Raw genomic sequence first — 56,182 nt, 5'->3', positions numbered from 1 at the left:
GGACGTGGTGGTCCCGGTGGAGTGGACCGACCAGGGCATGGCCGCCGTCGAGATCTTCCGCACCCCCAAACGGGGGTACGGGGTACGCCGCGCCGGTGAGGAACTGCCCGCCGGCACCCTGCTCGCCCGCGCCGGCACGTACGTCTCTCCGGCCCTCGTCGCCGTCTTCGCCGCGACAGGCATCGGTCACGTGGTGGTCCGGCCCAGCCCCCGGGTGGTCATCGTGGCCACCGGCGACGAGTTGGTCGACGTGGGCCGGGGCAGCCAGCCCGGTCAGGTGGTGGACGCGAACTCGCACGCGTTGACCGCCGCCGCCGCCGAGGTGGGCGCACTGGCGTACCGGGTGGGCATCTGCGACGACGACCCGGAGGGGCTGCGCGGGCTGCTGGAGGACCAGACCCTGCGCGCCGACCTGATCATCACCACCGGGGGGACCGGCACCGGCCCCGGGGACATGGTCCGGCGGATCCTGTCCCGCCGCGAGGGTGGCCGCGCCGGCCCGGTGACCTTCACCGACGTGGCGCTCTATCCCGGCACCGCCCTCGGGTTCGGCACCGTCGGCGCCGAGGAGGTGCCGGTGGTCTGCCTGCCCGGCGACCCGGGCGCCGCGCTGATCGGTTTCGAGGTGCTGGCCCGCCCCGCGATCCAACTGCTCGCCGGCGCCGAGCCGGTGTTCCGGCCCAGCGTCCGGGCGCACCTGCTGGAGACCGTGTCGTCCCCCGGCGGGCTGCGGGAGTTCCGCCCCGCGCACGTCGCGGAGCGTCGCGGTGGCGGCTATACAGTGCAGCCGCTGCGCGGTGGCCCGTTCACCCTCTCCGGCCTGGCCGAGGCGAACGGGCTGCTGGTGCTCGGCGAGCGGGTCACCACCGCCGCCGCCGGCTCCACCGTGGACGTCCTGCTGCTCGACAGGCGCCGGTGACGTTTCCGCGCGCCCAGCGGTCCATCGCGGGTCCACTTGCGCGCTTTACGGTCCCGCGCGGGAGACTGTGGGAGTGAGTCTCTTTGGACCGGCCCGAGCACCCGGTTGGCCGGCGGTGCTGGTCGACGGTCCAGTGCTGCTGCGGCCCTACCGGCGCTCCGACGCGGCGGCGTGGTCGGAGGTGCGTCGGGCCAACCGGGCCTGGCTGGCACCGTGGGAGTCGTCGCTGCCGGGCAGTTGGGACGAGTTGAACTCGCCTGCCGCGTTCCGCTGGGTGCACCGTGACCAGCGACGTTCCGCCCGCGAGGGTGAGGGGATGCCGTTCGCGGTCTGCCTGCGCGAGGCCGACCGGGACCGGCTGGTCGGGCATCTCAACGTGGGCAGCATCGTGCGCCGCGCCTTCTGCTCCGGCTACGTCGGCTACTGGGTGGACGCCCGGGTCGCCGGGCAGGGAGTGATCCCGACGGCGCTCGCACTCGCCGTCGACCACGCGTTCGGCCCGGGTGGGCTGCACCGGGTGGAGGTCAACATCCGGCCGGAGAACCGGCCGTCGCGGCGGGTGGTGGAGAAGCTGGGCTTCCGCGAGGAGTCGTACCACGTGCGCTACATGCACATCGACGGCGCCTGGCGGGACCACATCGGATACGCGATGACGAGCGAAGAGGTCGCCGCCGAGGGCGGTCTGCTGGCCCGCTGGCACCGGGTACGCGCCACCGCGCGGTGAGCCGTCCCACGGACGGGATCGGCGCGGCGCGGCGGCATCGCGGTCGGTGCGCCGTAACCTCAAGTAACTGCAAGCTGCGGCAAGCGCTCAACGCCCGGACGATCTACGCACCCAGGCACGATCGGTGGAAGATCCTGCGGTCGGGGAGCGGTTGCTCCGAATTCGGTGACGGGAGGGGTGAGGGTGCCGACCTCGGTGCTCCTCGCCGTCCTCGCCGCCGCCGGCCTGCTCGCCCTGGCCCCGGCGCTGGTTCGCCGGTACGACGCCACCGAGCGGCTGGTGGCGGAGCGGGCGCAGTCGACGGCGCGGGTGCTCCAACGCCGTCGACGGCGCCGCACTGTGCCAGGACGGCAGCCCGTGCACCCGCCACGCTCTCTCGTCGTCACACTGAGTGAAGATGCGACTACGGGCAGGTTGGCTGCGCCGGTCTCCGCGCCCCCAGCGGCACGCCGCTCCGGCCGCCTGCGGGCCGTACCGCCGGCACCCAAGCGTTCCCGCCGTCGTCCGCCGCGCCGGCAGCACACTCCCGCCGTGTACCGCCGACGTCGGGTGCTCGCCGCGCTGCTGCTGCTCAACGTCGTCGAGCTGATCGGCGTGCTCTTCGTCAGCCCCGGCTTCTGGATCGGATTCTCGGTCACCTTCCTGCTGCTGGCCCTGTACGTCGTACACCTGCGCGGGCGTGCCCTCGCCGGCCGCCGTCGCCGCCGCGCCCGCGCCCGGGAGGCGGCGTGGCTGGCCGCCCGCCAGGCCGAGGTCCGCCGCGAACAGGCCCGCCGCGCGGCGGCCCGCCGGGAGGCGCAGCGCCGCCTGGCAGCCCAGCGCGAGGGGGTACGCCGAGCAGCCATGGGCCTCGACCGGCCCGGCGACCTGCCGGCGGCCGTCAACGGCGGCTCGGTCTCGTACCGTCGCTCGGGCGGACTGCGTGGCCGCCCCTACGAGGCCGGCCGCGGCGCCTGACCCCGCCCGACCCGGCTGCGGCGCCTGACTTCGCGTTGCCCGGTGCCGCCCTGCCCAGCGCGTGGCGGCGCTGCCCGGCGCGTGGCGGCGTTGCCCGGTGCGTGGCGGGGCTGCCCGGCGTGTGGCGGGGCTGCCCGGCGTGTGGCGGGGCTGCCCGGCGTGTGGCGGCGCTTGATCGACTCCGGTTCGCCGAGGTGGCGGTATCGCCGGAAGATGATGCCGCCACATCGGCGATGTCGAGTCGATCAAGGACGTGCGGGCGCTTGATCGACTCGGCTTCCTGGAAGTCGGGGTGTCGGGGCGTCCGGGATGCCCCGGTTTCCGGGAAGTCGAGTCGATCTCCGTACTGCTGTCAGCGCCGCACCGGGGGCGGATTCGCGGTGGAGGCCGGCGACCTGTTAGCCTTGCTGCCGGCCCGCCCGGTGTAAGCCGGGTGGGACCGAAGCCGGTTCGCCGGTGGGGGGCTGTGGCGCAGACTGGTAGCGCACCTCGTTCGCATCGAGGGGGTCAGGGGTTCAAATCCCCTCAGCTCCACCAAGAAACAGCAGGTCAGGGCGGGTTCTCGGATGACGGGGAACTCGCCCTTGATCATTTGTCCGTCGTTTGTCCGCCGGGCAGAGCCCCATACCGCGGCACTGGGCGGCACAACTCGGCTATTAGGTGACAATTGCCGGATGGATCGGGTGCTCAACGTGTTGGTGGCGCTGCCACCCGTCCTGGTGCTCGTCCTGGCGTTCCTCCTCCCGGCGCTGGAGGCGTCGACCTTCCTCGGCCTGGTGGTGCCGGGGGAGGTGGCCGTGCTGGTCGGCGGAGTCGTCGCCCACTCCGGGAGGCTGCCGCTGTGGGCGGTGGTGGTTGTGGCACTGGCCGGGGCGGTGCTCGGTGACCAGGTGGGTTTTCTGGTTGGCCGTCGTTACGGCCGGCGGTTGCTGAACCGGGCGCCACGCCGGTTCGTTCGCTCTGGTGAAGTGCGCCATGCGTTCGACCTGATCCGTCGGCGGGGCGCCGCCGCAGTGGTGTTCGGCCGCTGGGCGGCCGCGCTGCGGGCGCTGGTGCCGGGTCTGGCGGGCATGAGCGGCATACCGCGGCGTACGTTCACGGTCGCCAACGTTGCCGGCGGGGCGCTGTGGGCAGCGGCGGTGGCGGTGCTCGGTTACCTGGCTGGCGCCTCGTACGGGCTGCTGGAGCGGCGGCTCGGCCTGGGCGGGGAGGTGCTGCTTGCGGTGGTGGCGCTGGTGATCGTGGCACGGATCTGGGGTGGCCGGCGGGCTGCGCGCCGCGAGCGGGCGGCGCGGGAACCGGCGAAGCCCAGTGACGGTCGCTGACGATCGAGGCTGTCGGCGGACAGGCTGTCCGTGACCGTGCCGCTGGCCATGGACACCAGGTTCGCCCGTCCCGCGGGCACCCGATCGTCGGTGCTCCACCTACGCTCTCGTCCGTGAATCTGCGCAAGCTCGTGATCGCGGCGGCCTGGACGATCCCGGTGGTGGCCATCGTGTGCGCCGGAGCCGGGTTCCTCCTGGTCCAGAAGGACGCGGCCGACCGACGTACCTGCCAGGAGTCGGTGAACGCTTCGCAGGCGAAGGTGCGCACCGATGCGTGGGACCCACCGGCGGACCTGCCGGGCGTCGGCACGGATCCGGAGATCCACTGGCAGGTGCGGCCGTTGAGCAACCCCTGTTCGTTTGGACCGGGGCCGACTGACTGGGCGTACCAGGGCGTGGTCAACCTGCGCCCGGAGGATGCGCGGGTGCTGGCGGACCAGTACGACTTCGTGCCGTACGCCACTCTGGACCCGGATGAGCTGCCTCTGTCCAACAGCCCGGCGGGTGTATGGCCGGCGCTCGCGTCGTATCTGCCCGACAAGCCACGGTGGCAGTACAGCTCGTCGTACAGCGTGGGAAGTCACGTCGCGGAGCTGAGCGCCGTGTTCCTCGATGTGGAGCACCACACGCTCTTCTTCCACCTCTTGAACAGCTAGCAGAAGCGTTCGGTGGTCACGGCGATCAGGCCGTGCCGCCGCAGCAGGTGCGTCAGGTCGGTCAGGGTCGAGCGCACCGCCCCGGCCGCGCCGGTTCCCATCAGGACTGTCACGTCAAGAGCCCAGGCGAGGGTGTGGCCGACCCGTCGCAGGTCCCACGAGAACTGGTGGCCGCCTCTCTCGTGGTGGCCGCTGGCGGCGGACCCGGCGGTGCCGCCGTCCGTCGTCCGCCAGATGGCCCGCAGGGTCGCCACCTGATCCGCGCGGAGGTCCTTGGCGAAGAGGACGCGGTACACGCGTCGCTCCTGGAAGCCCTCTGGTGGCTGCGTCGGGCCGAGCCGCAGGGGCGGGGCGGCCGCGAAGGCCTGATGGTCACGAAAGTGCGTGCGCAGGACCGCCTCGGCGGGCAGGTGCCCACCTCCGAGGCGACGGTAGGCGGCTGCGGCGTCGACGCGTGCGATGGGAACTACCCGGGCGAGCACTGCCGGATCGGTGCGCAGGCCGCGACTCAGCGGGGCGGAACTCCACCAACCGGCGTTCGGCGTCCAACCCACGCTGTGCAGCCCTGTCGTGGTGAAGTCGTCGTGCCGGGTGAACTCCTCGACGAGGAGGCCCTCCGCCCCATGGTCGCCCGGCGCGGGCAGGACCAGGTGATAGTCCAGCGAAGGCCCCGAGGGCGGCCGATCGGTCCTCACCAGCCTCATCCTCCAACCACGCCGCACCTCGGGCAAGATTCGTCGCCGGCGCCGCCCTGCGGGTCGGGGAGAACAACAACCAGTACCTGACGACCGGGTGACTCCGGTCCGCTGGACGGGCTGCTGAGCGCGCGACAAACGGGGGCGTGGGGCCGGTCCGATCAATCGGGCCGGCCCCACTGCACGTCACGGCTTCCAGGAGCCGGCGGTCGCGAACTTGTGCTGGTACTCCAGCACTCCCGCGGTGTCGTGCACGTCGAACACGACGCTGCCGGTGCGCCTGGTGCCGGCGGTCAGGTCGTTGGCGGCCGGCATCGGTTTGCCGCAGCCGGAGAAGGCGCCGGCGATCGCGTTGGTCTCCGTGCCGTCGGCGGCGACCCACTGGAAGTAGAGCGGGTTCGCCGAGGCGGTGCCCTTGGTGACCGCCACCGTCACGTCGGCGATCACGTACATGCCCTCGTCGGGCTTGAGGCCGTACGACGTGCAGGGCTTGGTGGCGGTGCTGAACTTCGTCACGGTGATCTCGACGGTGCCGCCGTTGTCGTCGATGACCAGGGTCTCCCCGGCGGACATGTTCCGGGTTTCGCCGTCGGTGGACGCCCGGGGCGACGGCGCGGTGGCCGGTGGCTGCCCGACGCCACGGGTCACTCCCGGGGTGGGCAGCGCGTCGGTCACCTCGTTCGCGGCGCGGTTCGCGCCGATGACCACCGCCACGATGCCGCCCGCGCAGCACAGCAGGGTGAGCACGGCCGCGGTCACCGCGATGGCCACCACTGTCTTCTTCGATTTGTTCGTCTGCACGGGCGACGGCGGCATGAGCGGGTAGCCCGGCACACCCGGCGGTGGGTAGGCCCCAGCGCCGGCCTGCGGGTAGGCGCCGCCGGCCTGCGGATACGCGCCGCCGGAGAACGGTGGCTGCGGCGGGTTCGCCGCTGCCGACCACGGGTTGGGCGGCATCGGCGCCTGCGGGACCGTCGGGTCGGCGGCGGACTGCTGCGGCTGCGGTGTCGCCGCGAACGGTTGCGTCGGCGGCTCCAGGTTCGGCTGCTGAGGGTCCTGCGGCCCGGCGGGGGGCTGGGGGTGGGTCACCGTACTCCTTGACGCGTCGTACGTGCGGTTCGGGAACCCGCCGACGCTACCGTGCGTCGCCGACCCGCCGGTCGCCGCGCCGGCTCGTGTCCCACCGTCCGCGAGTCGTCGACGGACCGGCCAGCATGGACGGTGCCGGGGTCAGCGGAGAGTGAGGACGGCGGCGGTGCGGATCAGGCCGTCGGCGACCACGAACCGGCCGGTGATCGTGCTCGGGGGATCGGCGACCTCCGCCGCGTCCACCCGCGCCGGTGCGATCCGGGCGGTGAACGTGCCGGCGTCCGGGTCGATGTCCAAACGGGCGTCGTGAAAGTCCAGCCAGCTTCCGACGACGGGGTGCCAGACCTTGTAGACGGTCTCCTTGGCGCTGAACAGCACCACGGGCCAGAAGGTGTCGGAGGGTAGCCGCGCGAGGCTCTCCTCCTCCTCGGGCAGCAGCACGAGTCGGCGTACCCCCGCATTGATCTCGCGGTGCCGTTCGGCGTCCATGCCTACCGATCGCAGGTCGGTGGCGCGCGCCGCGGCGGCGGCGCAGTAGCCGGTCGTGTGGGTGATGGTGCCGACCACCCCGGCGGGCCAGATCGGCGCGCGGTCGGCGGCGGCCGGCACGGCCACCGCCGGCAGGCCGAGGTCGGCCATCGCCCGACGGGCACACACCCGGCCGGCGGTGAAGTCCCGTCGACGGGTCTGCACCGCCCGTTCACCGAGGCACGCCTGTTCGGCGGTGAGGAGTTCCCCGGTCCAGTCGTCGGGAGCGGCGACCGCCACGGCGACCGTCGGAGGCAGGAGGTCACGCACCGCCGTCACCTACCGTCCGGTAGCGAAGGGTCATCTGTTCGACCGTCAGATTTCCGACTCCCACGACGGGAGAAGGTACCGCAAAGATGTAACACCGGAGGGACGCGTCGCGCCCTCCAAGATGGCTCCGGGGGGACCACCATCAATAGCTGGCCAGTCCCGCGAACATCTGGAGAGGACCTGCGATGAGCGATGGCACCGAACCGCCGGGGGGTCGGGCCGACGACCACGCACCGACGACCCCGGGCTGGAGCTGCGGCTCCTGCGGCGACGAGTGGCCGTGCGCGACGAAGCGCAGCCGGCTGATCGCGGAGTACGGGGATGATCGGGCCATGCTCAGCGTCTACCTGGGCTCGTGTCTCGCCGCTGCCGCCGAGGACCTGCGAGCGGCCCCGGTGATGTCGTTGCAGGATCGGTTCATCGGCTGGCTGCCACGCGGCGCGAGACGTCGCTGAGCCCGCCGGTGGCCCCGCCCGACGTCGGGCGGGGCCACCGGGCGGCCGGGCGGGTTCAGGCTCGGCGGGGCCGGCGGGTCAGGGCGAACCCGAACACCCCGGCCACTGCGGCGAGCACGCCGCCGATGCCGGTCCAGATCCACCGCGAGCCGAGATCCGGCAGCCAGTCCGTCAGCGAGTCGCCCTCGTCGTCGGCCTCCGGGTCGGGCGTCGGTACGGCGTTGAGTACCGTGCCCGCCCTGGTGTTCGCCACCAGCGGCGCGGCCAGCTCCCCGTCGTCGGCCGAGGCGCCCCGGTCCGCGAGGACGCCGACCAGCAGGTCCACGTCGACGGGTGCGCCCAGGTCGGGCTCGGGCAGGTCGATGACGGAGAGCCGGACGACGTACGTGCCGGGCAGCGGGTCGGCCGACCACGGCTCCGCCCAGGGCCGCACCTCGCGCAGCGTGCAGCCCAGCGCCACGCTCGACGCCTTGCCGTCCACAGTCGGGGTCTGCGCCCCGGCGGTGCACGCCTGCCGTCGGCGCAGCCCGTCGAACACGTCGATCGTCCAGGTGGAGGCGCCGCTGCGTGCCTTCGGGAAGGTGACGGTGGCGCTGATCTCGTGCACCTGCCCGGCGGTCGCCGGGAACGACCAGTAGAGGTAATCGCCGACCGAGGCGTCCACCCGCACCGGTTGGCCGGCCGTGATCGGCGTGGCGGTGAGGAACGAGGTGCCGGCCCGGGTCACCGGCGTGGCGCCGGGAGACGGGGTGGGGGCGGCCACGGCAGCCCCGGGCAGCAGCGCGGCCCCGCCTGCGGCGAGCAGCGCCGCCAGTGACCGGAACAGTGCGGTACGCATCAGTTCTCCCTCCAGGTGGCGACCCACCAGCGGGTGAGCAGGCCGGCGATCAGGCCGGTGAGCAGGCCAGCCACGGTGAGCAGGGCGAGCAGCACCCAGCCTCGGCCGAGGTCCGGCCCGTCCGGGGTCCCCGCGGCGGCGACCACGTCGATGGTCAGCTCCACCGGCATGCCGGGCGTCGCCGCAGTGCCCGGGCGTGCGGCGAAGGAGTTGCTCACCACCAGGCAGACGGTGGTGGGCTCGACGACGGGCGTCGAGGTCTCGGCGGTCTCGTTCTCGTCGTCGGCGGCGTCCTCGTCGTCGGCGGTGGCCGACCAGCGCAGGCCGGCGGAGAGCACGTCGGCCCGGCCGCTGCCGGCGTCCGCGCCACGGACCAGTTCCCGACCATCCGCCGCGGTGGCCCGCAGCAGCACCCCGTAGTCCCGGTTCACCGGCCGGTCCAGCGCCATGCTCACCGACGCGCGCAGCTCCTGCCCGGGGCGTACGGGCACCCGGTAGTAGCGGTGCTCGGAGAACGCCTCCCGGTCGGCGTACACGCCCGGGGCGAGCAGCGGCGCGGAGTCACAGGCGTTCGCGCCGCCGACCACTGTCGGGGCCCGGGTGTGGGTGTCACCGGCCCGCTCGACGAGCTGTTTGATCCGGCCGGTCAGCTCGTCGGCGCTCTGGGCGGCGGTGTAGGTGCCTCCGGTCGCCCCGGCGATGCAGAGCAGCTGGCGGCGTACCTTCTCGTCGGGCGCGAGACCGAGCGTGTCGACGACCAGGCTGGTGCCCTGCGCGGCCAGTTCCCGGGCCACCTGGCACGGGTCCGGCGGTGCGCAGGTGTCCTCCCCGTCGGTGATCAGCACGATCCGCCGGGTGGTGGCGCCGGTGCCCAGGTCCTGCGCGGCGGAGCGCAGCGCGAGCCCGACCGGGGTGAACCCGGTCGGCCGGAGCGTCGCGACCGCCGCCTTGGCCCGGGTCCGGTCGACCGGCCCGACCGGAACGATCTGCTGGGTGTCCTGGCAGCCGACCTTCTTGTCCTTGCCCTTGTAGGTCGCGCCGAGCACCCGGATGCCGAGCTGGGTCTCCTCCGGCAGCGCGTCCACCACCTCGTTGAACGCCTGCTGGGCCACCGAGATCCGGCTGCGCCCGTCGATGTCCGCGGCCCGCATCGAGCCGCTGACGTCGAGCACCAGCTCGACCCGGGGCGGCTCGGCCGCCTGCTCCTCGTCGGCCGCCGCCGGGACCGGCCCGGTCAGCGCGGTGGTCGCCAGCAGTCCGAGGAGGACGGCCGCCGATCGTCTGAAGTTGATCACGGCCGGCAGTGTAGTGAAATCCACTTTGGATGATCATTGGGGTGGTTGGTCGTCCCGGATGACCGGTGACGCGCGGGACCGGCCGGGTCAGGCGGGCGAATCGAGCAGTGCGACAAGCCGCTTCGGCGCGATCTCCCGGTACGCGTCCCGGCACAACTCGTCGATCTCGGCCCAGTCGACGGTGCCGTCGAGCCGTACGCCGAGCCATCCCCGGCCGCCGACGTAGGGCGGGCGGAAGAAGCGGGCCGGATCGGCGGCGGTCAGCTCCGCCTGGGCGCCGGTCGGCGCGGCGCACCAGAGGTGGGGAAAGTCGTTCTGGTGGTGCCCGTCGGCGTGCAGGGTGACGAACACGCTCTTGTCCCGGACGAACCAGGTCGGTGACCCGTGGCTGGGGCGTTCGGTCACCTCGGGCAGCGCGAGGCAGATCGTCCGGACCCGCTCCAACAGCTCCACGGCATCCCGCCTCCCGTCACGATCGCGACGCCCACCACGGCGAGCCTAGTGCCTCGCGCCGCGTCGCCGGCAGCCCTCGCGGCGGCCTCCGTCGGCGTCGGGACGCAGGTTCGGGGCGCTGGGTCCACGCCAGGTCACCCTCGGTCAACGGTTGGAGGGGAGTAGTGGTGCCGGGCGGAATCCGTCGGAAATCTGACCCAAGTTGACCCGTTGTGCCGGTGGTGCGCGGTGGTTAAGCTCTTCATGCGCGCCCCAATCGCCCGCTTCCCCCGTGGCAGGCGATCGGGGCGCGCGTCTTTGTGTAAGAGGTCGGGCCCGCACGCGAGACGCGTGCGGGCCCGATTTCCGTCGCGCTGTGCGGCGCGTCGCCTGCCGGTGCTTATATCCAGCGGCCGTCGAGCCACATGCGGGACAGCCAGTCCGAGTACGGGATCACCCGCCCCACGAAAATCGGATAGAAGTACGCGAAGCACAACCCCACCAGCAACACGTACGCCCCGGCCGCGACGCTGCCCACCAGCCGGCGTTCGTAGCCCGCGTCGCCGGGCACCAGGGCTGCCGTCTCACCCACGTCACCGCCGGGCGGAGCGATGAGCGCGCCCAGCACGTACACCACGGCCAGCACCAGGAACGGCAGCGCCGGCGCGACGTAGAACGAGAACATCGTCCGGCCGTCGAGAGCGAACCAGAACCAGGGCAGCAGCCCGGCGGCCACGGTGAGCAGGATCGCGCCGGCCCGCCAGTCCCGTCGGGCGATGCCCAGCCAGACCAGCGCCACCAGGGCGGGCAGGAACGACCACCACAGCAGCGGGGTGCCGAGCAGCAGGATCTCCGAGGCGCAGGTCGGCGCCCCGCAGGCGCCGTCGCCGGACCAGTGGAACGCCACCGGCCGCCCGAGCAGCAGCCACTGCCACGGCCACGACTGGTACTTGTGCGGATCGTCGAGCTGGGCGTGGAAGCCGTACGCGGCACGGTGGTACTCGAAGAGGTTGACCAGCGGGCCGATCACCGGGGTGTCGCTGAGGGAGCCGGTCGGGTACGCCGTCGACGACGCCAGCCGGTAGTAGCCGTCGTCGCTGAGCAGCCACCCCGACCAGGTCGCGAGGTAGGTGCCGACCATCAGCACGCCGGCCAGCACCAGCCAGGGGACCTCGTCGAGCAGAGTGTCCCGCCAGGGCCTGCGGACGCCCGCCGAGCGGCGGACCCCGACCTCCCAGAGGACCACGAACAGGGCGAACACCGGCACGAAGTAGAGCGCGCTCCACTTGACCGCGCAGGCGCAGCCGATCAGCACCCCGGCGGCGAGCCGCCACCACGGCCACGTGCGCCAGCCGGTCGGCGGTCGACCCGCGCGACCCGGCAGGCTCGGGTCGAGCCCGTCGTCCAGGGCGCGCGCCCAGCGCCGGCGGCGGGCGTCCCGGTCGAGCACCAGCGCGCCGAAGGCGGCCAGCACGAAGAACAGCAGGAAGATGTCGAGCAGCGCCGCGCGCGACAGCACCAGGTGGAAGCCGTCCAGCGCGAGCAGCAGGCCGGCCGCGCAGCCGAGCACCGTCGAGCGGAACAGCCGCCGGCCGATGCGGACCAGCAGCAGCACCGACAGCGTGCCGATCACGGCCGCCGAGAACCGCCAGCCGAACTCCGGCGCGGTGGTGAACAGGTGCCCACCGACGGAGACCTTCGACTCCGCGTCCTGGTAGCCGAAGGCCCACTCGCCGACGCCGATCAGCCACTTGCCCAGCGGTGGGTGCACCACGTACGACGGGACGTTGTCCTTGTAGTTCCACTCGACGCCCCGGCTGATCAGCCCGTACGCGTCCTTGGCGTAGTACGTCTCGTCGAAGATCTTGCCCTTGGGGCTGGACAGGCCCACGAAGCGCAGGATCCCCGCGATCACCACCACCACGGCGGTGGCGAGCCACGAATACGGGTCCATCCGGCTGTCGACGGTGGCGAACCGGCGACGGACCACGGCGGATATGCCCCCGCCGTCGGCACGTGGTGCCGCCGGTTCCTGGTGGGGGCTGGGCTCGCCGGACACCTCGACCGTGTCTGCCGGGTCGGCGCTCGGGCTCTGCGCTGTCGACGCACTCGTCACCCGGCGATCGTAGGCTGCCAGGGTGTCGTGTGGCGCCCGTCGTCCCTGATACCGGTATTCGCTGTCGATGAAGGAGACGAATTCGTGGGTGAAATGTCCGAAGCTGGGCGCCTGATCCTGCTCGGTGCCCCGCTCGGCAACCCCGCCGACGCCTCGGCCCGACTCCGGGAGGTGCTGAGCACCGCCGACGTGGTCGCGGCCGAGGACACTCGCCGACTGACCCGGCTGGCCCGCGACCTCGACGTCACGGTCGGCGGCCGGATCGTCTCCTACTTCGAGGGCAACGAGGAGCGGCGTACGCCCGAACTGGTCGAGGTCATCCTCGGCGGGTACGTGGTGGCGCTGGTGACCGACGGAGGGATGCCGAGTGTCTCCGACCCCGGCTACCGGCTGGTCCGGGCCGCGCTGGACGTCGGGGCGCCGGTCACCGTCGCGCCCGGACCCAGCGCGGTGACCACCGCCCTCGCCGTCTCCGGGCTGCCCTGCGACCGGTTCTGCTTCGAGGGGTTCCTGCCCCGCAGCGGGGGCGCCCGCCGGTCCCGGCTGCGCGCGCTCGCCGCCGAGGAGCGCACCCTCGTCTTCTTCGAGGCGCCGCACCGGATCGGGGCGGCGCTCGCCGACCTGGCCGAGACGTTCGGGGTGGACCGGCCGGCCGCGCTCTGCCGGGAACTCACCAAGACCTACGAGGAGGTGCTCCGCCGCCCCCTCGGCGAGTTGGCCCGGTGGGCCGCCGAGAGCGATCCGCGCGGGGAGATCACCCTGGTGGTGGCCGGCTCGCCGGTGACCGCCCCGGAACGCCCCGACGACGACACCCTGCGCGCGGCCGTCGCCGAGCGGGAGGCCACCGGCCGGTCCCGCCGGGACGCCATCACCGACGTCGCCACCGAATACTCGCTGCGCCGACGCGAGGTCTACACGATCGTGCACAGCTGACTCCCGGCGCACTCACCACGCGGCGGCGAGGAAGCCGACTGTGATCAGCGCGGGGCCGGCGAGAGCGGCGGCCACCGCCCAGCGGCGGTGTCGCCGGCCGGGCAGCCGGGCCGACCCCGTCCACCGGACGATGCCGGCGGCGCAGCCGAGCACCGCCAGCAGCCCGGGCAGCCAGCGCAGGTGACGGCCCGCGCCGGTGTCGGCGTACGCGGTGCCGCTGTCCGGGCCGGTCATCCGCGCCCGCAGCGCCGCCCCGGGGGCGCCACCTCCGGCGGGTACGCCGCTGACCCGTACCCCGTGGGCCAGGAACCGTCCGTCGTCGGCGGTGAAGATGCCCCGGCACCGCTGGGTCAGACCGCCTCCGGTGCAGTTGTCGATCACCACAGTGCCGTCGCGCCCGTGCCCGACCGCGAGCCAGAACGGGCCGGCGCTGACCCAGGCGAAGAAGGCCGCGACCAGGCTCAGCAGCACCAGCGCGGTCAATCCGGGCAGCGGGTCCGGCAAGGTCCGCGAGGAGTCACGGCGAGCCCGCGTCGCGGCACGGCGCTGGGGGGCGACGTCCTCCCGGACGGGGGTGCCGTCCCAGTGCACCTGCTCGATCGGTGCCCAGAACGTGCCCTCGTCGTCCGGTGGCCGGTCCCCGTCGACCCGGTGCACATCCCGGCGACGGCTCTGCTGGCGTACCGGCACCCGACGTGGCACCGCGTCCACCGGCGCCCCGGTGGTCGGCTCCACCTCGACCGGGGCCCCGGTCGAGGGCTGCGCCTCGGCCGCCCTTCGGGCCGCTTCGCGCCCGGTCGCCGCGCCGTCGGCCGACGGGGCCGGCGGCTTCGGCGGCTTCGGCGGGTTCGGGCGGGCCGGGCTGGGCACGGGCGCCTGCGGGCTGGGCCGGGCCGGGGTGGGGGCCGGCGCGGCAGGCGTGGGCCGGGCCGGGCCGGCCGCGAGCTCCGTCGAGGTGTCCCGCCGTGGCACGGCCGCCCGTCCGGCCGGCGTGGGCCGCTGGTGGCCGGGCAGGTCGGGTTCGGCGGCGGGGACCGGCCGGGGTTGCGGCGCGACCCCGGCCCGGGGTGCGCCGGGCTCGTCGTCGCCGGTCGGCCCGGTGGGACGCTCGTCGTGGTCCCGGGCCGCTCCTCTGCCAGTCACGACGTTCATTGCACACCGGTGGCGGAGGCAGATCGGGCAGTTGGACCGCGTGTCGACGACAAATCGGACCAATGGGCGGGGTGGTCGGTCCGGTCCGACGGCCCAGCACCCCCCATTGGTTCGCGGACGCCCCGGGCGGGTCACTAGGCTTGCTGCTCATGAGTCACGTTCTCGCGGCAGTGGCCTGGCCGTACGCCAACGGCCCCCGCCACATCGGCCACGTCTCCGGTTTCGGCGTTCCCTCCGACGTCTTCGCCCGGTACATGCGGATGGCCGGCCACGACGTGCTCATGGTCTCCGGCACCGACGAGCACGGCACCCCCATCCAGGTGCAGGCCGACGCCGACGGGGTGACCCCGCGCGAGCTGGCCGACCGGTACAACAGGGTGATCGTCGAGGACCTGCACGGCCTCGGGCTCTCCTACGACCTGTTCACCCGCACCACCACCCGCAACCACTACGCGGTGGTGCAGGAGCTGTTCGAGGGGATGTACCGCAACGGCTACATCGTGCCGAAGACCACCATGGGCGCGATCTCGCCGTCCACCGGGCGCACCCTGCCCGACCGGTACATCGAGGGCACCTGCCCGATCTGCGGGTACGACAGCGCGCGCGGCGACCAGTGCGACAACTGCGGCAACCAGCTCGACCCGATCGACCTGATCGACCCGAAGTCGCGGATCAACGGGGAGACCCCGAAGTTCGTCGAGACCGAGCACTTCTTCCTGGACCTGCCCGCCCTGGCCGACGTGCTCCGTCAGTGGCTGGACACCCGCGACGGGTGGCGGCCCAACGTGCTGCGGTTCTCCCGCAACCTGCTCGACGACCTCCAGCCCCGGGCGATCACCCGGGACCTGGAGTGGGGCGTGCCCATCCCGTTGGACGACTGGCGGGACCGGCCCGACAAGCGGATCTACGTCTGGTTCGACGCGGTGATCGGTTACCTGTCCGCCTCGATCGAGTGGGCCCGCCGCTCCGGTGACCCGGAGGCGTGGCGCAGGTGGTGGTCGACCGACGGCGAGGGCAAGGACGCCAGGTCCTACTACTTCATGGGCAAGGACAACATCGTCTTCCACTCGGTGATCTGGCCGGCGCTGCTCTCCGGCTACTCCGGCGAGGGCTCCCGCGACGGCGAGCCGGGCGAGCTGGGCCGGCTCAACCTGCCCACCGAGGTGGTCTCCAGCGAGTACCTGACCATGGAGGGGCGTAAGTTCTCCTCGTCCCGCAAGGTGGTCATCTACGTCCGTGACTTCCTGGAGCGCTACGACGCCGACGCGCTGCGCTACTTCATCGCCGCCGCCGGCCCGGAGAGCAACGACACCGACTTCACCTGGGCCGAGTTCCTGCGCCGCAACAACGACGAGCTGGTCGCCGGCTGGGGCAACCTGGTCAACAGGTGCGTCTCGATGGCCGCGAAGAACTTCGGGGCGATCCCGTCGATCGACCCGGCCGGCCTCACCGAGGCCGACGAGGCGCTGCTCGCCGTCGCCCGCGCCGGGTTCGACACGGTCGGCGACCTGATCGGCCGGCACCGGCAGAAGCAGGCCATCGGCGAGGCGATGAAGGTCGTCGCCGAGGCCAACAAGTACCTGTCCGAGCAGGCGCCGTGGAAGCTCAAGGCCGAGGCCGACAAGCCCCGCCAGGGCACCATCCTGCACGTCGCCCTCCAGGTGGTCAGCGACGCCAACACGCTGCTCACCCCGTTCCTGCCGCACTCCGCGCAGCAGGTGCACGAGCTGCTGGGCGGCACCGGCGTGCACGCGCCGATGCCGGTCATCGAGCAGGTCGACGACCTGGACGGCGGGCCGGCGTACCCGGTGCTGACCGGGGACTACACGGTGGGCGCGCGCTGGGAGTCGGTGCCACTGGAGGTCGGTCGGCCGCTGGCCGCGCCGAAGCCGGTGTTCCGCAAGCTCGACCCGTCGATCGTCGACGAGGAGCTGGCCCGACTGGCCGGCTGATCAGCGAACGGCGCGCGGCGGTGGGAGCTCCCACCGCCGCGCGCCGTCACATCACGTACCGGGTGTCCATGACCTGGTCGTTGCTCACCTCGGCGCCCGGCGCCCAGGTCTCGTAGACACCCCGGTCGTGGCACTGCGCGCCGGTGGCGACCACCGCGTCCGGGTCCGGGAAGCGCAGCCGGAGCCGCAGCCAGCCGGCCTCCTCGCGCAGCACCAGGCACGACACGCCCCGCCACTGCGCGAACCGCAGCCGCCGGGCCACCGCCTCCACCGGGTAGCGGGCCGCCCGGGTCATCGCCAGCACCCGGAACCCGCCGGGCAGGTCGGCGACCGCCTCGTACTCCGTATCGCCGTAGAGGCCTACCAGCTGGGTGGAGCGCGGGGCGTCGCCGGTCGGCACGTACTCCTGGTCGGGGGAGAGGCCCGGCACCGCGGCCAGCAGGTGCCGCCACTGCGGGCCCACCATCCGCAGCCACGCGCGCTGCTCGGCCTGGTAGCTGTAGAGCACCACCTCGACGCCCTCGGCGGGGTAGGCGACAAGCGTCGCGTTCGCCGGCATGGGCAGGTCCGCGAAGTCCCGGGTGATGAACTCGGGGATGAGCTGGCCGTTGCTCGGGACGAAACCGGTGCCCAGCACCGGAGGGCCCAGCCGGTCGCGGGACGCCAGCGCCGTCAGCCCCCGGTGCGCCTCGCCCACCGGCACGTCGTAGTCGCCGGGGTCGGCGGCCCGCCAGCGCAGCGCGTACGCCACGTCCGAGCCGTCCCGGTCGACGTCGCCGTCGGTGCGCAACACGGTGGTCGTCGACGGCGTACGCAGGTGCGCCACGTCGTGCTCGCGGTAGCAGAAGCCGTGCGGCAGCCAACCCCGCACGTACCCGGCGAGCTGCCGGGCGGAGAGCACCTTGACCATCCGGGTGCCGCGCCGGATGACCGCCGACGCACGCACCGCGGCCAACACCGGGTCACCCGCCGCCGACGGCTGCTGGCTCAACTGGTGTACGTGCGACCAGCCGTGCTCCCGGTGCGCCGGCATCATCAGCGGTGTCTCCGGCTCCTCGGCCGGCACGACGGCACCGTGCACCGCGCTCACCTCGGTGACGTGCACGAACCGGCGCCACGGCAGGGCGCTGCCCGGACGGGGCGCCCACTCGAAGCCGGCCACCTCCTCGGCGCTGAACAGCTCGTACGCGGCGCCCCGGGCGATCTCCTCGGCCGGGTACACGCCGCCGCCGAACGCCACGCGCAGCCCGGTGCGCTCACTGGCGGGACTGCTGAGCTCGCTCACCCGGCGACGGTAGAGTCGCGCGGCGTAGTCGAGGTGAACGCCGGGTGGCGGGCGGATGGACGGCCCCGGTGTGTGATGCTGTCGCTGATGAGCGAGCCGACTGAAACCCGCCGCGAGCGTGCCGCCCGGCGGGCCGGAGAGTTCCCGCCCGCCCCCGAGCCGCTGCCCCGGCCGGTGCTGGACAGCCACACCCACCTGGACATCACCGTCAGCGAGGCCGGCGTACCCGGCGGCGGGCCGTCCGACGACCCGATCGGCACGGCGATCACGGTGGCCGCCAAGGTGGGCGTGGACCGGCTGGTCCAGGTGGGGGTGGACGTGGCGTCCTCGCGGTGGGGCGCGGACATCGCCGAGGCGTACCCGGCCGTGCTGGCCACCGTGGCGCTGCACCCCAACGAGGCCCCCCGGCTGGCCGACCTCGACGAGGCGCTGCGGGAGATCGAGTCGCTGGCCGCCCGCGACCGGGTCCGGGGGATCGGCGAGACCGGCATGGACTTCTTCCGCACCGGCGACGAGGGGCGCGCGGCGCAGGAGACGAGCTTCCGGGCGCACATCGCCATCGCCAAGCGGTACGGCAGGACGCTTGTCATCCACGACCGGGACGCGCACGCCGACGTGCTGCGGATCCTCGACGACGAGGGCGCACCGGACACGGTGGTGCTGCACTGCTTCTCCGGCGACGCCGAGTTCGCCCGCGAGTGCGTGCGCCGGGGCTACCTGCTCAGCTTCGCCGGCACTGTCACGTTCGGCAGCGCCACCGCCCTGCGTGCGGCCGCCGCGCTCACCCCGCTGGACCAGATCCTGGTGGAGACGGACGCCCCCTACCTCACCCCGACCCCGCACCGTGGCCGGCCGAACGCGTCGTACCTCATCCCGCTCACCGTCCGGGCGCTCGCCCAGACCACCGGCAGCGACCTGGACGAGCTGTGCGCGGCCATCTCCGCCACCGGCGACCGGGCCTTCGGCCCGTGGTGAGCCCGGCCCGCCGGCCGGTCCCGACGACGCCGCTACGCTGCCAGGCATGACCGGTCTCCTCGGCCCGGCGGAGATCCGGGAGCTGGCCGCCCGGCTGGGCGTCGCGCCCACCAAGAAACTCGGCCAGAACTTCGTGCACGACCCGAACACGGTGCGGCGGATCGTCACCGCCGCCGGCCTGACCCCCGACGACGTGGCCCTGGAGGTGGGCCCCGGCCTCGGCTCGCTCACCCTGGGGCTGCTGCCGGTCGCCGGGCACCTGCACGCCGTGGAGATCGATCCGACGCTCGCCGGTGCGCTGCCGGAGACCGTCGCCCGGCACGCCGGTGCGGACGCCGCCCGGCTCACCGTGCACCGCGCCGACGCGCTGCGGGTCAGCGCCGCCGAGCTGGGTGACCCGCCGCCGACCGCGCTCGTCGCGAACCTGCCCTACAACGTCGCCGTGCCTGTGGTGCTGCACCTGCTCGCCGAGCTGCCCAGCCTCCGGCACGGTCTGGTGATGGTGCAGAAGGAGGTCGCCGACCGGCTCGTCGCCGGTCCCGGCTCCAAGGTGTACGGCATCCCGTCGGTCAAGCTCGCCTGGTACGCCCACGCCCGGGGCGCGGGCAAGGTGCCGCCGAACGTGTTCTGGCCGGTGCCCAACGTCGACTCCGGTCTGGTCGCCTTCACCTGCCACGAGCCGCCCCGCGCCGACGTGCCGCGGGAGCGGGTCTTCGCCGTCGTGGACGCGGCGTTCGCGCAGCGCCGTAAGACCCTGCGCGCCGCGCTGGCCGGCTGGGCCGGTGGCCCGGACCGGGCCGCCGCCGCGCTGACCGCCGCCGGCGTCGACCCCGGCGCCCGGGGGGAGTCCCTGACCGTCGAGCAGTTCGCCGCCATCGCCGCGTCGGCCCCGGCCGGTACGGTGGCCGCGAAGTAGGCTGACGCCGTGTCCGCCGACTCCGCCGAGGAGCTGATTTTGAGCAAGCCGTTCGACATTCGCCTGCGCACGCGGGACCTCACCCCGTGACCGAGGCCTGGCGACCGGACGACGAGGACGAGCGACGCGGGGCCGCCGGTCCGGTGAAGGTCCGGGTGCCCGCCAAGGTGAACCTGCACCTCGGGGTGGGCCCGCTGCGCCGCGACGGCTACCACGAGTTGAACACCGTCTATCACGCCATCTCCATCTACGACGAGCTGACCGCCCGGCGGGGCGACACGCTGGCGTTGACCATGGAGGGCGAGGGCACCGGCGAGCTGGCGCTTGACGACTCCAACCTGGTGATCCGTGCCGCGCACGCCCTGGCCGGCTACGCGGGGGTGCTGCCGCACGCCCGCCTGCACCTGCGTAAGCAGATTCCGCTCGCCGGTGGGCTGGCCGGCGGCAGCGCGGACGCGGCCGCCGCGCTGGTGGCCTGTGACGCGCTGTGGGGCACCGGGCTGTCCCGCGACGAACTGGCCGGGATCGCCGCCGACCTGGGCTCCGACGTGCCGTTCCTGATCTACGGCGGCACGGCGCTGGGCACCGGCCGGGGTGAGGCGGTCAGCCCGGTGCTGGCCCGGGCCACCTCGTGGCACTGGGTCGTGGCGATCGCCGATGTCGGCCTGTCCACCCCGGCCGCGTACCGCGAGCTGGACCGGCTGCGCGACTCCGGTGCCGCCGGGGCTCCGCTGGGCAGCACCGACGCGCTGCTGGGCGCGTTGCGTCAACGTGACCCCCGGGTCCTCGCCCGAACGCTGGGCAACGACCTGCAGGACGCCGCGCTGGCCATGCGGCCCGCGCTGGCCGACACCCTCAAGGCCGGCGAGGCAGCCGGCGCGCTCACCGGCATCGTCTCCGGGTCCGGCCCGACCTGCGTCTTCCTCGCCGCGGACGCCGCCGACGCCGAGCGGATCGCCGCCGAGCTGACCAGCGCCGGTGTGTGCCGGGAGGCGCGGGTCGCGCACGGGCCGGTGGCGGGTGCCCGGGTCGGCTGAGGTCGCGTCCCGGGCGGCCCGCGCGGCGCGGGTGGCCGGGACGTCCGCGTACCCTTGGTTCAGGCGTCCCGAGGTGCCCGCCGGCACCCGGACGCCTTGATCTTGAAGGGTGGAACGTGGCCAACATCGTCAATCTGGACCGGGTGTCCAAGGGGTACGGCGCCGCCGGGCGGCTGCTCACGGACGTCTCGCTCGGCCTGGACGACGCCGACCGGATCGGTGTGGTCGGCCTCAACGGCGCCGGCAAGTCCACCCTGCTGCGCCTGCTCACCAAGCAGGAGGACCCCGACGACGGCCGGGTCACCCACCGCCGTGACCTGCGTGTGCTCTGGCTGCCGCAGCAGCTCACCCTCGCCCCGGACGCCACAGTCCGGGACGTCGTGCTGGGCACCGCCTGGCTCGGTGAGGGCATGGGCGCCGAGCACGAGTGGGCCGGTGACGCCGGGGTCCGCAACATCCTCGACGGCCTCGGCATGCCGCACCTCGGTCTCGACCAGCCGGTCGGCCCGATGTCCGGTGGCGAACGGCGGCGGGTGGCGCTCGCCGCGCTGCTCGTCCGCGACTCGGACCTGCTGATCCTCGACGAGCCCACCAACCACCTGGACGTCGGCGGTGTCGACTGGCTGGCCCGGCACCTGGTGGGCCGCAAGGGCGCCCTCGTGGTGGTCACCCACGACAGGTGGTTCCTGGACGCGGTCTGCACCACGACGTGGGAGGTCGCCGACCAGACCGTCCGGGCGTACGAGGGTGGCTTCGCCGCCTGGACCCTCGCCCGCGCCGAACGTGAACGTGTCGCCGCCGCCACCGAGGCCCGTCGGCAGAACCTGCTCCGCAAGGAGATCGCCTGGCTGCGCCGTGGCCCGCCGGCCCGGACCTCCAAGCCCCAGTTCCGCATCGACGCCGCGAACGCGCTGATCGCCGACGTGCCGCCGGCCCGCGACACCATGTCGTTGCAGCGCATGGCCGTGTCCCGGCTCGGCAAGCAGGTGTACGAGCTGGAGAACGTCGAGCTGCACGCCGGGCCGAAGGAGATCCTGCGGGACGCCACGTGGCTGGTCGGCCCGGGTGACCGGATCGCCATCCTCGGCGCCAACGGCGCCGGCAAGACCACTCTGCTGCGGATGCTCGCCGGCATCACCCGCCCCGACGGTGGCCGTCTCGGCACCGGCTCCACGGTGCGACCGGCGTTCCTCTCCCAGGAACTCGCCGAGCTGCCCGGGCACCTGCGGGTATTGGAGGCCGTCGAGGAGGTCGCCCGCCGGGTGCAGCTCGGCGACCGCGAGGTCTCCGCCGCCCAGCTCGCCGAGGTCTTCGGGTTCGACGACCGCCGGCTCTGGACGCCGGTCAGCGACCTGTCCGGCGGTGAGCGTCGCCGGTTGCAGATGCTGCGGCTGCTCGCCGGCGAGCCCAACGTGCTGCTCTTCGACGAGCCCACCAACGACCTGGACACCGACACCCTGGCCGCGTTGGAGGACCTGCTCGACTCGTGGCCGGGCACGATCATCGTGGCCAGCCACGACCGTTACCTCATCGAACGGGTCACCGACACGGCGTACGGGATGTTCGGCGACGGCCGGCTCGTGCACCTGCCGGGTGGCGTCGACGAGTACCTCGCCCGGACCGCCGAGCGGGCCGGCGCCACCCGGGCGGGCAGCACCGGCCCGGTCGCGCCGGCCGGGCCCACCACGGGTGGCATGTCCGCCGCCGAGGTGCGCCAGGCCCGCAAGGAGCTGACCCGGCTGGAACGGCAGCTCGGCAAGCTCGACCAGCGCGAGGTCACCCTCCTCGACCAGCTCGCCGCCGACGCCACCGACTACGCCAAGGTCGCCGACCTGGACACCCAGCTCAAGGATCTGCGCGCCGAACGGGAGCGGATCGAGGAGACCTGGATGACCCTCGCCGAGGACCTGCCCGAGAGCTGAGCGGGTCGGGCACGCCGGCGCGGGGGCCGTGTGCGGCGTCACACCGACACATGCGGGACAATCGTCGGCGACACCTCACCCTTGGAGACCCAGACATGGCCCACACCCCCATCAACCACCCCGCGCGGCCGATCTACCGGGCGATCGGCGGGCTGACCGGTCTGTACCTGGTGGTCTTCGGCGTGCTCGGCATCATCGCGGGCGCCGGCAACGAGATCCTCGCCCAGGACGACACCCGCGTCCTCGGCCAGGGCACCAACCTCGGCTTCTCGCTGCTGTGCGTGCTGCTCGGGCTCGTCGTGCTGGCCGGCACCGCGCTCGGCCGCAACATCGACGTGGCGATCAACCAGTGGCTGGCGTACGCCCTGATGGTGATCAGCCTGGCCGGTCTGGCGTTCATCCGGACGGACGCCAACTACTTCAACTTCAGTATCTTCACCGTGATCGTCGTGATGACGGCCGCCCTGGTGCTGCTCATGGCCGGCATGTACGGCAAGGTCGGCACGGAGGATGAGGCGGAGGCGTTCCAGAAGGCTCGTCTCGTTCTCTGAGTTCTTCCGCGGTTACGGCCGTGGGTTTTCGCCGGAGCCCGAGCTGCTCCGGGCGGTCAGGCTTGATCCCTGCGCAGCTCGGGCTCCGGCGAAAACCCGACCTGGTCCAGCCCTTCGGCGGACCGTTCCGGCTTTGGTGTTCTTCGGACAGCTGGCTCTTGCTTGGGCGACAATCCTCCTGAAATGGTCTAACTCAGGTGGATGGGGTCTGGTATGCCGCACTTTCCGGTGAACCATCCGGCACGGCCGCTCTACCGGGTCCTCTCCGGCCTGATCGGCGTCTACATCCTGGTCTTCGGCGTCTGGGGTGTCGCCGAGACGATCGGCGACCCGCTCTTCGCGCGGAACAGCACCTGGGCCCTCGGCCTCCGGACCAACCTGGCCTTCTCGCTCGCCTCGGTGGTCTTCGGCGTCGTCCTGATCATCGGGGCGTCCCGGCGCAGCAACCTCGGCCACTACATGAACCTCACCGCCGGGGTGGTGTTCCTGGTGACCAGCATCCTCATGATGTCCGTGCTGCAGACCGACGCGAACTTCCTCAACTTCTCGATGTCGACAGTGATCGTGTCGATGCTGTTCGGCCTGATCCTGCTCGGCACCGGCCTCTACGACAAGATCGGCCCGTCGGAGCACGCCGAGGCGGAGCTGGCCCGCCGCAAACATCCGGTGGCCGACGCGCACCGGAGCTGAACCGCGGTCAGCGGCGACGGGCGGTGATCAGCGTGGGCTTCGCCTCCAGGTGCGACAACCCGTTCCACGCCATGTTGACGAGGTGCGCCGCCACCGTCTCCTTGCGCGGCTTGCGCACCTCCAGCCACCAGCGGCCGGTCAACGCGACCATGCCCACCAACGCCTGCGAGTAGAGCTCGGCCAGCTTCGGGTCGTACCCGCGGCTCTTGAACTCGGCGCCCAGGATGTGCTCGACCTGGTGGGCCACGTCGTTCATCACGCTGCTGAAGGTGGCCGTGCCGGACATCAGCGGCGACTCGCGGACCAGCACCCGGAACCCGCTGGTCTCCTCCTCGATGTAGCCCAGCAGGGCCATCGCGGCCTGCTCCAGCAACTCACGCGGATGCCCCGCCGTCAGCGCCGTGGTGATCCGGTCCAGCAGGGCCCGGACCTCCCGGTCGACGACTACCGCGTACAGCCCTTCCTTGCCACCGAAGTGCTCGTACACCACGGGCTTGGAGACCTTGGCGCGGGCCGCCACCTCCTCGATGGAGGTGGCGTCGAACCCTCGCTCGGCGAACAGCTGCCGGCCGATCGCGATCAACTGCTCCCGCCGCTGCGCGGCGGACATGCGTACCCGTGAGGGGGGCTTGGGTTTCGCCGCCGCAGCCGGCACTGCGCGCCGGCTGCCGGCTTCATCACTGACCTCGGGCATGTCGCCGCCTCGCTGGCGCTCGGTGACGCCCTGCCGTCCGATGGTGCTTCCGCTGTGCCCGCTCACGTCGTCGCCTCACTGGCGGGCGGCCGGGCCGCCCTGCCGTGCCGTCCGACCGTACCCGGATCGGGCCCGGCTCCCCGTGCGCCGAGCCGTCCGGTCCCCCCGCTCCGCTCGGTCACCCGGCCATCCTGCCAGGCGACCTCTCGTGGCACCGCCCGGTTTACCGGGGTGCGACAGGCTTCACGAGCTTGGCCGCGAGGCGTTCGGGCTTCGGCCAGCGCACCTGCGACGCCGCGCCGACCTTCTCGAACAGCCAGATCACCCGGGCCGAGATGTCCACCTGACCGCGCAGCACACCGTGTCGCGCGCTGGTCGGGTCGGCGTGGTGCAGGTTGTGCCAGCTCTCACCGAACGACAGGATCGCCAGCGGCCAGAAGTTCGACGCGCGGTCGCCCTGGCGCATCGCGAACGGGCGCTCGCCGTACACGTGGCACACCGAGTTGATCGCCCAGGTGACGTGGTGCAGGAGGCCGATCCGGACCAGTCCGGCCCAGAAGAACGCGGTGAGCGCGCCCTGCCACGACCAGGTCACCAGGCCGCCGATCAGCGCCGGGCCGAGCAGCGAGACGGCCACCAGCACGGGGAACAGTCGGTCCACCCGGCTGATGTCGCGGTCGGCGATCAGATCCGGTGCGAACCGCTGCCGGTTGGACAGTTCGCGGCGGAACAGCCAGCCCACGTGTGCGTGGAACAGACCCCGCGTCAGCGCCCAGAAGCTGGTGCCGAAACGCCACGGCGAGTGCGGGTCACCCTCCAGGTCGGAGAAGGCGTGGTGCCGCCGGTGGTCGGCCACCCACTGGATGATCTCGCCCTGGACCGCCAGCGAACCCGCGACCGCCAGGGTCACCCGCAGCCACCGCTTGGCCTTGAACGAGCCGTGCGTGAAGTAGCGGTGGAAGCCCACGGTGATGCCGAGCCCGGAGACCACGTACCAGACCAGGCCGATGACCACGTCGGTCCAGCCCAGCCAGCCGCCCCAGGCGACCGGCACGGCGACCAGCAGGGCCACGAAGGGGATCACGACGAAGGCCCACAGGGCGGCCAGGATCCCGGAGGACTGACTGCCGTCGGTGAGCGGTTTCGGGCCGGGGCCGGCGGTGTTGGGTTCGAGGACGGTAGTGGACATGGCACCTCGCAGAGGGGACGGAAACGATCACTAACCTACGCCTACGTCACCGTAACTTACGGCTCGGTAGATCGCACGGGGAAGTTTGAAAAACCGTCGTACTTAGGCGCTGAAGACCTGGTCATCGCGGTTTTGACCGGTGCCGAGGTGCGTCCCGGGGCCGCCGTTCGAGCGGGGTGTCGCCGACGCCAAGGTCATCAACCGCGCGCGCTGGGCGGCCGGGTGGAGGGGATCATGAAGCGCATGAGTGCTGGCGTCGCGGCCGTCGGGCGTTAAGGTGTAGCGGCAGGATGCTCGCCCCAGCGGCGACGGCGTTCTCGACGTTGCAATCGGCCGTGGTGTAATTGGCAACACCCGGGTCTTTGGTACCCGTATTTCAGGTTCGAACCCTGGCGGCCGAGCTGTCCCTACAAGTCCGTTTCGGGTTCTGCTGGGGGTAAGAGGACGCGCTGCCGGGCTGCGTGGTTAGCATGGCCGCGAGAGTGTCCGCCGTCCCGACGGGAGCCACGTCGTGCCCCAGCCCCACCTTCGTACCGTCGTCGTGCTCGCCGCGGGTGAGGGCAAGCGGATGAAGTCGACACTGCCCAAGGTGTTGCACCCCCTGCTCGGCCGTACGCTGCTCGGCCACGTGCTGAGCGCTGCCGGGCCGCTGGCCGCCGACCGCACAGTCGTCGTGGTGGGCCACGGCGCCGACCAGGTCCGGGCCCACCTGACCGAGATCGCCCCCGACGCCACGCCCGTGCTCCAGGCCGAGCAGCTCGGCACCGGGCACGCCGTGCGGATCGCGTTGGACGCCGTGCCGGAGGGCGCCGGCACGGTCGTGGTGATCAACGGGGACGTGCCGTTGCTGCGACCGGAGACGGTGGGCGCGCTGGTGACCGCGCACGAGGAGGCCGCAGCCGCGGCCACCGTGCTGGCCGCCGAGGTGCCCGACCCGGCCGGGCTCGGGCGGATCGTCCGGGACGCCGACGGCCGGCTGGAGCAGATCGTCGAGGAACGCGACGCCGACGCGACCCAGCGCGCGATCCGGGAGATCAACGCCGGCATCTACGCGTTCGACGCGGTGCGGCTGCGCGACGCGCTGGGCAAGCTCTCCACCGACAACGACCAGGGCGAGGAGTACCTGACCGACGTGTTCGGCCTGCTCCGCTCCGTCGGCGAGCCGGTCGCGGTGCACGTGGCTGTCGACCACGTCGAGACGCTGGGCTGCAACGACCGGGTGGAGCTGGCGTCGCTGCGGCGGCTCCTGCGTGACCGGGTCAACGAGGCGTGGATGCGCACCGGGGTGAGCCTGCTCGACCCGGTGACCACCTGGATCGACGTGACGGTGGCGCTGGACCGCGACGCGGTCATCGACCAGAACACCCAGCTGCGCGGGGCCACCGTCGTCGGCGCGGGCGCGCTGGTCGGGCCGGACGTGACGCTCATCGACACGATCGTCGGCCCGGCCGCCTCGGTGGTGCGCAGCCACGCCGTGGGCGCCGAGGTGGGCGCGGGTGCCAGCGTGGGCCCGTACGCGTACCTGCGGCCGGAGGCCCGGCTGGGCGAGAAGGCGAAGGTCGGCACGTTCGTCGAGGTGAAGAAGTCCGAGATCGGGCCTGGCTCGAAGGTGCCGCACCTGACGTACGTGGGCGACGCGACGATCGGCGAGCAGACCAACATCGGCGCCGCGTCGGTCTTCGTCAACTACGACGGGGTCAACAAGCACCGCACGGTGATCGGCAGCCACGCCCGGACCGGGGCGGACAACATGTTCGTCGCGCCGGTCGAGGTGGGTGACGGCGCGTACACGGCGGCCGGCTCGGTGATCGTGGACGACGTGCCGGCGGGCGCGATGGGTGTCGCCCGCGCGCGTCAGCGCAACATCGAGGGCTGGGTGGTGAAGCGGCGGGCCGGTACGGCGGCGGCCGAGGCCGCGCAGCGCGCCGGCGACGCGAAGGGTGCGTCGGAGATTGCCGGGACCGCAAGCGACAGTGAGGCAATGCACGGGCGGGCCGAGACGGTGGGCGGTGCGTCCGGCGCGGGAGATACTGCAACCGAATAGTCCCCGACCCACCACCACCGGGCCGGGTACCGCCGACAAACGGGAGCAGACGGGCCCATGGGCAGCATCGTCGCCGAAAACCGCAAGAGCCTGATGCTCTTCTCCGGACGGGGTTTCCCGGAGCTGGCCAAGGAGATCGGCGAGGTGCTCGGTGTGGCACCGACGCCGGCCGACGCGTACGAGTTCGCCAACGGCGAGATCTTCGTACGATTCAAGGATTCGGTACGTGGTTCGGACGCCTTCGTGGTGCAGTCCGTGACACACGGGGTGAACACCTGGGTCATGGAGACCCTGATCATGGTGGACGCGTTGAAGCGGGGGTCGGCGAAGCGGATCACCGTCGTGCTGCCGTTCTACCCGTACGCGCGGCAGGACAAGAAGCACCGGGGTCGGGAGCCGATCTCGGCCCGGCTGGTGGCGGATCTGCTGAAGACCGCCGGTGCGAACCGGATCCTCACTGTCGACCTGCACACCGCGCAGATCCAGGGCTTCTTCGACGGGCCGGTGGACCACCTCTTCGCGATGGACATCCTCGCCGAGTACGTGGAGCACAAGTACGCGGGCCGGCCGATGACAGTGGTCGCCCCGGACTCGGGTCGGGTGCGGGTGGCCGAGCGCTGGACCGACCGCCTCGGCGGGTGCCCGCTGGCGTTCATCCACAAGACCCGCGACCCGATGAAGCCGAACCAGGTGGTCGCGAACCGGGTGGTCGGTGAGGTGGAGGGTCGGGTCTGCCTGATCGTCGACGACATGATCGACACCGGTGGCACGATCTCCAAGGCCGCCGACATCCTCAAGGAGTCCGGTGCGGCGGAGATCGTGGTGGCCTCCACCCACGCGCTCCTGTCGGATCCGGCCACCGAGCGGTTGAAGAACAGCCCGATCAGCGAGGTGGTGGTCACCAACACGCTGCCGTTGCCGCCGGAGAAGCAGCTGGACAAGCTGACCGTGCTGTCGATCGCGCCGCTGCTGGCGAGGGCGATCCGGGAGGTGTTCGACGACGGCTCGGTGACCACCCTCTTCGGTGGCCTGAGCTGAAGGTGGCCGAGTCGGCCGGCAGGACCTGACAAACTGGTCGAAACGGGCTGGCACGCTGGCGGGAAACACCGTCGGCGTGCCGGCCTGGAGCCGTGATCGGGGACTGCCGGAAACCCGGGAAACACCTCGGGTAGACTGGTGCGGTTGCCACGGCGAGGGTGCCCGGCGGGCCGCTGAAAAGCGCCGCACGGAGGCACCGTCATCGACGCGGTGCTCCGGGCAGTCGTTCATGACGCATGAGCCCCAGCGAGCCCCTCGCCCCAGCACCGCAAGACGACAAGCCGCCGCAGCGAAAAGCATCAGGAGTTTCCCCGTGTCCGAGGTAAAGATCAGCGCCGAGCCCCGTACCGAGTTCGGCAAGGGTGGTGCCCGCCGTACCCGCCGGGCCGGCAAGGTGCCCGCCGTGCTGTACGGCCACGGCGAGAAGCCCAAGCACATCGCGCTGCCGTCGCGGGAGTTCGCCGCCGCGATCCGCAAGGGTGGTGCCAACCAGCTCTTCGCGATCGACATCACCGATGGCACCCAGGTGCTGGCGCTGCCGAAGGCGATCCAGCGTGACCCGATCCGGGACACCTTCGAGCACGTGGACCTCATCCTGGTCCGCCGGGGCGAGAAGGTCACCGTCGAGGTGCCGGTCCAGCTGACCGGCGAGGCCGCGCGGGACACCCTGATCGTGCACGACCACGACACCCTCTCGGTGACCGCCGACGCCACCAAGGTGCCGGACCACCTCGAGGCGTCGATCGAGGGCCTGGAGGCCGGCTCCTCGGTGACCGCCGGCGACGTCCAGCTGCCCAACGGTGTCGAGCTGGCCGTCGACCCGACGCTGCCGGTCGCCGCGGTGACCGCCGCGCCGACCGCCGAGCAGCTCGAGGCGACGCTGCCCGAGGTCGAGGAGGCCACCGAGGAGGCCGAGGCCGAGACCGGCGAGGTCACCGAGGGCTCCGAGGGCGCGGACACCGCCGAGGGCGCCGAGAACACCGAGGCTCGTACCGAGGCCTGATCGGTTCGTACCGTGCGGCAGGCGTCCCCGATTTTCGGGGGCGCCTGCCGGCGTATCGGGAGTCGGTGAAGACGGCGGGAGGGGCGGGTCGTGACGGACGAGGCGGGGCCGTGGCTGGTTGTCGGCCTGGGCAATCCGGGCCGGGAGTACGCCGGGAACCGGCACAACGTCGGGTTCATGGTGGCGGATCTGCTGGCGGGGCGGTTGGGCGCGCGGTTCGGTAGGCACAAGCGGGCGGTGGCCGAGGTCGCGGAAGGGCGGCTGGGGTTCGGCGGTCCGAAGCTGGTGCTGGTGAAGCCACTGACGTACATGAACCTGTCCGGTGGGCCGGTCGCGGCGCTGTCGCAGTTCTACAAGGTGCCCCCGGCGCAGGTGATCGCGGTGCACGACGAGCTGGACATCGGCTTCGGCCAGGTGCGGATCAAGTGTGGCGGCGGCGAGGGCGGGCACAACGGCCTGCGGTCGATGTCCAAGTCGTTGGGCACCAAGGACTACGTCCGGGTGCGGTTCGGCGTGGGTCGGCCGCCGGGGCGGCAGGATCCGGCGGACTACGTGCTGTCGGATTTCGGCGCGGCGGAACGCAAGGAGCTCGATTTCCTGGTGGACAGGGCCGCTGACGTGGTGGAGTCGGTGATCGTCAAGGGCGTGGAGCCGACCCAGAACCTGTATCACGGCGGTTGAGCCGGGCGGGGCGTACCGGATCGGAAACGGTTGGCCGGTAGTCTGCGCCTTTCGGCGTGCCGTGACCGGCGACGCGGGTCGCGGCCGATCGGTGCGTGCGGGCACGGGCCGCGGCGAGGCGACGGGAGCGGGCAGATGGGCAGTCCTCCGATGATCGACGGGGCGTTCGCCCGGTGGTTGGCCTCGCGGGCCGGTCAGGCGCTGCTCGACCTGCGGACGGAGTTGGGCTTCGCGGACACGGGCGCGCTGAAGTCGGCCGGGGACAAGGTGTCGCACGACCTGATCCGCACGGAGTTGGCGCGGTGGCGGCCGGGCGACGCGGTGCTCTCCGAGGAGGACGAGGGCTCGCGGTTGGCCTGGGCAGCCGAGGTGAACACCGGCGCGGTGTCCCGGCTGACCGCGGACCGCGTGTGGATCATCGATCCGTTGGACGGCACCCGGGAGTTCGCCGAGGAGGGCCGCTCGGACTGGGCGGTGCACGTCGCGCTCTGGGCGCGGAGCGCGCCGAGCCCGCACGGGCTGGTCGCCGGGGCCGTCGGGTTGCCGGCGCAGCACCGGGTGCTGGGCACCGACTACCCGCCCGCGTACCCGCCGATGACTGTCGAGGCGGCGACGGCCGGTGAGCGCAAGATCCGCCTGGCGGCGAGCCGGAGCCGACCGCCGGTGTTCCTCACCGACCTGGCCGAGGACGTCGGCGCGCACCTCGTGCCGATGGGTTCGGCCGGTGCGAAGATCGCCGCGGTGGTGACCGGCGAGGTGGACGCGTACATCCATGCGGGTGGGCAGTACGAGTGGGACTCGGCCGCCCCGGTTGCTGTGGCGACGGCCACCGGACTACACGCTTCCCGGATCGACGGTTCTGCGCTTCGATACAACGAGGCGGATCCGCGCCTGCCGGACCTGCTGGTCTGTCGCAAGGATCTCGCCAACCGGTTGCTTGCAGCGCTGCAGAGGCATTCCGGGTAGCCTGAGCGCACTTCTTGACATGTCCGACCGGAAAGGTCTGGAAATCGGATGAGCGAGCGAGTGTCATGACGTCCCCCGCGGCCTACCGGGTCTCCCACCTGGACGCCCTCGAGGCGGAGAGCATCTTCGTGATGCGCGAGGTTGTCGCCGAGATGGAACGCCCGGTGCTGCTCTTCTCCGGCGGCAAGGACTCGATCGTCATGCTGCGGTTGGCGCAGAAGGCGTTCGCTCCGGCCAACATTCCCTTCCCCGTCATGCACGTCGACACCGGGCACAACTTCCCCGAGGTGCTCGAATACCGCGACCAGCGGGTCGCCGAGCTGGGGTTGCAACTCGTGGTGGCGAGCGTGCCGGAGGCCCTGGCCAGCGGGCTGGTCCGCGAGTCGGGCGACGGGATGCGCAACCGGATCCAGACGCCGGTGCTGCTGGACGCGGTTGAGAAGCACCGCTTCGACGCGCTGTTCGGCGGCGCCCGCCGCGACGAGGAGAAGGCGCGGGCCAAGGAGCGGGTGTTCAGCTTCCGCGACGAGTTCGGCCAGTGGGATCCCAAGAACCAGCGCCCGGAGCTGTGGTCGCTCTACAACGGCCGGCACCACCCGGGCGAGTCGATCAGGGTCTTCCCGCTGTCCAACTGGACCGAGCTGGACGTGTGGCACTACATCGCCTCCGAGCGCATCCCGCTGCCGTCGATCTACTACGCGCACGAGCGCGAGGTGATCGAGCGGGACGGGATGTTCTACGCGGTCAACGAGTTCTTCCGTCCCCGCGCGGGTGAGGAACGGTTCAAGGCGCAGGTGCGCTACCGCACCGTCGGCGACGCCTCCTGCACCGCTGCGGTCCGCTCGGACGCGGACACGGTGGAGAAGGTCATCGAGGAGGTGGCGGCCACGCGGATCACCGAGCGGGGCGCGACCCGTGGTGACGACCGGGTCAGCGAGGCCGCCATGGAGGACCGCAAGCGGGAGGGGTACTTCTGATGACCACCGAGATCGTGGCCCCGGCCGCCGCCGGCACCGAGGCCACCGGTGAGGCGCGGCCGATGGACCTGCTGCGGTTCGCCACCGCCGGCAGCGTGGACGACGGCAAGTCGACACTGATCGGCCGGCTGCTCTACGACACCAAGTCGCTCTTCAGCGACCAGCTGGAGGCGGTGGAGGCGGTCAGCGCGGCCCGTGGCGACGAGTACACGAACCTGGCGCTGCTCACCGACGGCCTGCGCGCCGAGCGCGAGCAGGGCATCACCATCGACGTGGCGTACCGGTACTTCGCCACGCCCCGCCGCAAGTTCATCATCGCGGACACGCCCGGGCACATCCAGTACACCCGCAACATGGTCACCGGGGCCTCGACGGCCGACCTGGCGCTGATCCTGGTGGACGCGCGCAAGGGCCTCGTCGAGCAGTCCCGCCGGCACGCGTTCCTCTGCTCGCTGCTGCGGGTGCCGCACCTGGTCCTCTGCGTCAACAAGATGGACCTGGTCGACTGGTCGCAGGAGGTCTACGAGCGGATCGCCGACGAGTTCACCGCGTTCGCCGCGAAGCTCGACGTACCCGACCTGACCGTGGTGCCGATCTCGGCGCTGCGCGGCGACAACATCGTCGCCCGGTCGGAGAACATGCCGTGGTACGAGGGTCCGTCGCTGCTGCACCACCTGGAGCGCGTGCACATCGCCAGCGACCGCAACCTGGTCGACGTCCGGTTCCCCGTGCAGTACGTGATCCGCCCCCAGTCCACGACCGTCACCGACTACCGGGGCTACGCGGGTCAGGTCGCCTCCGGTGTGCTGAAGCCGGGGGACGAGGTAATGGTGCTGCCGTCCGGCTTCACCAGCCGGATCGCCGCCGTGGAGACCGCCGACGGGCCGGTCGCGGAGGCGTTCCCGCCGATGTCGGTGACGGTACGGCTGGCCGACGAGATCGACATCTCCCGGGGCGACATGATCTGCCGGCCGAACAACGCGCCGGCGGTGGCCCAGGACATCGAGGCGATGGTCTGCTGGATGGACGAGACCACCCCGCTGCGGGTCGGCGGCCGGTACGCGATCAAGCACACCACCCGGTCGGCCCGGGCGATCGTGCGGGGGCTGCACTACCGGTTGGACATCAACTCGCTGCACCGCGACGAGTCGGCCGACGAGCTGCGACTCAACGAGATCGGCCGGGTGCGGCTGCGCACGACGGTGCCGCTGCTGGCCGACGAGTACCGCCGTAACCGCACCACCGGCGGCTTCGTCATCATCGACGAGGCCACCAACCGCACGGTCGGCGCCGCCATGATCGTCGAAGCCAGCTAACCCACCCGCGCCCCGCGCCAACAAGATCACAACCGATCCACGAAGTAGTGGCCTCGCCCGTCGGGCGAGGCCACTACTTCCATGAACAAGCACGATCTCCCCGGCCTCCAGAGGCGCCGGCCCCGCCGCCCGCCGCCCGCCGCCTCGACCGGTGATCAAGAGGTTTGCGTCAGTCCGAGCCCGGATTCTGACGCAAACCTCTTGATCAACCCGGAGGTGCGGGGGTGGGGGTGCGGGCGGAGGTGCGGGTGGGTCAGGGCAGGCGGGTTGCGCCGGGGGCGGGGAGGACCGGGATCGTGGTGGGGGCGGTGAAGGCGCGTTCGGCGTACGCGGCCGTGACGGCTGCCGCCACCGCCTCGACGCGGTCGGTGTCCACCAGGGCGAGGACGCAGCCGCCGAACCCGCCGCCGGTCATCCGGGCACCGAGCGCGCCGGCCGACAGGGCCGCCTCGACCGCCGTGTCGATCTCCGGCACGGTGATCTCGAAGTCGTCGCGCATGGAGACGTGCGAGGCGGTGAGCAGCGGGCCGATGTCCCGGACCCGGCCGGCGCGCAGCAGCGCCACCGTGTCCAGCACCCGCTGGTCCTCGGTGACCACGTGCCGGACGCGCCGTCGGGTCTCCTCGTCGTCGAGGCGGGCCAACGCGCCGTCGAGCTGATCGACTGCCACGTCACGCAGCGCGGCGACGCCGAGCGCCTTGGCGGCCGCCTCGCAGGACCGGCGGCGGGCGGCGTACTCCCCGTCGGCGTGCCGGTGCGGTGCGCGACTGTCGATGACCAGCACGGCCAGCCCGGCGGCGTCCAGGTCGAACGGGATGTGCTCGACGGACTCGTCGCGGCAGTCGAGGAAGAGCGCGTGCCCTTCGCGGCAGCGGATCACCGCGGACTGGTCCATGATGCCGGTCGGCGCACCCACGTAGACGTTCTCCGCCCGCTGCGCCAGCCGCGGCTGCCGCTCGGGGGACAGGTCCAGCCCGCCGAGGTCGAGCAGGGCGGCGAGCACCGACGACTCCAGCGCGGCCGACGAGGAGAGCCCGGAACCCAGCGGTACGTCGGAGGCGATCGCCAGCCGGGCGCCGGGCACCGCGTGGCCGGCGTCGCGCAGCGCCCAGACGACCCCGGCCACGTACGCGCCCCAGCCGGTCACCCGACCGGGCTCGGCCACGTCGTCCGCGCCGAAGGTGATCGTCTCGTCGGACAGCTCGGACCAGACCGTCCAGCGCTCGTCGTCCTGCCGGTCGGCGGCGACCACGGTACGCAGTGGCAGCGCGAAGGGCAGCACGAACCCGTCGTTGTAGTCGGTGTGCTCGCCGATCAGGTTGACCCGGCCGGGCGCGGCCCAGAGGCCGGTGGCCTGACCGCCGTACTGGTCGGTGAAGCCGGCGGCGGCCCGCTCGACGACGTCACCGGTGGGGCTGCTCATGACTGCTCCAGGACGTGCGTGCGGTAGAAGGCCCAGGCGTCGCCGACCATGTCGTGCAGGGTGGGCTTCTGCGGCACCCAGCCCAGCTCGTCCCGGGCCAGCGCGGAGGAGGCGACCAGCTCGGCGGGGTCGCCCTCGCGGCGCGGCGCCACCTCGACCGGCAGTTGGTGCCCGGTGACCTCGCGGACCACGTCGACCACCTGCCGGTTGGTGAAGCCGTTGCCGTTGCCGAGGTTGTAGATGCGGTGCTGGCCCGGAGTGGCGGCGTCCAGCGCCAACAGGTGGGCGCGGGCCAGGTCGGCGACGTGGATGTAGTCGCGGACGCAGGTGCCGTCCACAGTGGGGTAGTCGTCACCGAAGAGCTGGAGCTTCTCCCGCCGACCGGCGGCGACCTCCAGGGCGATCGGGATGAGGTGCGTCTCCGGGTCGTGCCGCTCGCCGAGCGCGATGTCGCCGGTGAGGTGCGCGCCGGCGACGTTGAAGTAGCGCAGCGAGACGGCGGCCAGCCCGTGCGCGATTGCCTCGGAGGTGAGCGCCATGTCGACGGCGAGCTTGGTGGCGCCGTACGTGTTGGTGGGCGCCTTGACCGCGGTCTCGGTGATCGGCAGTTCGGTGGGGTTGCCGTAGACGGCGGCGGTGGAGGAGAAGACCATCCGGGGCACCCCGGCGGCGCGGACGGCGTTGATCAGGGCGAGCGAGCCGACGGTGTTGGTCTGCCAGTACAGCTCCGGCTTCACCATCGACTCGCCGGCGGCGATGAGGGCGGCGAAGTGCAGCACGCCGTCGAAGCCGGCGTCGGGGGTGAGGATCTGGGCGGCGTCGTGAATGGACGCCTCGACGTGGGTCGCGTCGGGAGCGAGCGCCTCGCGGTGACCGGTGCGCAGGTCGTCCAGGACGACGACCTGGTGGCCCGCGTCGAGCAGCATCCGGGTCACCACGCTGCCGATGAACCCGGCGCCCCCGGTGACGAGCAGTTTCACGTCGTTGCCTCCTGCCTGGCCCGCCGGGACGTGGCCTTTGGTGATCACCCTACGGCGGCGGATGGGACCGGAGTCGAGCACGCCGCCAACCCATTCCATCATAATCTCTCACGTTTAAACAGAGCCGCACATCGCCGGTGACTCGGCGCGATCCCCGGTGCGGCGGGCACCCGGTGTCTACCATCTCTGTCATGCGGGAAGCGGCCCGTTCCGGGCTCCGGCGACGCGTGCGGGGGAAGCCCCGCCGCGACCCCGGCCCGCTCGCCCGAGCCCTCGCCCGGATCCTGGTCCGCACGGCCGACGGCGCCACCCGCCTCGTCACCGACCTGCTCGGGGCCGGCCCGGCGGCCGGGCGGGAACGCATCTCCGAGGCCGAGCTACGGGACCTGCTCGCGGTGAACACGGTGCTCGACCCGGACGAGCGGCGGATCATCGACGAGGTGCTGGTGGCCGGCGCGCGTCTCGTCCGCGAGGTGATGATGCCCCGCACCGAGGTGGTCTTCCTGCCGGCCCGGCTGACCATCGCCGAGGCCGCCCGGTTGGTGCGGGCCGAGACGCACACCCGTTACCCGGTGACCGACGGCACCCAGGACGACGTGGTCGGGTTCGTGCACCTGCGGGACGTCCTGCTGCGTCCGGACGCCGACCCGTGCGTCACGGTCGGTGAGCTGACCCGTGAGGTCAAGCAGGTGCCGGGCAGCAAGCCGGTCCTGGCCGCGCTGACCGAGATGCGCCGGGAGGGTCACCACCTGGCGGTCGTGATCGACGAGTACGGCGGGACCGCCGGCATCGTCACCCTGGAGGACCTGATCGAGGAACTCGTCGGCGAGATCCACGACGAGTACGACACGAACCCCGACCCGCCGTACGCCGGCCTGCCGGCGGTGGTCGACGGCCGGCTCAACCTCGCCGACTTCGCCGAGCGGACCGGCGTGACGCTGCCCGCCGGACCGTACGAGACGGTCGGCGGGTACGTGATGGCGGTGCTGGGTCGGCTGCCGCTGCCCGGGGACGAGGTGCCCGTGCCCGCCGAGCCGCCCGACGACGGCGGTCCCGATCCGGTGGACCCGGCGGACGGGTGGCTGCTGCGGGTGCTGGCCCTGGACGGCCGCCGCGTCGCCCGGCTCGCGGTGTCGGCGCTCCGCGTGCCGGAGCAGCGGCGCGCGGGCTTGCCACGCGAGGTCAGCGCCCCGACACCGGCCGGCCGTGGCCGACGCGCCGGCCCGTCATGACGGCCCCGCCCGCTTGCTGACAGAATTATCGCCATGCCCGACGTTTCCGAGCGACCCCGCGTCTTCTCCGGCATCCAGCCGACGGCCGACTCGTTCCACCTCGGCAACTACCTGGGAGCCGTGCGGCACTGGGTGGCCCTGCAGGACACCCACGACGCGTTCTACTGCGTGGTGGACCTGCACGCCATCACCGCCGGTCACGATCCGGCGCTGCTGCGCCAGCGGACCAGGGTGGCGGCGGCCCAGCTCTTCGCGGTCGGTCTCGACCCGGAGCGCAGCACCCTGTTCGTGCAGTCGCAGGTGCCCGAGCATCCGCAGCTGGCCTGGGTGCTCGGCTGCATCACCGGCTTCGGCGAGGCCAGCCGGATGACCCAGTTCAAGGACAAGTCGCAGAAGCAGGGCAACGAGCGGGCCAGCGTCGGGCTCTTCACCTACCCCGTTCTGCAGGCCGCCGACATCCTGCTCTACCAGGCCAACGCGGTGCCGGTCGGCGAGGACCAGCGTCAGCACCTGGAGCTCTCCCGCGACCTGGCCCAGCGGTTCAACTCGCTGTTCGGCGCGACGTTCACGGTGCCCGCGCCGCACATCGTCAAGGACACCGCCAAGATCACCGACCTGCAGGACCCGACGGCGAAGATGTCCAAGTCGTCGTCCTCGCCGGCCGGCATCATCGACCTGCTGGACGATCCGGCCCGGTCGGCGAAGAAGATCCGCTCCGCAGTGACCGACACCGGTCGGGAGATCGTCTTCGACGCCGAGACCAAGCCGGGCGTGTCCAACCTGCTGACCATCTACTCGGCGCTCAGCGGGCGGGGCATCGACGAGCTGGTGGCAGCGTTCGCCGGCCGCGGCTACGGAGACCTGAAGAAGGAGCTGGCCGAGGTCGTGGCGGAGTTCGTCCGCCCCATCCAGGAGCGCACGCGCACCTACCTCGACGACCCGGCGCAGCTGGACAAGCTGCTCGCCGCCGGCGCGGAGAAGGCCCGGTCGGTGGCCGGCACGACCCTGCGGTCCGCGTACGAGCGGATCGGTTTCTTCCCGCCGGTGCGCGGCGAATAGCGCTGCGGGACAGGTGGGCGGGTCGGTGGCCGACGTGGCGGCGCGGAGCGTGGATCGCAGTGGCGGGGTGCCGCCGTCCGGCGACACCGTCCAGATCGGCATAGCTGTGGACATCCCGGAGCCGTGGGGGGCCCAGCTCACCCGGCGACGGGTCGAGGCGGGCGATCCCCTCGCGGTGCCGGCACACGTGACGCTGCTCGGTCCGACCGAGATCCCGACCGCCGTCCTGCCGGGCGTCGAGCGGCATCTCGCCGCCGTGGCCGCCGCGCATCTGCCGTTCACGCTGCACCTGCGGGGCACCGGCACGTTCCGGCCGGTGACGCAGGTGGTGTTCGTCGCGGTGGCCGCCGGGATCAGCGAATGCGAACTGCTGGCCGCCGCGATCGCGACCGCGCCGGGCCTGCACCGCCAGACCCGCTTCCCGTACCATCCGCACGTCACCGTGGCGCAGGACGTCGCACCGGAGGCGTTGGACAAGGTGTACGAGGATCTGGCCGACTTCTCCGCGATGTTCGAGGTCGACGGGTTCACCCTCTTCTCGCACAGCGGGCAGGCCCGGTGGCAGCCCCGCCGGGACTTCCGCCTCGGCGACTGACGGTCGGCGACCCGCCGGGCGGCGAGCACTCTTGCGCCGGTTGCCACGGCGGCGGTGGGAGATCGGCGAGGATGATCGCGTGAACGTGATCGGCCGTATCGAGGCGGGCATCGACCGCTGGGTGGGTGCCGCGCGCAGCCGGTCGAACCTGTTCGACCACGTGTGGCGGGCCGGGGCGCTCTACGCCGAGGTGCTGGCCGGGCGGCTCGCCGCGGCGATCGCCTACTACGGCTTCTTCGCCGTCTTCGCGCTGGCTCTGGTCGCGTACTCCATCTTCGGCGCGATCCTGGAGGACAACGACGAGGTCTCCGCGGCGGCGGCCGGGTTCCTGAAGGAGAACCTGCCGTTCCTGGACGCGCAGCAGATCGCCAACTCCAGCGGCACGGTCGGCGTGGTCGGCCTGGTCATCCTGGTCTTCACCGGGATCGGCTGGGTGGAGGCGATCCGCTCCTCGCAGCGCCTCATGTACGCCCTCAACCAGCAGCCCGGCAACCTCGTGGTCCGGCGGCTCGTCGACCTGGGGGTGATGATCGGCGTCTTCGTGCTGCTCGGCCTCTCGGTGGCGGCGGTGGACGCGCTGGAGTCGCTGCTGCGCTTCCTGCTGCGCAGCACCGGGTCGGTCGGCCTGACCACGGTCAGCGCGGTGCTCAGTGTGCTGGTCAACGCGGTGCTCGCCACCGCGCTGCTGCTCGCGGTGCCCCGGCTGCGGATGAGCCGGTCCCGGCTGCGCCCGGTGGTGCTGCTGGTGGCGATCGGCATCACCCTGCTCAACACGGTCGGGCGGTACTACGTGGTGCGTACCGAGCGGAACCCGGCGTACACGGTGGTGGCCGGCGCGGTCGGTCTGCTGCTCTATCTCTACCTGCTCAACCAGCTGGTGCTGTTCGGGGCGGCGCTGCTCGCGACCAGCACGAGCGGGCGGGTGGTGGATCTGGCGGAGGGTGCCCCGCCGGTGGATCCCGACGAGGACACCGATCCCGGTGCGCCGGGGGGTGCGAGCTGATGGCGGAGGTGCCTGACGTGCTGATCACTGTCGACTCCGACTCGCCGGTGCCCCCGTACGAGCAGGTGCGGGTGCAGCTCGCCGAGTTGATCGGTGACGGCCGGTTGCCGGTGGGCAGCCGCCTGCCCACCGTCCGGCAGCTCGCCGCCGACCTGCGGCTGGCCGCGAACACGGTGGCGCGGGCGTACCGGGAGCTGGAGGGGGCGGGGCTGCTGGAGACCCGGGGGCGCAACGGCACGTTCGTCGCACCCGGCCGCGACGCCGCCGTCGACCGGCTGCACCGCGCCGCCGTCGAGTACGCCGCCGAGGCACGGCGGTTGGGCGTACCCCCGGAGCGTGCCCTCGCTCTCGTGCGTGCCGCCCTCGACGCCACCCGGCACGACTGAGCCGCGCAGGCCGAGGAACGTTTCCCGATGAATGTGTGACATTGACCGGTGTTGCGGCCGTGCGTACCCTGCGAGGCGGCCAGCGGTGGGTGGCGCCACCGCCGATCAGCCGTGACACGGGGAGCACGATGTGAGTGGGACCGAGCGGGAAGCCGGATCACCTCCGGCGGGTCGTGGGGCGACGTCGAGACGATGGCTCCTGCTGGCGGTGCCTGCCATGGCGCTGGTGCTGGCCGGGCTCGCGGCTGTGTCGGTGGTGCGCGACAGGGACAAGCCCCCGCAGCGGTCCGCCACCCAGCAGGGAACGCGAGGGGAGCCGGGGGAGTACCCGTCCAGCTCGCCCACTCGCTCCGGACCGTTGCCGGTGTTCCCCGGCATGACACCGAGCACCGTCATGGACGCCTGGGCCGGGCGGTGGCCCGTCCCGGTGACGGTGGACGGCTCGCTGCACATCATCAAGGTGACCCTGCCCGGTAAGCAGGGCCAGTTGTCGGCCGCGGTCGGTCAGCCCTCGAAGGACCGCAAGAACGAGGTGGCCCAGGTCCTCTGCATGGTCAAACTGGCCGGTGCCGTGCAGCGGCAGTTGTTGCAGACGCTTGTCGACGGCTGCATCGGTCCGGTCCTCGGGGCGAAGGAACGCAGGGCGGTGCTCGACTGGCTGATCGGCGTCGACTTTTCCGCTCCGACGTACGAGTTCCGGCGGACCTCCGGGTACGAGCTACTCGCCAACCACAACTCCGACGAGAACTTCGCGCTCAACCTGTTCGCGCGTTGACCCGGGCGACACGCCGGTCGACGGCTGACCGGTCCCCCATTGGCCGCCGGACGGGCGGTAACTGAACAGAACCGCACCGACGCTCGCGTTCGCGGACCATGATGAGCGCGTGGGCGCACTCATGACACTGGACCTGCCGGCCGACTCGCCGATGCTCGGCCTGCCGTGGATCATCACCTTCGGGCCGCTGGGCGACCTCGACGAGTGGGAGCCGGTGGTCTGCGGGCCGTACGAACGGCCGCACGCGTTGGCGTTGGCCGAGGCGGTGGTGGCCGAGGAGCAGTTGATGGCGGTTGTCGAGCCGCTGCTGCCGGCGCTGTCGGCCGACGAGATCCGCAGCGAGATCGCCGCCGCCCAGGTGGCCGCCGAGGACGAGGTCCGGCAGGTCGAGGGAGCGGACCTGTACGGAGACTTCGAGGACGTGATCGACGAGGAGTTGGACGCGGCGGCCGACGAGGCGGGCCACGGTGAGCCCGCCGAGCCGCCGGACGAGGCCGAGGTGCGTGCCGGCTTCACCCGGATCGCGGCGCTGCTCACCGCGAAGTGACGCGACCGCTCAGCGGGTCGGCGGCCCGTCCAGCACGCAGAACTCGTTGCCCTCGGGGTCGGCGAGCACGGTGAACCGCTCGGTGCCGGTCTGGCCGACGTCGACGTGCCGCGCGCCGAGGCCCACCAGCCGACGTACCTCCGCCTGCGGGTCGGTGTCCGCGACCAGGTCGAGGTGGAGACGGTTCTTGCCCTGCTTGGCGGTGCCGGAGCCCTGCAACCAGATGGTGGGCGCGGCGGCGGACGGCTGCTCCGGCGGCCAGAGCTTGGCGCTGCCGTCGTCGCCCTGCTCGACCTCGTAGCCGAGCACCGCCGACCAGAACGCGACCATCACGTCCAGGTTCTCGACATCGATCGTGTACTGCGCCATCCGTACCGCCATGGGGTTCACCTCCGTCGCGACGGCGATACCCACGGGGGCGACGAGGCACACCACCTGTCGCACACGGACACCGGCGCCGCGCGGAGCGGACTCCGCGTGACGCCGGTGCACCTCACCCCCCACCACAAGGGGCCGGTAGCCCAGTCGCCCGTTGGCGCGGGGCACGACGGACGACCAGGTCGAGTTGGGCTTACCCGCTCAGCGCCGTTCCAACCAGGCGGACGCGTCGATGGGCAGCAGGTGATCGGTGAGCGGCGCGCTCGCGACGATGGGCTCGCCGTACCCGTCGATGGCCACTGGCGCTCCGCTGAGGTTGACGACGCAGGTCAGCGCGGTGGTGCCCGCGGTGCGGGAGAAGGCCAGCACGCCCGGTTCGGCCGGCAGCCAGGTGACCTCGCCGGCGTCGACGGCAAGCGCCGGGTGTTCGTGACGGATACGCAGGGCGGCCCGGTACAGCTCCAGCGTCGAGTCGGGCGTACCGGCCTGCGCGGCGACCGACAGGGCACGCCAGGTCGCGGGTGCGGGCAGCCAGCTCAGCTCGCTGCCGGCCGGCCCGAAGCCGTACGGCGCCAGCTCACCGCTCCACGGAATCGGCACCCGGCAGCCGTCGCGGCTCTCGCCGGTCCGCAGGAACGCCGGGTCCTGGCGCAGTTCGTCGGGGAGGTCGAGAACCTCGGGCAGGCCCAACTCCTCGCCCTGGTAGAGGTAGGCGCTGCCGGGGAGGGCGAGCATGAGCAGGCTGGCGGCGCGGGCCCGGCGCAGCCCCTCGGCGCCGTCGCCGTAGCGGGTGACGTGCCGCTGCTTGTCGTGGTTGGACAGCACCCAGGTGGTGGGGGCGCCGACGACTGTCGCCTCGGCGAGGGCGGTGTCGATCACCTTGCGGAACGAGTCGGCCGACCAGGTGGCGTCGAGGAAGTCGAAGCTGAACGCCTGGTGCAGCTCGTCCGGGCCGATGTAGCGGGCCAGCCGCTGCGGTGTCTCGGCCCACGCCTCGGCGACAGCCATCCGGCCGCCCGGGTAGCTGTCCAGGATGGGCCGCCACGCGCGGTAGATCTCGTGCACCTCGTCCTGGTCGAAGTAGGGCAGGCGGGCCCTGCCGAGCAGGTCGACCTGGCGCTGCCCGGTCGTCGCCGTGCCGAAGCCGACGTCCGGCAGCCCTTCGGCCTTGATCATGCCGTGGGCCACGTCGACGCGGAAGCCGTCCACGCCCCGGTCCAGCCAGAACCGCAGGACGTCCTCGAACTCGGCGCGGACCTCGGGGTGGCGCCAGTTCAGGTCCGGCTGGGCCGGGTCGAACAGGTGCAGATACCACTGGCCGTCGGCGATCCGGGTCCAGGCCGGGCCGCCGAAGATGCTCTCCCAGTCGTTGGGGGGCCTGTCGCCGTGCTCGCCCCGGCCGTCGGCGAAGTGGTAGCGGGCGCGCTCGGGCGAGCCGGGGCCGGCGGCGAGGGCGTCGACGAACCAGCGGTGCGCGCTGGAGGTGTGGTTGGGCACCAGGTCGACGATGATCCGCAGGCCGAGGGCGTGCGCGTCGGTGATCATCGCGTCGAAGTCGGCGAGCGTGCCGAACATGGGGTCGACGTCCCGGTAGTCGGCGACGTCGTAGCCGCCGTCGACCATGGGGGAGGTGTAGAAGGGGGTCAGCCAGAGGGCGTCCACCCCGAGGTCGCGCAGGTACGGCAGCCGCTCCCGGATGCCCGCGAGGTCGCCGACGCCGTCGCCGTCGCTGTCGGCGAAGCTGCGCACGTAGACCTGGTAGACGACCGCCGAGCGCCACCAGTCGTCGTCGGTGCGGGGCGGGGTGATGGTGCTGACGGCCATTGGTGATGTTTCCCCGTCTGTCTCAGGCTCGGGCGCGGCTGTCTGAGCAATATGCCGCCCGCCTCTGCAAGAGTCAAGCAGATCTTGCGTAAGGAAATCGCACGGCGGCCGGGGCGACAGCTGTCGAGCCCCGCGCGACCAGCTCGGGGCGGAACAGGTACTCCGAGTGCGGGGCGCCGTGCCCGTTGATCTCGTCCACCAGGGCCCGGACCGCGGCGACCGCCATGGCGATGACTGGCTGCCGCACGGTGGTCAGCGGCGGGTCGGTGAACGCCATCAGCGGCGAGTCGTCGTAGCCGACCACGGAGAGGTCGCCCGGAACTGTCAGACCGCGTTGCCGGGCTGCCCGCACCGCGCCGAGCGCCATCAGGTCGGAGCCGCAGACCAGGCCGGTGACGCCCCGGTCGAGCAGGCGGCCGGCCGCCGCCTCGCCACCCTCCACACCGAACAGCGTCAGCTCGGCCAGCGGGCCGAGGTCGGCCTCGGCGACGCCGGCCAGGCGCGTCATCGCCGCCCGCCAGCCGGCCACCTTGCGCTGCACCGGCACGAACCGGTCCGGGCCGGTGATCAGGCCGATCCGCCGGTGCCCGAGCGCGACGAGGTGGGCCACGGCGAGTTCGGCGGCCTCCCGGTCGTCGCAGGAGACGAAGGGGGCGCCGATGCCGGGGACGTACCCGTTGATCATCACGACCGGCAGCGGCCGGGCGATCAGCGCCCGGTAGCGGTCGTGGTTGGCTGCGGTGTCGGCGTGCAGGCCGGAGACGAAGACGATCCCCGAGACCTGCCGGTCCAGCAGCATCTCCACGTATTCGTCCTCGGTCACGCCGCCGGCGGTTTGGGTGCAGAGCACCGGGGTGAACCCGCTCTGCGCCAGCGTCGACTCGATGACCTGCGCGAACGCGGGGAAGATCGGGTTGTCCAACTCGGGCACCACCAGGCCGACCAGGCCGGCGCTGCGCTTGCGCAGTCGGGCCGGTCGCTCGTAGCCGAGGACGTCGAGGGCGGTCAGGACGGCCTGTCGGGTCTCCGGGGCCACGCCGGGGCGGTCGTTGAGCACCCGCGACACCGTGGCCTCGCTGACTTCGGCCTGCTGGGCGATGTCGGACAGTCGAGCGCGCATGGCGGCACTTTAGCCCACCGGCAAGTTCTTGCGGGGCGCTCTGCAAGCCCTTCCATTATCTGCAACGTCTTGCTAACGTCCCCGCAACATAGGCGAGCAGCGGCGCAGCATCGCTGCGTCGGTTGGCAAAAACTTTCAACTTCCCACTGGCGGACCGCCCTTCCCCCGGCGGCTCCGCCATGACGACAGGAGTACCGATGCGCATCCGTACCGCGGGTGTGGTCGCCCTCTTCACCCTGGCGCTCGCCGCTTCCGGCTGCGGTGGCGACGACAAGAGCGACAAGCCAGGCGCCGGCGCCTCCCCCCAGGCCGCCGGCGGCAAGCTCGTGATCTGGGCCGACGACAAGCGGACCGCCGCCCTCAAGCCGTTCACGGACAAGTTCGGCCAGGAGAACGGCGTCACCGTCGAGGTGCAGGCCGTCCCCAACGAGGACCTCCAGAACAACTTCGTGACCGTGTCGAGCCAGGGCGGCGGCCCGGACGTGGTGATCGGCGCGCACGACTGGATCGGCAACCTGGTCCAGAACGGTGCCATCGACCCGGTGCAGCTGCCCGACGAGCAGAAGGCCACCTTCAACGAGACCGCCATCAAGGCCGTCACGTTCAACGGCCAGCTCTACGGCGTGCCGTACGCGCAGGAGAACCTCGCGCTGATCCGCAACACCGACCTGGCCCCCGAGGCGCCGAAGACGATCGAGGACCTGGTCGCCACCGGCAAGCAGCTCAAGGCGCAGAAGAAGGTCACCGAGACGCTCTGCCTGCAGGTCGGCCAGAAGGGCGACGCCTACCACATCTACCCGCTGTACGCCTCGGCCGGCGGTTACCTCTTCGGCACCACGGCGAACGGCGACTACGACCCGAAGGACCTCGGCGTGGGCAAGCCGGAGTCGATCGCCGCGTTCAAGAAGATCGCCGCGCTCGGCGAGAAGGGCGAGGGCGTGCTGAAGCGCTCGATCGCCGACACCAACTCGACAGCCACCTTCACCAGCAAGAAGTGCGCCTTCCTGGTCTCCGGACCGTGGGCCACCGCCGACGTCAAGAAGGCCGGCATCACGTACGACATCTCCGCCGTTCCCGGCTTCGCCGGTGGCAAGCCCGCCGCCCCGTTCGTCGGCGTCCAGTCCTTCTACGTCGCCGCCAAGGGCAAGAACAAGGCTCTGGCCCAGGAGTTCGTCGCCAACTACGTCGCCAAGCCGGAACTGGCCGTGGCGCTCTACCAGGCCGACCCGCGCCCGCCGGCGCTGACCGCCGCGCTGGACCAGGTCAAGGGCAGCGACCCGGACCTGGCCAAGTTCATCGAGGCCGGCAAGAACGGCCAGGTGCTCCCCGCCATCCCGGCCATGGCCGCGATCTGGGACCCGTTCGGCAAGGCGGAGGCCGCAGTCATCGGCGGCGCCGACCCGACCAGCACGGTCACCGCTGCCGGCAAGACGATCGCCGGTTCGATCAAATAATGAGTATGCCGCTGTCCGGCCCGGGGTCTGCCCAGCAGACCCCGGGCCGGGGGCCCGTGGGTAGCGGGTCCCCGCGCACGTCCCGTACCGCGCGGAACCACGCGCCGATCACCGCGGCCGGTCTCGCCGCGAAGGTGATCCTGCTCGGCCTGGTGGCCGGAATCGCGATCTGGGCGGCCTTCCCGCTCGTGGAGGCCGGGCAGTGGATCGGGCTGGCGGTGCTGGTGGTGACGACCGCCGCGCTGTTCTACCTGTACGCGGGCCGCCGGCACGTCCCGGCGAAGTACCTCGTACCGGGAACGCTCTTCCTGATCGCCTTCCAGATCGTGCCGGTGCTCTACACCGCGAGCACGGCCTTCACCAACTTCGGCGACGGCCACCGGGGCAGCAAGGACGACGCGATCGTCGCCATCGAGAGCTCCTCGGTGAAGCAGGTCCCGGGCTCCACCCAGTACCCGCTGTCCGTCGCCACCACTGGCGACCCCGCCACCGGCGACCTGGTCTTCCTCATCACCGACCCGGAGACCAACACGGTCTCCGTCGGCGACACCGGTGGCCTGCGCCCGCTCGACCCCGACGCGGTCACCGTCGCCCTAGGCGGAAAGGTCACCGCGGCCGACGGCTACACCGTGCTGACCATCGGCCAGGCCAGCGCGCGCAGCAAGGACATCACCGACCTGGTGGTGCCGACCGCCGGCGGCGCGCTGCGCTCGTCCGGCCTGTCCCGGGCGTACGAGGGCAAGGCCGTGCGGGCGTACGACGCGGGCTGCGACTGCGTCCGGGACAGTGACAGCGGCCGGACCTGGACCGCGGATGGCGAGGCCGGCGCGTTCGTCGCCGCCGACGGCGAGCGGCTGGCCCAGGGCTGGAAGGTGAACGTCGGGCTGTCCAACTTCACCCGGGTGCTCACCGACGAGCGGATCTCCGGGCCCTTCCTCGGAACGCTTGTCTGGAACTTCGCCTTCGCGATCGGCTCCACCGGCGGCACGTTCATCCTCGGCATGCTCATCGCGCTCGCGCTGCACTCGCCCCGGATGCGGGGCACCAACCTCTACCGGATGCTGCTGATCCTGCCGTACGCCATGCCGTCGTTCGCGATGCTGCTGGTCTGGCGGGACATGTTCAACACCGACTTCGGGCTGATCAACAACCTGTTCGGGCTCGGCGTCGACTGGTTCGGCCAGGACTGGACGGCCCGCGCCGCGGTGATCCTGGTGCAACTCTGGCTCGGCTACCCGTACATGTTCCTGGTGGCCACCGGCGCGCTCCAGGCCATCCCGCGGGAGCTGACCGAGGCCACCTCGGTCGACGGGGCCTCACCCTGGCAGTCGTTCCGGGCGGTCACCCTGCCGCTGCTGCTGGTCGCGCTCTCGCCGCTGCTGATCTCGTCGTTCGCGTTCAACTTCAACAACTTCAACGCGATCTACCTGACCACCGAGGGTGCGCCGTTCCCGGCGGACAACCCCAGCAACGGGGCCACCGACCTGCTGATCACGTACACCTACCGGCTGGCGTTCGGTGGGCAGGCCGCCCAGTTCGGCTTCGCCGCGGCGGTCTCGCTGTTCATCTTCGCCATCGTCGCGGTGGTGTCGGCGGTCAGCTTCCGGCGGACCCGGCAACAGGAGGAGGTGTACGCGTGACCACGCTCACCGGCACGAGCCGCCCGACGGCGGTCGACCGCCCGGCGCGAAGGCGGAGGAACCGCTGGTTTGCGCAGGTCGGCTGGCGGCACCTGGTCGGTCTGCTCGGCGTGCTGTTCAGCCTCTTCCCCCTCGTCTTTGTCGTCTCGGCGGCGCTCAACCCGCTCGGCACCCTCTCCTCCACCGAGCTGGTGCCGACCGGCGGGGTGTCGTTCGAGAACTTCGGGGACCTCTTCGCCCGCACCGATTTCGCCAACTGGTTCCTGAACTCGCTGCTCATCGCGGGGGGCGCGTCGTTCGCCTCGGTGTTCCTCTCGGCGCTCGCGGCGTACGCCTTCTCCCGGATGCGCTTTGCGGGGCGACGGGTGGGGTTGCTGTCGCTGCTGTTGATCCAGATGTTCCCGCAGTTCCTGGCGATCGTGGCGATCTTCCTGATCTTCGGCACGATCACCGACCTGTGGCCGGCGGTCGGCTTCAACACCCCGTGGGGTCTGCTGCTGCTCTACCTGGGTGGAGCGCTGGGCGTGAACACCTGGCTGATGAAGGGCTTCTTCGACACCCTGCCCCGGGAGCTGGACGAGTCGGCCACCATGGACGGCGCCTCGCACGCACAGGTCTTCTTCCGGATCATGCTGCCGTTGGTGGCGCCGATCCTCGCGGTGACCGGGCTGCTCGCGTTCATCAACACCATCAACGAGTTCCTGATGGCGAGCGTCTTCCTCACCGACACGGACGCCAAGACCCTCGCGGTCGGCATGCGGGGCATGCTGCAGGGCGGCGAGCGGAACACCAACTTCGGGATCTTCGCCGCCGGCACCCTGCTCACCGCGATCCCGACAGTGCTGGTGTTCCAGTTCCTCCAGCGCTTCATCGTCTCCGGCCTCACCTCCGGCGCGGTGAAGGGGTGAGCCCCCTCGACGCGCCGACCGGCCGACCCCCTACTACGAACCGTCGTTGATGGGGGAGGATGGGCGGCGTGGAAGCACTGCGACTCATTCTCCTCTATGTCCATCTGATCGGCTTCGCCCTGCTGCTCGGCGGTTCGATCGCCCAGTACGTCAGCGGGAAGCTGCGCATCAACTCCGCCATGCTCTGGGGCGCCGTGATCCAGTTGCTGACCGGCCTCGGACTCTCCGCGCCGCTGCGCGGCGGCGGTGACGACGAGCCGGACCCGGCGAAACTTGTGACGAAGTTGGTGATCGCGCTGCTGATCTTCGTCATGGTCTTCTTCTCGCGGAAGCGGGACGTGGTCAACCGTGGCCACTTCCTCGCGATCGTCGGCCTGACCCTGGTCAACGCGGCGGTCGCCGTCTTTTGGCGGTAGCGTCCGGGGAGGGGATGACCTCCGCCGAACCGGACGTTCGGGACGCCTTGATGCTCGGCTACCAGCACGAAGAGTGATGTGCCCCACCCAAGGGTTACACCCGGGTAACAGGCGCTCAACAGTCGTGCACGATTGTCGGCCGGTGGGTGGGCGCGGGCGTACGCTCCCGTCCGTAACGTGGGACAGCCGGCGGCACACCCGCAGGTCGGCTGATGGGCTGCCACCGCACTAGGCGCGGTGTGCAATGGGAAGGAGACGTCTTGCGCTCGGTGCGTGGGATGCGGATCGCCTCGATCTTCGCGGTAGGTGGGCTCGTGCTCAGCGCCGCCGCGTGTGGCGAGGCCCCCGATGATGACAAGAACGCCGGCAGTGGCGCCAAGAAGTTCAGCGCCTGCATGGTGACCGACGTCGGCGGCATCGACGACAAGTCGTTCAACACCTCGGCCTGGAAGGGCCTGCAGGAGGCCAAGGCCGCCAACGACAACATCGACATCAAGTACGTCGCGTCGAAGGCCGAGGCCGACTACGAGCCGAACCTGACGCAGTACGTCAACCAGAAGTGCGACTTCATCCTGGCCGTCGGTGGCCTGATGGCCAACGCGACCTCGAAGATCGCCAAGGCGAACCCGAACCAGCAGTTCGGCATCGTGGACGCCAACCCGGGTGACGCCAACGTCTACCCGATGCAGTTCGACACCGCCCAGGCCGCGTTCCAGGCCGGCTACCTGGCCGCCGGGATGAGCAAGAGCGGCAAGGTGGGCACCTACGGTGGTCTGCCGATCCCGCCGGTGACGATCTTCATGGACGGCTTCGTCGACGGCGTGGCGCACTACAACAAGACCAAGGGCAAGAACGTCCAGGCGCTCGGCTGGAACAAGGAGACCCAGAAGGGCTCCTTCACCAACGACTTCGCCAAGCAGGACGAGGGCAAGAAGGTCTCCGACGCGCTGGTCGCCCAGGGCGCGGACATCATCATGCCGGTCGCCGGCGGCTCCGGCCTCGGCACCACCTCGGCGGCGAAGGCCTCGGGCGGCAAGTACAACACCATCTGGGTGGACGTCGACGGCTGCGAGAGCACCCCGGACTGCGCCGCGATCATCACCACCGTGGTCAAGAACATCCCGGAGGCCGTCAAGGAGGCCGTGGTGAAGGCCGCCGGTGGCGAGAAGCTGCAGGCCAACCCGGGCTTCGTCGGCACCCTGGCCAACACCGGTGTCTCGATCGCCCCGTACCACGACTTCGACAGCAAGGTTCCGGCCGAGCTGAAGGCCGAGGTCGACAAGATCAAGGCGGACATCGCCGCCGGCACCATCACCGTCACCTCGAAGGCCCAGCCGACCAAGTGACAACCGCCCGGCCGCTCCGGTGAGATCATCGCAGGAGCGGCGGGGTACAGGTACGACCGATCCGGCCGCTCCGGCCCGCGGGTGACCACCCGTGGGGCCGGAGCGGCCGATCGCGCGCCACGGTGACCGGCCTGGTCCGGCCCGGTCGACCAGCAGCTACGCTGCACCATCGCTCGCACTCCAGGAGGTTGCGCTGAGACTCGAACTGCGCGGCATCACCAAGCGGTTCGGTGATCTGGTCGCCAACGACCACATCGACCTGACGGTGGAGCCTGGAGAGATTCACGCCCTGCTCGGCGAGAACGGCGCGGGCAAGTCGACCCTGATGAACGTGCTCTACGGGCTCTACCAGCCCGACGAGGGCGAGATCCTGGTCGACGGCACGCCGCTGAAGCTGAAGGGCCCGTCCGATGCCATCGCGGCCGGGATCGGCATGGTGCACCAGCACTTCATGCTGGTGCCGGTCTTCACGGTGGCCGAGAACATCATGCTCGGCGCCGAGCAGGTCCGGGGCGGCATCGCCGGCTTCCTGGACCGGCGGCGGGCCCGGCGCGAGGTCACCGAGGTGTCCGAGCGCTACAACCTGCGGGTCGACCCCGATGCGGTGATCGAGGATCTGCCGGTCGGCATCCAGCAGCGCGTGGAGATCGTCAAGGCGCTCACCCGCGACGTCGACCTGCTCATCCTGGACGAGCCGACCGCGGTGCTCACGCCTCAGGAGACCGAGGAGCTGTTGACGGTCATGCGGTCGCTGAAGGCGGCCGGCAAGTCGATCGTCTTCATCACCCACAAGCTCGGCGAGGTCAAGGCGATCGCCGACCGGATCACGGTGATCCGGCGCGGAAAGACCGTCGGCACCGCCTCGCCGGAGACGAGCCGCGACGAGCTGGCCGCGCTGATGGTCGGCCGCAGCGTCCGGCTCACCGTGGAGAAGTCGCCTGCCACCCCGGGCGAGCCGGTGCTGGAGGTGGCCGGGCTGGTCGTCGACGACGACCGGCAGATCCGGGCGGTCGACGGCGTGGACCTGACCGTACGCGCGGGCGAGGTGCTCGGCGTGGCGGGCGTGCAGGGCAACGGCCAGACGGAGCTGATCGAGGCGATCATGGGCCTGCGCCCGGTGCTCGCCGGCACGGTCAGCCTGAGCGGCGACCGGATCGACGGCTGGAAGACCAAGAAGGTGCTCCGCGCCGGCGTCGGCTACGTCCCCGAGGACCGCAGCGTTGACGGCCTGGTCAAGGAGTTCAGCGTCGCCGAGAACCTGGTGCTGGACATCTACGACCGGCCGCCGTTCGGTGCCGGGCTCGCCCTCAAGCCGGACGCCATCGCGTCCTCGGCCCGGGAGCGGATCGAGCAGTTCGACGTCCGTACCTCATCTGCGGACGCGGCGGTGGGCACCCTCTCCGGCGGTAACCAGCAGAAGGTGATCGTGGCCCGGGAGCTGTCCCGGCCGCTGAAGCTCTTCATCGCCGCCCAACCGACCCGTGGCGTGGACGTCGGGTCGATCGAGTTCATCCACAGCCAGATCATTCACGAGCGGGACATCGGCACGGCCGTCATGGTGGTCTCCAGCGAGCTTGACGAGGTGGTCGGGCTGGCCGACCGGATCGCGGTGATGTACCGCGGACGGATCATCGGCATCGTCGGTCCGGACACCCCCCGCGAGGAGATCGGCCTCCTGATGGCCGGCATTCGCCCGGACGCCGCTGCCGGCTCCGGCACCCCGGCCGAGCCCGACGTGGCCCCCGCTGCCGCCGGGACCGGCACGACTCCCGCCGCCAGCGAGACCGGCGTGGCCGACGGGAGCCCGGCGAGCGACGCAGGCTCCGCGAACGAGGACGAGGCATGAGCGACAGCAATCCGCAGTCGGGTTCCCCGGACAAGGAGCCGGCGAGCGAGGCGCAGGCGGCGCAGAACGCGCTCGGCAACACCGAGCGGGCCGGCACGACGACCACGCCCGAGGCCCCCGGGTCGCAGCCGAAGCCGTCCCTGGGCCGGCTCTTCCTGGACAACCTCTGGGCGGCCAACACCTTCACGGTGACCCTGCTGTCGCTGGTGCTGGCGATCGTCGTCGGCGCGGTGCTGATGATCGTCTCCGACCCGGACGTGCTGCACACCTACACCTACATCACCGCCCGTCCCGCCGATGCGCTCAACTCGAGCTGGACGCTGGTGAGCGAGGCGTACGCGAACTTGTTCAAGGGCTCGATCTTCGACCCCGAGGCGTTCTCCGGCTGGGTGAACGGCAGCAACGGCTGGCAGGCGGTGCTCGCGCCGATCTCCGAGACGCTGACGTACGCCGCGCCGTTGGTCTTCACCGGCCTGGCGGTGGCGCTGGCCTTCCGTGGCGGCCTGTTCAACATCGGCGCGCAGGGCCAGGCCACCATCGGCGTGATCCTGGCCGCGCTGGCCGGCTTCCTGCTGCCGTTGCCGCCCGGCCTGCACCTGCTGGTGGCGGTGCTGGCCGGCGCGTTGGGCGGGGCGATCTGGGGCTTCATCCCGGGCATCCTCAAGGCTCGCGCCGGTGCCCACGAGGTGATCAACACGATCATGCTCAACTACGTCGCCACGTACTTCCTGACCTGGCTCATCGTGCAGAACGGCGTGCAGGACCCGACCCGGACCGACGCGATCAGCAAGGCGGTGGACACCTCCGCCCAGCTGCCGCGCCTGCTCGGCGACAACCTGCGGGTGCACGCCGGCATCCTGCTCGCCGTGCTGGCCACCTGGGCGGTCGCCTGGCTGCTGAACCGGTCGACGCTCGGCTTCGAGCTGCGCGCGGTCGGCGCCAACCCGGACGCCGCGCGGACGGCGGGCATCAGCGTCACCCGGACTTACATCCTGATCATGGTCTTCTCCGGGATCCTGGCCGGCCTGGGCGGCTCGAACATGGTGCTCGGCTCGACGGCCAGCGCGTTGACCCCGCTGGTGGTCGCGCAGATCGGCTTCGACGGCATCCTGGTGGCGCTGCTCGGCCGGGTGAAGCCGTGGGGGGTGCTGCTCGCGGCGCTGCTGTTCGGCGCGCTCCAGGCCGGAGGCAACCGGATGCAGTCGTACTCCGGTATCTCGCTGGAGCTGGTGACCGTGCTTCAGGCGCTGATCGTCATCTTCATCGCCGCGCCGGCCCTGGTGAAGGCGATCTTCCAGCTCCGGGCCGCACGGGCCGCCCGGTTGCAGACGAGCCTGGCGAAGGGCTGGTAACGCATGTCCACCATGGCTGTCCCCGACGTCGCGGTCGCCGCGGTCGACGAGGGCTTCTGGACCCGGACCCGCAAGGTCGGTCTCACGCTGCTGGCGCTCGGTCTGCTGTCGGCGGTGCTCTTCGGGGCGCTCGCCACCGATCAGCAGGCCCGGTTCACGCTCAGCGATGACGCTGCCGGCGCCGCACTGGAGATCAACGGCACGATCGGGGCGATCCTGTTCGGGATCATCGCGATCGCCGCCGGCGCGGCGCTGCTCGCCGGTGTGCCGAAGCGCTGGTTCCTGCCCGTGCTCGCCGTCGGGTTGGTCGGCTTCGTGCTCTCCTTCCTCTGCTGGCAGGTCTCCGCCGCGCCGGCCGGGCAGAACTTCATGCCGCTGGTCAACATCATCCGGGGCACGTTCATCCTGGCCCTGCCGCTGATCTTCGGCGCGCTCGCCGGGGTGCTCTGCGAGCGGTCCGGCGTGGTCAACGTGGCCATCGAGGGTCAGCTGCTGATGGGCGCGTTCAGCGGGGCCCTGTTCGGCAGCATCTCCGGCAACGTCTGGGTGGGTCTGGTCGCCGCCGCCATCGGTGGCGCGTTCATCTCGCTGCTGCTGGCCGTCTTCGCCATCCGCTACCTGGTCGACCAGGTCGTCATGGGCATCGTGCTGAACCTGCTCGCGGTCGGTGTCACCGGCTTCCTCTACGAGCGGTTGATGCAGACCGACGCGGAGAAGTACAACAGCGCGCCGCGCTTCAGCAACTGGGAGATCCCCCTGCTCAAGGACATCCCGGTGCTCGGGCCGGCGCTGTTCCGCGGCAACATCTTCCTCTACGTCGGCCTGCTCCTGGTGCTGGTGATCCACATCGGGCTGTTCCGCACCCGGTGGGGCCTGCGTACCCGGTCGGTCGGCGAGCACCCGATCGCCGCCGACACGCTCGGGGTCAAGGTGCTGCGGGTGCGCTACCGCAACGTGCTGCTGGCCGGCGTGGTGGCGGGCATCGGCGGCGCGTCGTACACGCTGGCGCTCTACTCGTTCACCAAGAACATGATCGGCGGCAAGGGCTTCATCGCGCTGGCCGCGCTGATCTTCGGCCGGTGGAACCCGACCGGGGCGCTGCTCGCCGCGCTCTTCTTCGGCTTCGCCGACCAGCTCGCCACCTATCTGGGCGCGATCAACAGCTCGATCCCCAGCCAGTTCCTGGCCATGCTGCCCTACCTGGCGACCATCCTGGCGGTCGCCGGTCTGGTCGGCCGGGTCCGGGCACCGGCCGCCGACGGCAAGCCGTACATCAAGGGCTGACTCCCCACCCTCCACCCTGTTGACCAAGAGGTTCGCGTCAGGATCGGCGACTTTCCTGACGCGAACCTCTTGATCACCGTGCCGGGGCGCGGCGGGGTGGGTGCGTTCCCCGCCCTGCCTGCTTCTGACCTGGGCTGCTTCGGCAGAATGATGGGATGACCGACATTGACTGGGCGCGGTTGCGCGCCGCCGCCACCGAGGCGATGCGGCACGCGTACGCGCCGTACTCGACGTTCCCGGTCGGCGCGGCCGCGCTGGTCGACGACGGCCGCGTGGTGGTCGGCTGCAACGTGGAGAACGCCGCGTACGGCGTGACGCTCTGCGCCGAGTGCGGAGTGGTGTCCAGCCTGCACGCCACCGGTGGTGGTCGCCTCGTCGCGCTCTCCTGTGTCGACGCGACAGGTGAGCCGCTGATGCCGTGCGGCAGGTGCCGGCAACTGCTCTGGGAGAACGGCGGGCCGGAGTGCCTGATCGAGACGAAGGGCCGCCCGCTGCGGATGGCGGAACTGCTGCCGCACGCCTTCGGCGTGGAGGACCTGGAGGCGGTGACCGGCGAGACCCCGGTGCCGGTGGTCCCGGAGCGGCTGGCCGCCTGGCGTGGACGGGGCACCGTCTTCGTGCACCCGGACCTCTCGGACGGGCAGCAGGTCTGGACGGCGTACTGGGAGCGCTCGGCGGGAGACGACGCGAGCGCCGAGACCGGCGTGCTGGAGGAGGCTCCGAGCTGGGACGACCCGGACGAGGCGATCACCTGGGGGATGGCGCGCACGCCCCGGGTTGTCGTTGTCGACGAGACCGGGACGATCTTCTGGGCCGGCGAGGGGGAGCCGCCTGCGGAGATCCCGGTGCGGTGGGCTGGTGGCTGAGCTTGGGGCGGGGGCCGACCGTGCCCGGCTCCGGGCGGTCAGGCTTGATCCCTGCGCCGGGGCCCGGGGGGCCCCGCCCCCACCGGGGGACCGGGCGGAGGGGGGGGGGTGAGGAACACAGGCGGGGA

The 56,182-nt window shown here is 71.7% G+C and carries 53 protein-coding genes and 2 tRNA genes (1 of these 55 running past the window's edge); 39 read left to right on the top strand and 16 right to left on the bottom strand.

Features of this window, described 5'->3' with window-relative positions:
* From glp to ACLQ27_RS18830, 6 genes are all read left to right on the top strand, one after another.
* A protein-coding gene (glp, locus tag ACLQ27_RS18855) for a molybdopterin molybdotransferase MoeA (protein WP_139582488.1) crosses the window boundary here: on the top strand, window positions 1–919 show its 3' portion. 395 nt of this gene lie to the left of the window's left edge; the window shows 919 of its 1,314 coding nt (coding positions 396–1,314); its start codon lies off the left edge, out of view; it ends in the stop codon at window positions 917–919.
* A 73-nt stretch (window positions 920–992) separates the two neighbouring features.
* Complete coding sequence (locus tag ACLQ27_RS18850; protein WP_234584369.1) at window positions 993–1,643, top strand: GNAT family N-acetyltransferase; 651 nt, start codon at window positions 993–995, stop codon at window positions 1,641–1,643.
* Between the two features lie 177 nt (window positions 1,644–1,820).
* Entirely contained in the window at window positions 1,821–2,600 is a 780-nt protein-coding gene (locus ACLQ27_RS18845) for a divisome protein SepX/GlpR (RefSeq protein WP_357490670.1), read from the top strand.
* A gap of 460 nt (window positions 2,601–3,060) precedes the next feature.
* Window positions 3,061–3,137: transfer RNA gene (locus ACLQ27_RS18840), tRNA-Ala, on the top strand.
* 137 nt (window positions 3,138–3,274) lie between these two features.
* Window positions 3,275–3,925, top strand: a complete 651-nt coding sequence (locus ACLQ27_RS18835; protein WP_425867834.1) for a DedA family protein — start codon at window positions 3,275–3,277, stop codon at window positions 3,923–3,925.
* 113 nt (window positions 3,926–4,038) lie between these two features.
* On the top strand, window positions 4,039–4,581 hold the full coding sequence (locus ACLQ27_RS18830) for a hypothetical protein (RefSeq protein WP_425867833.1): 543 nt from the start codon (window positions 4,039–4,041) through the stop codon (window positions 4,579–4,581).
* On the opposite strand, the gene ACLQ27_RS18825 is transcribed toward ACLQ27_RS18830, so the two are convergent.
* The 3 genes from ACLQ27_RS18825 to ACLQ27_RS18815 form a co-directional block, all read right to left on the bottom strand.
* A complete protein-coding gene (locus tag ACLQ27_RS18825; RefSeq protein ID WP_425867831.1) occupies window positions 4,578–5,276 on the bottom strand; it encodes a hypothetical protein in 699 nt (232 codons plus the stop codon). The genes ACLQ27_RS18830 and ACLQ27_RS18825 overlap by 4 nt on opposite strands.
* A 186-nt stretch (window positions 5,277–5,462) precedes the next feature.
* Entirely contained in the window at window positions 5,463–6,365 is a 903-nt protein-coding gene (locus ACLQ27_RS18820; protein ID WP_357490662.1) for a hypothetical protein, read from the bottom strand.
* A gap of 141 nt (window positions 6,366–6,506) precedes the next feature.
* On the bottom strand, window positions 6,507–7,163 hold the full coding sequence (locus ACLQ27_RS18815) for a 4'-phosphopantetheinyl transferase family protein (RefSeq protein ID WP_357490660.1): 657 nt from the start codon (window positions 7,161–7,163) through the stop codon (window positions 6,507–6,509).
* A 185-nt stretch (window positions 7,164–7,348) separates the two neighbouring features.
* Here ACLQ27_RS18815 and ACLQ27_RS18810 point away from each other — a divergent pair, with 185 nt between their 5' ends.
* Window positions 7,349–7,618: a hypothetical protein gene (locus ACLQ27_RS18810; protein ID WP_234585444.1), complete on the top strand. Its 270-nt coding sequence runs from the start codon at window positions 7,349–7,351 to the stop codon at window positions 7,616–7,618.
* A gap of 55 nt (window positions 7,619–7,673) precedes the next feature.
* Here the strand turns inward: ACLQ27_RS18810 and ACLQ27_RS18805 are convergent, their stop codons facing one another.
* The 4 genes from ACLQ27_RS18805 to ACLQ27_RS18790 all read right to left on the bottom strand — a co-directional run bounded on the left by ACLQ27_RS18805 (window position 7,674) and on the right by ACLQ27_RS18790 (window position 12,137).
* Window positions 7,674–8,456, bottom strand: a complete 783-nt coding sequence (locus ACLQ27_RS18805) for a peptidase (protein ID WP_234585446.1) — start codon at window positions 8,454–8,456, stop codon at window positions 7,674–7,676.
* Window positions 8,456–9,751: a VWA domain-containing protein gene (locus tag ACLQ27_RS18800; protein ID WP_357490657.1), complete on the bottom strand. Its 1,296-nt coding sequence runs from the start codon at window positions 9,749–9,751 to the stop codon at window positions 8,456–8,458. The genes ACLQ27_RS18805 and ACLQ27_RS18800 overlap by 1 nt, the downstream gene beginning before the upstream one ends.
* Before the next feature lie 87 nt (window positions 9,752–9,838).
* Window positions 9,839–10,204, bottom strand: a complete 366-nt coding sequence (locus ACLQ27_RS18795) for an MmcQ/YjbR family DNA-binding protein (RefSeq protein ID WP_357490655.1) — start codon at window positions 10,202–10,204, stop codon at window positions 9,839–9,841.
* Between the two features lie 379 nt (window positions 10,205–10,583).
* The gene (locus ACLQ27_RS18790; RefSeq protein ID WP_234585793.1) at window positions 10,584–12,137 is read right to left on the bottom strand and encodes a dolichyl-phosphate-mannose--protein mannosyltransferase; all 1,554 of its coding nucleotides are present in this window, start codon (window positions 12,135–12,137) and stop codon (window positions 10,584–10,586) included.
* 255 nt (window positions 12,138–12,392) lie between these two features.
* Here ACLQ27_RS18790 and rsmI point away from each other — a divergent pair, with 255 nt between their 5' ends.
* Window positions 12,393–13,232, top strand: a complete 840-nt coding sequence (gene rsmI / locus ACLQ27_RS18785) for a 16S rRNA (cytidine(1402)-2'-O)-methyltransferase (RefSeq protein ID WP_425867889.1) — start codon at window positions 12,393–12,395, stop codon at window positions 13,230–13,232.
* Window positions 13,233–13,244: 12 nt separating this feature from the next.
* Here rsmI and ACLQ27_RS18780 read toward each other — a convergent pair whose 3' ends face one another.
* Window positions 13,245–14,375 (bottom strand): hypothetical protein, encoded by a 1,131-nt coding sequence (locus ACLQ27_RS18780; protein WP_425867827.1) that lies wholly within the window; start codon window positions 14,373–14,375, stop codon window positions 13,245–13,247.
* A gap of 158 nt (window positions 14,376–14,533) precedes the next feature.
* On the opposite strand from ACLQ27_RS18780, the gene metG reads away from it, so the two are divergent.
* A complete protein-coding gene (gene metG, locus ACLQ27_RS18775) occupies window positions 14,534–16,336 on the top strand; it encodes a methionine--tRNA ligase (protein ID WP_357573353.1) in 1,803 nt (600 codons plus the stop codon).
* Between the two features lie 46 nt (window positions 16,337–16,382).
* On the opposite strand, the gene ACLQ27_RS18770 is transcribed toward metG, so the two are convergent.
* Complete coding sequence (locus tag ACLQ27_RS18770; RefSeq protein ID WP_425867825.1) at window positions 16,383–17,621, bottom strand: hypothetical protein; 1,239 nt, start codon at window positions 17,619–17,621, stop codon at window positions 16,383–16,385.
* A gap of 75 nt (window positions 17,622–17,696) precedes the next feature.
* Between ACLQ27_RS18770 and ACLQ27_RS18765 the strand changes: the two genes are divergently transcribed.
* The 6 genes from ACLQ27_RS18765 to ACLQ27_RS18740 all read left to right on the top strand — a co-directional run bounded on the left by ACLQ27_RS18765 (window position 17,697) and on the right by ACLQ27_RS18740 (window position 23,712).
* Window positions 17,697–18,596, top strand: coding sequence for a TatD family hydrolase (locus ACLQ27_RS18765; protein ID WP_234585527.1), 900 nt, complete (start codon window positions 17,697–17,699; stop codon window positions 18,594–18,596).
* A 46-nt stretch (window positions 18,597–18,642) separates the two neighbouring features.
* On the top strand, window positions 18,643–19,512 hold the full coding sequence (rsmA, locus tag ACLQ27_RS18760) for a 16S rRNA (adenine(1518)-N(6)/adenine(1519)-N(6))-dimethyltransferase RsmA (RefSeq protein ID WP_357493479.1): 870 nt from the start codon (window positions 18,643–18,645) through the stop codon (window positions 19,510–19,512).
* A gap of 86 nt (window positions 19,513–19,598) precedes the next feature.
* Window positions 19,599–20,549 (top strand): 4-(cytidine 5'-diphospho)-2-C-methyl-D-erythritol kinase, encoded by a 951-nt coding sequence (locus ACLQ27_RS18755; RefSeq protein ID WP_234585542.1) that lies wholly within the window; start codon window positions 19,599–19,601, stop codon window positions 20,547–20,549.
* Window positions 20,550–20,665: 116 nt separating this feature from the next.
* On the top strand, window positions 20,666–22,471 hold the full coding sequence (locus ACLQ27_RS18750) for an ABC-F family ATP-binding cassette domain-containing protein (RefSeq protein ID WP_425867821.1): 1,806 nt from the start codon (window positions 20,666–20,668) through the stop codon (window positions 22,469–22,471).
* Window positions 22,472–22,566: 95 nt separating this feature from the next.
* On the top strand, window positions 22,567–23,022 hold the full coding sequence (locus ACLQ27_RS18745) for a DUF4383 domain-containing protein (RefSeq protein WP_234585548.1): 456 nt from the start codon (window positions 22,567–22,569) through the stop codon (window positions 23,020–23,022).
* 213 nt (window positions 23,023–23,235) lie between these two features.
* A complete protein-coding gene (locus tag ACLQ27_RS18740) occupies window positions 23,236–23,712 on the top strand; it encodes a DUF4383 domain-containing protein (RefSeq protein ID WP_234585563.1) in 477 nt (158 codons plus the stop codon).
* 7 nt (window positions 23,713–23,719) lie between these two features.
* Here ACLQ27_RS18740 and ACLQ27_RS18735 read toward each other — a convergent pair whose 3' ends face one another.
* Together ACLQ27_RS18735 and ACLQ27_RS18730 are read right to left on the bottom strand one after the other, a co-directional pair.
* On the bottom strand, window positions 23,720–24,406 hold the full coding sequence (locus tag ACLQ27_RS18735; protein ID WP_234585795.1) for a TetR/AcrR family transcriptional regulator: 687 nt from the start codon (window positions 24,404–24,406) through the stop codon (window positions 23,720–23,722).
* Between the two features lie 223 nt (window positions 24,407–24,629).
* Entirely contained in the window at window positions 24,630–25,595 is a 966-nt protein-coding gene (locus ACLQ27_RS18730) for an acyl-CoA desaturase (RefSeq protein WP_357493486.1), read from the bottom strand.
* Window positions 25,596–25,924: 329 nt separating this feature from the next.
* On the opposite strand from ACLQ27_RS18730, the gene ACLQ27_RS18725 reads away from it, so the two are divergent.
* The 8 genes from ACLQ27_RS18725 to ACLQ27_RS18690 all read left to right on the top strand — a co-directional run bounded on the left by ACLQ27_RS18725 (window position 25,925) and on the right by ACLQ27_RS18690 (window position 33,620).
* A tRNA-Gln gene (locus tag ACLQ27_RS18725) sits at window positions 25,925–25,996 on the top strand.
* A 110-nt stretch (window positions 25,997–26,106) separates the two neighbouring features.
* On the top strand, window positions 26,107–27,639 hold the full coding sequence (gene glmU / locus ACLQ27_RS18720) for a bifunctional UDP-N-acetylglucosamine diphosphorylase/glucosamine-1-phosphate N-acetyltransferase GlmU (RefSeq protein ID WP_357493488.1): 1,533 nt from the start codon (window positions 26,107–26,109) through the stop codon (window positions 27,637–27,639).
* Between the two features lie 57 nt (window positions 27,640–27,696).
* Window positions 27,697–28,677, top strand: a complete 981-nt coding sequence (locus ACLQ27_RS18715) for a ribose-phosphate diphosphokinase (protein WP_234585567.1) — start codon at window positions 27,697–27,699, stop codon at window positions 28,675–28,677.
* Window positions 28,678–28,990: 313 nt separating this feature from the next.
* Window positions 28,991–29,680, top strand: a complete 690-nt coding sequence (locus tag ACLQ27_RS18710; RefSeq protein WP_234585581.1) for a 50S ribosomal protein L25/general stress protein Ctc — start codon at window positions 28,991–28,993, stop codon at window positions 29,678–29,680.
* A 90-nt stretch (window positions 29,681–29,770) separates the two neighbouring features.
* On the top strand, window positions 29,771–30,361 hold the full coding sequence (pth, locus tag ACLQ27_RS18705; protein ID WP_357493490.1) for an aminoacyl-tRNA hydrolase: 591 nt from the start codon (window positions 29,771–29,773) through the stop codon (window positions 30,359–30,361).
* A 135-nt stretch (window positions 30,362–30,496) separates the two neighbouring features.
* Entirely contained in the window at window positions 30,497–31,327 is an 831-nt protein-coding gene (locus ACLQ27_RS18700; RefSeq protein ID WP_357493492.1) for an inositol monophosphatase family protein, read from the top strand.
* Between the two features lie 65 nt (window positions 31,328–31,392).
* Entirely contained in the window at window positions 31,393–32,304 is a 912-nt protein-coding gene (gene cysD, locus ACLQ27_RS18695) for a sulfate adenylyltransferase subunit CysD (RefSeq protein WP_357493494.1), read from the top strand.
* A complete protein-coding gene (locus ACLQ27_RS18690; RefSeq protein ID WP_357573348.1) occupies window positions 32,304–33,620 on the top strand; it encodes a sulfate adenylyltransferase subunit 1 in 1,317 nt (438 codons plus the stop codon). The genes cysD and ACLQ27_RS18690 overlap by 1 nt, the downstream gene beginning before the upstream one ends.
* Window positions 33,621–33,873: 253 nt before the next feature.
* Here ACLQ27_RS18690 and galK read toward each other — a convergent pair whose 3' ends face one another.
* Window positions 33,874–35,043 (bottom strand): galactokinase, encoded by a 1,170-nt coding sequence (gene galK, locus ACLQ27_RS18685; protein ID WP_357573347.1) that lies wholly within the window; start codon window positions 35,041–35,043, stop codon window positions 33,874–33,876.
* Complete coding sequence (gene galE / locus ACLQ27_RS18680; protein ID WP_357573346.1) at window positions 35,040–36,023, bottom strand: UDP-glucose 4-epimerase GalE; 984 nt, start codon at window positions 36,021–36,023, stop codon at window positions 35,040–35,042. The genes galK and galE overlap by 4 nt, the downstream gene beginning before the upstream one ends.
* A gap of 191 nt (window positions 36,024–36,214) precedes the next feature.
* Between galE and ACLQ27_RS18675 the strand changes: the two genes are divergently transcribed.
* From ACLQ27_RS18675 to ACLQ27_RS18645, 7 genes are all read left to right on the top strand, one after another.
* Entirely contained in the window at window positions 36,215–37,255 is a 1,041-nt protein-coding gene (locus ACLQ27_RS18675) for a hemolysin family protein (RefSeq protein ID WP_425867813.1), read from the top strand.
* A gap of 33 nt (window positions 37,256–37,288) precedes the next feature.
* Window positions 37,289–38,314, top strand: a complete 1,026-nt coding sequence (trpS, locus tag ACLQ27_RS18670) for a tryptophan--tRNA ligase (RefSeq protein WP_234585634.1) — start codon at window positions 37,289–37,291, stop codon at window positions 38,312–38,314.
* 25 nt (window positions 38,315–38,339) lie between these two features.
* The gene (locus ACLQ27_RS18665; protein ID WP_234585639.1) at window positions 38,340–38,909 is read left to right on the top strand and encodes a 2'-5' RNA ligase family protein; all 570 of its coding nucleotides are present in this window, start codon (window positions 38,340–38,342) and stop codon (window positions 38,907–38,909) included.
* Between the two features lie 79 nt (window positions 38,910–38,988).
* Entirely contained in the window at window positions 38,989–39,912 is a 924-nt protein-coding gene (locus ACLQ27_RS18660) for a YhjD/YihY/BrkB family envelope integrity protein (RefSeq protein WP_234585662.1), read from the top strand.
* Window positions 39,912–40,298, top strand: a complete 387-nt coding sequence (locus ACLQ27_RS18655) for a GntR family transcriptional regulator (protein WP_357493507.1) — start codon at window positions 39,912–39,914, stop codon at window positions 40,296–40,298. Before ACLQ27_RS18660 ends, ACLQ27_RS18655 begins: the two co-directional genes overlap by 1 nt.
* A 217-nt stretch (window positions 40,299–40,515) precedes the next feature.
* Window positions 40,516–41,073 (top strand): hypothetical protein, encoded by a 558-nt coding sequence (locus ACLQ27_RS18650; RefSeq protein ID WP_357573344.1) that lies wholly within the window; start codon window positions 40,516–40,518, stop codon window positions 41,071–41,073.
* A gap of 109 nt (window positions 41,074–41,182) precedes the next feature.
* On the top strand, window positions 41,183–41,620 hold the full coding sequence (locus tag ACLQ27_RS18645) for a hypothetical protein (protein ID WP_357493511.1): 438 nt from the start codon (window positions 41,183–41,185) through the stop codon (window positions 41,618–41,620).
* Window positions 41,621–41,629: 9 nt separating this feature from the next.
* Here ACLQ27_RS18645 and ACLQ27_RS18640 read toward each other — a convergent pair whose 3' ends face one another.
* The 3 genes from ACLQ27_RS18640 to ACLQ27_RS18630 form a co-directional block, all read right to left on the bottom strand.
* Entirely contained in the window at window positions 41,630–42,001 is a 372-nt protein-coding gene (locus ACLQ27_RS18640) for a VOC family protein (RefSeq protein WP_357573343.1), read from the bottom strand.
* A 198-nt stretch (window positions 42,002–42,199) separates the two neighbouring features.
* Window positions 42,200–43,822, bottom strand: a complete 1,623-nt coding sequence (locus tag ACLQ27_RS18635; RefSeq protein WP_357573342.1) for a glycoside hydrolase family 13 protein — start codon at window positions 43,820–43,822, stop codon at window positions 42,200–42,202.
* A gap of 73 nt (window positions 43,823–43,895) precedes the next feature.
* Window positions 43,896–44,942: a LacI family DNA-binding transcriptional regulator gene (locus ACLQ27_RS18630; RefSeq protein ID WP_234585685.1), complete on the bottom strand. Its 1,047-nt coding sequence runs from the start codon at window positions 44,940–44,942 to the stop codon at window positions 43,896–43,898.
* A 197-nt stretch (window positions 44,943–45,139) separates the two neighbouring features.
* On the opposite strand from ACLQ27_RS18630, the gene ACLQ27_RS18625 reads away from it, so the two are divergent.
* The 9 genes from ACLQ27_RS18625 (at window position 45,140) to ACLQ27_RS18585 (ending at window position 56,054) form a co-directional block, all read left to right on the top strand.
* A complete protein-coding gene (locus ACLQ27_RS18625; protein WP_234585688.1) occupies window positions 45,140–46,396 on the top strand; it encodes a sugar ABC transporter substrate-binding protein in 1,257 nt (418 codons plus the stop codon).
* Window positions 46,396–48,036 carry an ABC transporter permease subunit gene (locus tag ACLQ27_RS18620; protein ID WP_425867809.1) on the top strand — a complete coding sequence of 547 codons (1,641 nt, stop codon included), beginning with the start codon at window positions 46,396–46,398 and terminating at the stop codon, window positions 48,034–48,036. Before ACLQ27_RS18625 ends, ACLQ27_RS18620 begins: the two co-directional genes overlap by 1 nt.
* Window positions 48,033–48,944 carry a sugar ABC transporter permease gene (locus tag ACLQ27_RS18615; protein WP_234585692.1) on the top strand — a complete coding sequence of 304 codons (912 nt, stop codon included), beginning with the start codon at window positions 48,033–48,035 and terminating at the stop codon, window positions 48,942–48,944. Before ACLQ27_RS18620 ends, ACLQ27_RS18615 begins: the two co-directional genes overlap by 4 nt.
* Window positions 48,945–49,012: 68 nt before the next feature.
* Window positions 49,013–49,360: a hypothetical protein gene (locus ACLQ27_RS18610; protein ID WP_234585695.1), complete on the top strand. Its 348-nt coding sequence runs from the start codon at window positions 49,013–49,015 to the stop codon at window positions 49,358–49,360.
* Between the two features lie 278 nt (window positions 49,361–49,638).
* The gene (locus tag ACLQ27_RS18605) at window positions 49,639–50,706 is read left to right on the top strand and encodes a BMP family lipoprotein (protein WP_357494255.1); all 1,068 of its coding nucleotides are present in this window, start codon (window positions 49,639–49,641) and stop codon (window positions 50,704–50,706) included.
* A gap of 91 nt (window positions 50,707–50,797) precedes the next feature.
* Entirely contained in the window at window positions 50,798–52,552 is a 1,755-nt protein-coding gene (locus ACLQ27_RS18600; RefSeq protein ID WP_425867806.1) for an ABC transporter ATP-binding protein, read from the top strand.
* Window positions 52,549–53,904, top strand: a complete 1,356-nt coding sequence (locus ACLQ27_RS18595) for an ABC transporter permease (RefSeq protein ID WP_357493521.1) — start codon at window positions 52,549–52,551, stop codon at window positions 53,902–53,904. The genes ACLQ27_RS18600 and ACLQ27_RS18595 overlap by 4 nt, the downstream gene beginning before the upstream one ends.
* Window positions 53,905–53,907: 3 nt before the next feature.
* The gene (locus tag ACLQ27_RS18590; RefSeq protein WP_357493523.1) at window positions 53,908–55,188 is read left to right on the top strand and encodes an ABC transporter permease; all 1,281 of its coding nucleotides are present in this window, start codon (window positions 53,908–53,910) and stop codon (window positions 55,186–55,188) included.
* Between the two features lie 155 nt (window positions 55,189–55,343).
* The gene (locus ACLQ27_RS18585) at window positions 55,344–56,054 is read left to right on the top strand and encodes a cytidine deaminase (protein ID WP_357493525.1); all 711 of its coding nucleotides are present in this window, start codon (window positions 55,344–55,346) and stop codon (window positions 56,052–56,054) included.
* The last annotated feature ends 128 nt before the right edge of the window (window positions 56,055–56,182 follow it).

The sequence above is a fragment of the Micromonospora sp. DT63 genome, from assembly GCF_049841615.1.
In the GTDB taxonomy this organism is placed as follows: domain Bacteria; phylum Actinomycetota; class Actinomycetes; order Mycobacteriales; family Micromonosporaceae; genus Micromonospora.
The sequence above is the reverse complement of the archived record's forward strand: the minus strand, read 5'-3'. Positions and strand labels throughout refer to the sequence as shown.

What these genes read in the sequence shown, in the direction of transcription:
- ACLQ27_RS18640 (WP_357573343.1), bottom strand. Translation starts at nt 42,001, where the DNA reads ATGGCGGTACGGATGGCGCAGTACACGATCGATGTCGAGAACCTGGAC.
- ACLQ27_RS18655 (WP_357493507.1), top strand. Translation starts at nt 39,912, where the DNA reads ATGGCGGAGGTGCCTGACGTGCTGATCACTGTCGACTCCGACTCGCCG.
- ACLQ27_RS18650 (WP_357573344.1), top strand. Translation starts at nt 40,516, where the DNA reads ATGGCGCTGGTGCTGGCCGGGCTCGCGGCTGTGTCGGTGGTGCGCGAC.
- ACLQ27_RS18585 (WP_357493525.1), top strand. Translation starts at nt 55,344, where the DNA reads ATGACCGACATTGACTGGGCGCGGTTGCGCGCCGCCGCCACCGAGGCG.
- ACLQ27_RS18620 (WP_425867809.1), top strand. Translation starts at nt 46,396, where the DNA reads ATGAGTATGCCGCTGTCCGGCCCGGGGTCTGCCCAGCAGACCCCGGGC.
- metG (WP_357573353.1), top strand. Translation starts at nt 14,534, where the DNA reads ATGAGTCACGTTCTCGCGGCAGTGGCCTGGCCGTACGCCAACGGCCCC.
- ACLQ27_RS18675 (WP_425867813.1), top strand. Translation starts at nt 36,215, where the DNA reads ATGCGGGAAGCGGCCCGTTCCGGGCTCCGGCGACGCGTGCGGGGGAAG.
- rsmA (WP_357493479.1), top strand. Translation starts at nt 18,643, where the DNA reads ATGACCGGTCTCCTCGGCCCGGCGGAGATCCGGGAGCTGGCCGCCCGG.
- ACLQ27_RS18805 (WP_234585446.1), bottom strand. Translation starts at nt 8,456, where the DNA reads ATGCGTACCGCACTGTTCCGGTCACTGGCGGCGCTGCTCGCCGCAGGC.
- ACLQ27_RS18590 (WP_357493523.1), top strand. Translation starts at nt 53,908, where the DNA reads ATGTCCACCATGGCTGTCCCCGACGTCGCGGTCGCCGCGGTCGACGAG.
- ACLQ27_RS18810 (WP_234585444.1), top strand. Translation starts at nt 7,349, where the DNA reads ATGAGCGATGGCACCGAACCGCCGGGGGGTCGGGCCGACGACCACGCA.
- galK (WP_357573347.1), bottom strand. Translation starts at nt 35,043, where the DNA reads ATGAGCAGCCCCACCGGTGACGTCGTCGAGCGGGCCGCCGCCGGCTTC.
- ACLQ27_RS18765 (WP_234585527.1), top strand. Translation starts at nt 17,697, where the DNA reads ATGCTGTCGCTGATGAGCGAGCCGACTGAAACCCGCCGCGAGCGTGCC.
- ACLQ27_RS18835 (WP_425867834.1), top strand. Translation starts at nt 3,275, where the DNA reads ATGGATCGGGTGCTCAACGTGTTGGTGGCGCTGCCACCCGTCCTGGTG.
- ACLQ27_RS18745 (WP_234585548.1), top strand. Translation starts at nt 22,567, where the DNA reads ATGGCCCACACCCCCATCAACCACCCCGCGCGGCCGATCTACCGGGCG.
- ACLQ27_RS18790 (WP_234585793.1), bottom strand. Translation starts at nt 12,137, where the DNA reads ATGGACCCGTATTCGTGGCTCGCCACCGCCGTGGTGGTGGTGATCGCG.
- ACLQ27_RS18740 (WP_234585563.1), top strand. Translation starts at nt 23,236, where the DNA reads ATGCCGCACTTTCCGGTGAACCATCCGGCACGGCCGCTCTACCGGGTC.
- trpS (WP_234585634.1), top strand. Translation starts at nt 37,289, where the DNA reads ATGCCCGACGTTTCCGAGCGACCCCGCGTCTTCTCCGGCATCCAGCCG.
- ACLQ27_RS18595 (WP_357493521.1), top strand. Translation starts at nt 52,549, where the DNA reads ATGAGCGACAGCAATCCGCAGTCGGGTTCCCCGGACAAGGAGCCGGCG.
- ACLQ27_RS18625 (WP_234585688.1), top strand. Translation starts at nt 45,140, where the DNA reads ATGCGCATCCGTACCGCGGGTGTGGTCGCCCTCTTCACCCTGGCGCTC.
- ACLQ27_RS18690 (WP_357573348.1), top strand. Translation starts at nt 32,304, where the DNA reads ATGACCACCGAGATCGTGGCCCCGGCCGCCGCCGGCACCGAGGCCACC.
- rsmI (WP_425867889.1), top strand. Translation starts at nt 12,393, where the DNA reads ATGTCCGAAGCTGGGCGCCTGATCCTGCTCGGTGCCCCGCTCGGCAAC.
- ACLQ27_RS18630 (WP_234585685.1), bottom strand. Translation starts at nt 44,942, where the DNA reads ATGCGCGCTCGACTGTCCGACATCGCCCAGCAGGCCGAAGTCAGCGAG.
- ACLQ27_RS18700 (WP_357493492.1), top strand. Translation starts at nt 30,497, where the DNA reads ATGGGCAGTCCTCCGATGATCGACGGGGCGTTCGCCCGGTGGTTGGCC.
- ACLQ27_RS18605 (WP_357494255.1), top strand. Translation starts at nt 49,639, where the DNA reads ATGCGGATCGCCTCGATCTTCGCGGTAGGTGGGCTCGTGCTCAGCGCC.
- ACLQ27_RS18735 (WP_234585795.1), bottom strand. Translation starts at nt 24,406, where the DNA reads ATGCCCGAGGTCAGTGATGAAGCCGGCAGCCGGCGCGCAGTGCCGGCT.
- ACLQ27_RS18635 (WP_357573342.1), bottom strand. Translation starts at nt 43,822, where the DNA reads ATGGCCGTCAGCACCATCACCCCGCCCCGCACCGACGACGACTGGTGG.
- ACLQ27_RS18730 (WP_357493486.1), bottom strand. Translation starts at nt 25,595, where the DNA reads ATGTCCACTACCGTCCTCGAACCCAACACCGCCGGCCCCGGCCCGAAA.
- cysD (WP_357493494.1), top strand. Translation starts at nt 31,393, where the DNA reads ATGACGTCCCCCGCGGCCTACCGGGTCTCCCACCTGGACGCCCTCGAG.
- ACLQ27_RS18715 (WP_234585567.1), top strand. Translation starts at nt 27,697, where the DNA reads ATGGGCAGCATCGTCGCCGAAAACCGCAAGAGCCTGATGCTCTTCTCC.